63 protein-coding genes (1 of these 63 only partly in view) are annotated in these 52440 nt (G+C 69.7%); 33 read left to right on the top strand and 30 right to left on the bottom strand.

Features of this window, described 5'->3' with window-relative positions; genetic code table 11:
• The 4 genes in view from AB0O24_RS02550 to AB0O24_RS02535 are tightly spaced (at most 39 nt apart) and all read right to left on the bottom strand, a layout consistent with a single transcriptional unit that may run on beyond the window.
• Positions 1–1150: the 5' portion of a cytochrome bc complex cytochrome b subunit gene (locus AB0O24_RS02550; RefSeq protein ID WP_363372331.1), read on the bottom strand. Its footprint begins 689 nt before the window's first position; the window shows 1150 of its 1839 coding nt (coding positions 1–1150); it begins with the start codon at positions 1148–1150; the stop codon falls past the left edge of the window.
• Positions 1147–2205 (bottom strand): Rieske 2Fe-2S domain-containing protein, encoded by a 1059-nt coding sequence (locus tag AB0O24_RS02545; protein ID WP_275796966.1) that lies wholly within the window; start codon positions 2203–2205, stop codon positions 1147–1149. The genes AB0O24_RS02550 and AB0O24_RS02545 overlap by 4 nt, the downstream gene beginning before the upstream one ends.
• A 39-nt stretch (positions 2206–2244) precedes the next feature.
• Positions 2245–3054 (bottom strand): cytochrome c, encoded by an 810-nt coding sequence (locus tag AB0O24_RS02540; RefSeq protein ID WP_058595114.1) that lies wholly within the window; start codon positions 3052–3054, stop codon positions 2245–2247.
• Positions 3055–3070: 16 nt separating this feature from the next.
• Entirely contained in the window at positions 3071–3706 is a 636-nt protein-coding gene (locus tag AB0O24_RS02535; protein ID WP_275796969.1) for a heme-copper oxidase subunit III, read from the bottom strand.
• A 169-nt stretch (positions 3707–3875) separates the two neighbouring features.
• Between AB0O24_RS02535 and trpD the strand changes: the two genes are divergently transcribed.
• Entirely contained in the window at positions 3876–4937 is a 1062-nt protein-coding gene (gene trpD, locus AB0O24_RS02530) for an anthranilate phosphoribosyltransferase (RefSeq protein WP_058595113.1), read from the top strand.
• A gap of 3 nt (positions 4938–4940) precedes the next feature.
• Entirely contained in the window at positions 4941–5933 is a 993-nt protein-coding gene (locus AB0O24_RS02525) for a PHP domain-containing protein (protein WP_363372328.1), read from the top strand.
• 105 nt (positions 5934–6038) lie between these two features.
• On the opposite strand, the gene AB0O24_RS02520 is transcribed toward AB0O24_RS02525, so the two are convergent.
• Together AB0O24_RS02520 and AB0O24_RS02515 are read right to left on the bottom strand one after the other, a co-directional pair.
• Positions 6039–6959, bottom strand: coding sequence for a 5'-3' exonuclease (locus tag AB0O24_RS02520; protein ID WP_363372325.1), 921 nt, complete (start codon positions 6957–6959; stop codon positions 6039–6041).
• A 26-nt stretch (positions 6960–6985) separates the two neighbouring features.
• Positions 6986–7954, bottom strand: coding sequence for a hypothetical protein (locus AB0O24_RS02515; protein WP_363372323.1), 969 nt, complete (start codon positions 7952–7954; stop codon positions 6986–6988).
• Positions 7955–8044: 90 nt separating this feature from the next.
• Between AB0O24_RS02515 and AB0O24_RS02510 the strand changes: the two genes are divergently transcribed.
• From AB0O24_RS02510 to AB0O24_RS02500, 3 genes are all read left to right on the top strand, one after another.
• Complete coding sequence (locus AB0O24_RS02510) at positions 8045–8443, top strand: YchJ family metal-binding protein (RefSeq protein WP_275796978.1); 399 nt, start codon at positions 8045–8047, stop codon at positions 8441–8443.
• Between the two features lie 73 nt (positions 8444–8516).
• Positions 8517–8900 (top strand): PPOX class F420-dependent oxidoreductase, encoded by a 384-nt coding sequence (locus AB0O24_RS02505; RefSeq protein WP_275796980.1) that lies wholly within the window; start codon positions 8517–8519, stop codon positions 8898–8900.
• A gap of 1 nt (position 8901) precedes the next feature.
• Positions 8902–9579, top strand: a complete 678-nt coding sequence (locus AB0O24_RS02500; protein ID WP_363372318.1) for an NAD(P)H-binding protein — start codon at positions 8902–8904, stop codon at positions 9577–9579.
• Between the two features lie 10 nt (positions 9580–9589).
• Here the strand turns inward: AB0O24_RS02500 and AB0O24_RS02495 are convergent, their stop codons facing one another.
• From AB0O24_RS02495 to AB0O24_RS02485, 3 genes are read right to left on the bottom strand one after another with little or no spacing between them, the layout of a single operon-like run.
• Positions 9590–10243, bottom strand: coding sequence for an LON peptidase substrate-binding domain-containing protein (locus AB0O24_RS02495; RefSeq protein ID WP_275796984.1), 654 nt, complete (start codon positions 10241–10243; stop codon positions 9590–9592).
• Positions 10244–10299: 56 nt separating this feature from the next.
• Positions 10300–11364, bottom strand: coding sequence for an FUSC family protein (locus tag AB0O24_RS02490; RefSeq protein WP_363372315.1), 1065 nt, complete (start codon positions 11362–11364; stop codon positions 10300–10302).
• The gene (locus tag AB0O24_RS02485) at positions 11361–11729 is read right to left on the bottom strand and encodes a helix-turn-helix domain-containing protein (protein ID WP_275796986.1); all 369 of its coding nucleotides are present in this window, start codon (positions 11727–11729) and stop codon (positions 11361–11363) included. Before AB0O24_RS02485 ends, AB0O24_RS02490 begins: the two co-directional genes overlap by 4 nt.
• Positions 11730–11822: 93 nt before the next feature.
• Between AB0O24_RS02485 and AB0O24_RS02480 the strand changes: the two genes are divergently transcribed.
• A complete protein-coding gene (locus tag AB0O24_RS02480; protein ID WP_363372312.1) occupies positions 11823–12683 on the top strand; it encodes an SDR family oxidoreductase in 861 nt (286 codons plus the stop codon).
• A gap of 34 nt (positions 12684–12717) precedes the next feature.
• On the opposite strand, the gene AB0O24_RS02475 is transcribed toward AB0O24_RS02480, so the two are convergent.
• Positions 12718–13074, bottom strand: coding sequence for a DUF2834 domain-containing protein (locus AB0O24_RS02475; RefSeq protein WP_363372309.1), 357 nt, complete (start codon positions 13072–13074; stop codon positions 12718–12720).
• Between the two features lie 53 nt (positions 13075–13127).
• On the opposite strand from AB0O24_RS02475, the gene AB0O24_RS02470 reads away from it, so the two are divergent.
• The 3 genes from AB0O24_RS02470 to AB0O24_RS02460 all read left to right on the top strand — a co-directional run bounded on the left by AB0O24_RS02470 (position 13128) and on the right by AB0O24_RS02460 (position 15045).
• Complete coding sequence (locus AB0O24_RS02470) at positions 13128–13469, top strand: TraR/DksA C4-type zinc finger protein (RefSeq protein ID WP_363372307.1); 342 nt, start codon at positions 13128–13130, stop codon at positions 13467–13469.
• A 29-nt stretch (positions 13470–13498) separates the two neighbouring features.
• Positions 13499–13714 carry an SCO4848 family membrane protein gene (locus AB0O24_RS02465; protein ID WP_275796994.1) on the top strand — a complete coding sequence of 72 codons (216 nt, stop codon included), beginning with the start codon at positions 13499–13501 and terminating at the stop codon, positions 13712–13714.
• A gap of 101 nt (positions 13715–13815) precedes the next feature.
• Positions 13816–15045, top strand: a complete 1230-nt coding sequence (locus tag AB0O24_RS02460) for an MFS transporter (RefSeq protein WP_363372302.1) — start codon at positions 13816–13818, stop codon at positions 15043–15045.
• 3 nt (positions 15046–15048) lie between these two features.
• Here AB0O24_RS02460 and yidC read toward each other — a convergent pair whose 3' ends face one another.
• Both yidC and AB0O24_RS02450 read right to left on the bottom strand, forming a co-directional pair.
• Positions 15049–15780 carry a membrane protein insertase YidC gene (gene yidC / locus AB0O24_RS02455; RefSeq protein ID WP_275797025.1) on the bottom strand — a complete coding sequence of 244 codons (732 nt, stop codon included), beginning with the start codon at positions 15778–15780 and terminating at the stop codon, positions 15049–15051.
• Between the two features lie 112 nt (positions 15781–15892).
• Complete coding sequence (locus tag AB0O24_RS02450) at positions 15893–16171, bottom strand: DUF6412 domain-containing protein (RefSeq protein ID WP_363372299.1); 279 nt, start codon at positions 16169–16171, stop codon at positions 15893–15895.
• A 60-nt stretch (positions 16172–16231) separates the two neighbouring features.
• On the opposite strand from AB0O24_RS02450, the gene AB0O24_RS02445 reads away from it, so the two are divergent.
• Positions 16232–16744 carry an ACT domain-containing protein gene (locus AB0O24_RS02445; protein WP_363372296.1) on the top strand — a complete coding sequence of 171 codons (513 nt, stop codon included), beginning with the start codon at positions 16232–16234 and terminating at the stop codon, positions 16742–16744.
• A 28-nt stretch (positions 16745–16772) separates the two neighbouring features.
• Here the strand turns inward: AB0O24_RS02445 and AB0O24_RS02440 are convergent, their stop codons facing one another.
• Positions 16773–17168, bottom strand: a complete 396-nt coding sequence (locus AB0O24_RS02440) for a DUF3054 domain-containing protein (RefSeq protein ID WP_275797002.1) — start codon at positions 17166–17168, stop codon at positions 16773–16775.
• Positions 17169–17271: 103 nt separating this feature from the next.
• Between AB0O24_RS02440 and AB0O24_RS02435 the strand changes: the two genes are divergently transcribed.
• Positions 17272–17724, top strand: coding sequence for a VanZ family protein (locus AB0O24_RS02435; RefSeq protein WP_363372292.1), 453 nt, complete (start codon positions 17272–17274; stop codon positions 17722–17724).
• Positions 17725–17744: 20 nt separating this feature from the next.
• Here AB0O24_RS02435 and AB0O24_RS02430 read toward each other — a convergent pair whose 3' ends face one another.
• Together AB0O24_RS02430 and AB0O24_RS02425 are read right to left on the bottom strand one after the other, a co-directional pair.
• Positions 17745–18860 carry a HAMP domain-containing sensor histidine kinase gene (locus AB0O24_RS02430; RefSeq protein ID WP_363372289.1) on the bottom strand — a complete coding sequence of 372 codons (1116 nt, stop codon included), beginning with the start codon at positions 18858–18860 and terminating at the stop codon, positions 17745–17747.
• Positions 18853–19521 (bottom strand): response regulator transcription factor, encoded by a 669-nt coding sequence (locus AB0O24_RS02425; RefSeq protein ID WP_275797008.1) that lies wholly within the window; start codon positions 19519–19521, stop codon positions 18853–18855. The genes AB0O24_RS02430 and AB0O24_RS02425 overlap by 8 nt, the downstream gene beginning before the upstream one ends.
• Before the next feature lie 51 nt (positions 19522–19572).
• Here AB0O24_RS02425 and AB0O24_RS02420 point away from each other — a divergent pair, with 51 nt between their 5' ends.
• On the top strand, positions 19573–20076 hold the full coding sequence (locus tag AB0O24_RS02420) for a metallophosphoesterase (RefSeq protein ID WP_275797010.1): 504 nt from the start codon (positions 19573–19575) through the stop codon (positions 20074–20076).
• A 150-nt stretch (positions 20077–20226) separates the two neighbouring features.
• Here the strand turns inward: AB0O24_RS02420 and AB0O24_RS02415 are convergent, their stop codons facing one another.
• From AB0O24_RS02415 to AB0O24_RS02405, 3 genes are all read right to left on the bottom strand, one after another.
• On the bottom strand, positions 20227–21333 hold the full coding sequence (locus AB0O24_RS02415; RefSeq protein ID WP_275797027.1) for an acyl-CoA desaturase: 1107 nt from the start codon (positions 21331–21333) through the stop codon (positions 20227–20229).
• A 224-nt stretch (positions 21334–21557) separates the two neighbouring features.
• A complete protein-coding gene (locus tag AB0O24_RS02410; RefSeq protein ID WP_013583139.1) occupies positions 21558–21761 on the bottom strand; it encodes a cold-shock protein in 204 nt (67 codons plus the stop codon).
• Between the two features lie 16 nt (positions 21762–21777).
• Entirely contained in the window at positions 21778–22062 is a 285-nt protein-coding gene (locus AB0O24_RS02405) for a hypothetical protein (RefSeq protein ID WP_275797019.1), read from the bottom strand.
• A gap of 229 nt (positions 22063–22291) precedes the next feature.
• On the opposite strand from AB0O24_RS02405, the gene AB0O24_RS02400 reads away from it, so the two are divergent.
• Both AB0O24_RS02400 and AB0O24_RS02395 read left to right on the top strand, forming a co-directional pair.
• Positions 22292–22642, top strand: a complete 351-nt coding sequence (locus AB0O24_RS02400; protein ID WP_363372284.1) for a biopolymer transporter Tol — start codon at positions 22292–22294, stop codon at positions 22640–22642.
• A gap of 53 nt (positions 22643–22695) precedes the next feature.
• Entirely contained in the window at positions 22696–23187 is a 492-nt protein-coding gene (locus AB0O24_RS02395) for a pyridoxamine 5'-phosphate oxidase family protein (RefSeq protein ID WP_275801386.1), read from the top strand.
• A 39-nt stretch (positions 23188–23226) separates the two neighbouring features.
• Here AB0O24_RS02395 and AB0O24_RS02390 read toward each other — a convergent pair whose 3' ends face one another.
• Positions 23227–23358 carry a hypothetical protein gene (locus AB0O24_RS02390; protein WP_275801385.1) on the bottom strand — a complete coding sequence of 44 codons (132 nt, stop codon included), beginning with the start codon at positions 23356–23358 and terminating at the stop codon, positions 23227–23229.
• On the opposite strand from AB0O24_RS02390, the gene AB0O24_RS02385 reads away from it, so the two are divergent.
• Together AB0O24_RS02385 and AB0O24_RS02380 are read left to right on the top strand one after the other, a co-directional pair.
• The gene (locus tag AB0O24_RS02385; protein ID WP_363372281.1) at positions 23357–23626 is read left to right on the top strand and encodes a DUF2256 domain-containing protein; all 270 of its coding nucleotides are present in this window, start codon (positions 23357–23359) and stop codon (positions 23624–23626) included. The two genes, AB0O24_RS02390 and AB0O24_RS02385, sit on opposite strands and share 2 nt — an antisense overlap.
• The gene (locus tag AB0O24_RS02380) at positions 23623–25062 is read left to right on the top strand and encodes a cryptochrome/photolyase family protein (RefSeq protein WP_363372278.1); all 1440 of its coding nucleotides are present in this window, start codon (positions 23623–23625) and stop codon (positions 25060–25062) included. Before AB0O24_RS02385 ends, AB0O24_RS02380 begins: the two co-directional genes overlap by 4 nt.
• A 135-nt stretch (positions 25063–25197) precedes the next feature.
• Here the strand turns inward: AB0O24_RS02380 and AB0O24_RS02375 are convergent, their stop codons facing one another.
• Positions 25198–25413 (bottom strand): DUF2945 domain-containing protein, encoded by a 216-nt coding sequence (locus AB0O24_RS02375; RefSeq protein WP_058613150.1) that lies wholly within the window; start codon positions 25411–25413, stop codon positions 25198–25200.
• Positions 25414–25595: 182 nt separating this feature from the next.
• Between AB0O24_RS02375 and AB0O24_RS02370 the strand changes: the two genes are divergently transcribed.
• Positions 25596–27125: a catalase gene (locus AB0O24_RS02370; RefSeq protein ID WP_275801382.1), complete on the top strand. Its 1530-nt coding sequence runs from the start codon at positions 25596–25598 to the stop codon at positions 27123–27125.
• A gap of 103 nt (positions 27126–27228) precedes the next feature.
• On the opposite strand, the gene AB0O24_RS02365 is transcribed toward AB0O24_RS02370, so the two are convergent.
• Genes AB0O24_RS02365 through AB0O24_RS02355 form a run of 3 tightly spaced genes read right to left on the bottom strand, consistent with a single transcriptional unit; the run spans position 27229 to position 29422 of the window.
• Positions 27229–27804, bottom strand: a complete 576-nt coding sequence (locus AB0O24_RS02365; RefSeq protein ID WP_307386674.1) for a hypothetical protein — start codon at positions 27802–27804, stop codon at positions 27229–27231.
• A gap of 8 nt (positions 27805–27812) precedes the next feature.
• Positions 27813–28649, bottom strand: a complete 837-nt coding sequence (locus AB0O24_RS02360) for an endonuclease/exonuclease/phosphatase family protein (protein WP_363372274.1) — start codon at positions 28647–28649, stop codon at positions 27813–27815.
• A complete protein-coding gene (locus AB0O24_RS02355) occupies positions 28649–29422 on the bottom strand; it encodes a glycosyltransferase family A protein (protein ID WP_363372272.1) in 774 nt (257 codons plus the stop codon). The genes AB0O24_RS02360 and AB0O24_RS02355 overlap by 1 nt, the downstream gene beginning before the upstream one ends.
• Before the next feature lie 87 nt (positions 29423–29509).
• On the opposite strand from AB0O24_RS02355, the gene AB0O24_RS02350 reads away from it, so the two are divergent.
• The 3 genes from AB0O24_RS02350 (at position 29510) to AB0O24_RS02340 (ending at position 31712) form a co-directional block, all read left to right on the top strand.
• Entirely contained in the window at positions 29510–30160 is a 651-nt protein-coding gene (locus tag AB0O24_RS02350; protein WP_363372269.1) for a rhodanese-like domain-containing protein, read from the top strand.
• Positions 30161–30255: 95 nt separating this feature from the next.
• Positions 30256–31209, top strand: a complete 954-nt coding sequence (locus tag AB0O24_RS02345; RefSeq protein ID WP_363372266.1) for a membrane dipeptidase — start codon at positions 30256–30258, stop codon at positions 31207–31209.
• The gene (locus AB0O24_RS02340; protein ID WP_363372264.1) at positions 31206–31712 is read left to right on the top strand and encodes a GNAT family N-acetyltransferase; all 507 of its coding nucleotides are present in this window, start codon (positions 31206–31208) and stop codon (positions 31710–31712) included. The genes AB0O24_RS02345 and AB0O24_RS02340 overlap by 4 nt, the downstream gene beginning before the upstream one ends.
• On the opposite strand, the gene AB0O24_RS02335 is transcribed toward AB0O24_RS02340, so the two are convergent.
• The 3 genes from AB0O24_RS02335 to AB0O24_RS02325 are packed head-to-tail and all read right to left on the bottom strand — an operon-like array spanning position 31709 to position 33676.
• Positions 31709–32092: a glyoxalase gene (locus AB0O24_RS02335; protein WP_275801375.1), complete on the bottom strand. Its 384-nt coding sequence runs from the start codon at positions 32090–32092 to the stop codon at positions 31709–31711. The genes AB0O24_RS02340 and AB0O24_RS02335 overlap by 4 nt on opposite strands.
• A gap of 14 nt (positions 32093–32106) precedes the next feature.
• Positions 32107–33342, bottom strand: a complete 1236-nt coding sequence (locus tag AB0O24_RS02330; RefSeq protein WP_275801374.1) for an NAD(P)/FAD-dependent oxidoreductase — start codon at positions 33340–33342, stop codon at positions 32107–32109.
• Between the two features lie 49 nt (positions 33343–33391).
• The gene (locus AB0O24_RS02325; protein ID WP_241490447.1) at positions 33392–33676 is read right to left on the bottom strand and encodes a metalloregulator ArsR/SmtB family transcription factor; all 285 of its coding nucleotides are present in this window, start codon (positions 33674–33676) and stop codon (positions 33392–33394) included.
• 166 nt (positions 33677–33842) lie between these two features.
• Here AB0O24_RS02325 and AB0O24_RS02320 point away from each other — a divergent pair, with 166 nt between their 5' ends.
• Genes AB0O24_RS02320 through AB0O24_RS02310 form a run of 3 tightly spaced genes read left to right on the top strand, consistent with a single transcriptional unit; the run spans position 33843 to position 36036 of the window.
• Positions 33843–34250 carry an arsenate reductase ArsC gene (locus AB0O24_RS02320; RefSeq protein ID WP_363372261.1) on the top strand — a complete coding sequence of 136 codons (408 nt, stop codon included), beginning with the start codon at positions 33843–33845 and terminating at the stop codon, positions 34248–34250.
• A complete protein-coding gene (locus AB0O24_RS02315) occupies positions 34247–35545 on the top strand; it encodes an FAD-dependent oxidoreductase (RefSeq protein WP_363372258.1) in 1299 nt (432 codons plus the stop codon). Before AB0O24_RS02320 ends, AB0O24_RS02315 begins: the two co-directional genes overlap by 4 nt.
• Complete coding sequence (locus AB0O24_RS02310; RefSeq protein WP_307386655.1) at positions 35512–36036, top strand: GNAT family N-acetyltransferase; 525 nt, start codon at positions 35512–35514, stop codon at positions 36034–36036. Before AB0O24_RS02315 ends, AB0O24_RS02310 begins: the two co-directional genes overlap by 34 nt.
• A gap of 40 nt (positions 36037–36076) precedes the next feature.
• Here AB0O24_RS02310 and msrA read toward each other — a convergent pair whose 3' ends face one another.
• Both msrA and msrB read right to left on the bottom strand, forming a co-directional pair.
• Complete coding sequence (gene msrA, locus AB0O24_RS02305; protein WP_058596679.1) at positions 36077–36631, bottom strand: peptide-methionine (S)-S-oxide reductase MsrA; 555 nt, start codon at positions 36629–36631, stop codon at positions 36077–36079.
• A 38-nt stretch (positions 36632–36669) separates the two neighbouring features.
• Positions 36670–37128, bottom strand: coding sequence for a peptide-methionine (R)-S-oxide reductase MsrB (msrB, locus tag AB0O24_RS02300; protein WP_307386651.1), 459 nt, complete (start codon positions 37126–37128; stop codon positions 36670–36672).
• A gap of 188 nt (positions 37129–37316) precedes the next feature.
• Between msrB and AB0O24_RS02295 the strand changes: the two genes are divergently transcribed.
• On the top strand, positions 37317–38144 hold the full coding sequence (locus AB0O24_RS02295; RefSeq protein ID WP_363372254.1) for an SDR family NAD(P)-dependent oxidoreductase: 828 nt from the start codon (positions 37317–37319) through the stop codon (positions 38142–38144).
• A gap of 33 nt (positions 38145–38177) precedes the next feature.
• Here AB0O24_RS02295 and AB0O24_RS02290 read toward each other — a convergent pair whose 3' ends face one another.
• Positions 38178–38489 carry a hypothetical protein gene (locus tag AB0O24_RS02290; protein ID WP_363372251.1) on the bottom strand — a complete coding sequence of 104 codons (312 nt, stop codon included), beginning with the start codon at positions 38487–38489 and terminating at the stop codon, positions 38178–38180.
• 176 nt (positions 38490–38665) lie between these two features.
• Between AB0O24_RS02290 and AB0O24_RS02285 the strand changes: the two genes are divergently transcribed.
• From AB0O24_RS02285 to AB0O24_RS02255, 7 genes are all read left to right on the top strand, one after another.
• Complete coding sequence (locus tag AB0O24_RS02285) at positions 38666–39637, top strand: 3,4-dioxygenase subunit beta (protein ID WP_363372248.1); 972 nt, start codon at positions 38666–38668, stop codon at positions 39635–39637.
• Between the two features lie 175 nt (positions 39638–39812).
• Positions 39813–40529 (top strand): CoA pyrophosphatase, encoded by a 717-nt coding sequence (locus AB0O24_RS02280; protein ID WP_275801565.1) that lies wholly within the window; start codon positions 39813–39815, stop codon positions 40527–40529.
• 27 nt (positions 40530–40556) lie between these two features.
• Positions 40557–42272: a glucose-6-phosphate isomerase gene (gene pgi, locus AB0O24_RS02275; RefSeq protein ID WP_275801564.1), complete on the top strand. Its 1716-nt coding sequence runs from the start codon at positions 40557–40559 to the stop codon at positions 42270–42272.
• 351 nt (positions 42273–42623) lie between these two features.
• Positions 42624–43553 carry a phospholipase gene (locus AB0O24_RS02270; RefSeq protein ID WP_275801563.1) on the top strand — a complete coding sequence of 310 codons (930 nt, stop codon included), beginning with the start codon at positions 42624–42626 and terminating at the stop codon, positions 43551–43553.
• A gap of 91 nt (positions 43554–43644) precedes the next feature.
• Positions 43645–44223: a PadR family transcriptional regulator gene (locus AB0O24_RS02265; RefSeq protein WP_275801562.1), complete on the top strand. Its 579-nt coding sequence runs from the start codon at positions 43645–43647 to the stop codon at positions 44221–44223.
• A gap of 70 nt (positions 44224–44293) precedes the next feature.
• On the top strand, positions 44294–45970 hold the full coding sequence (locus AB0O24_RS02260) for an AarF/UbiB family protein (RefSeq protein WP_363372734.1): 1677 nt from the start codon (positions 44294–44296) through the stop codon (positions 45968–45970).
• Positions 45971–46000: 30 nt separating this feature from the next.
• Positions 46001–46993 carry a DEAD/DEAH box helicase gene (locus tag AB0O24_RS02255; protein WP_275801561.1) on the top strand — a complete coding sequence of 331 codons (993 nt, stop codon included), beginning with the start codon at positions 46001–46003 and terminating at the stop codon, positions 46991–46993.
• A 1900-nt stretch (positions 46994–48893) separates the two neighbouring features.
• Here AB0O24_RS02255 and AB0O24_RS02250 read toward each other — a convergent pair.
• Entirely contained in the window at positions 48894–49886 is a 993-nt protein-coding gene (locus AB0O24_RS02250) for a lytic transglycosylase domain-containing protein (RefSeq protein WP_275801366.1), read from the bottom strand.
• Between the two features lie 401 nt (positions 49887–50287).
• Between AB0O24_RS02250 and rpsA the strand changes: the two genes are divergently transcribed.
• Both rpsA and AB0O24_RS02240 read left to right on the top strand, forming a co-directional pair.
• Positions 50288–51742: a 30S ribosomal protein S1 gene (gene rpsA, locus AB0O24_RS02245; protein WP_058596663.1), complete on the top strand. Its 1455-nt coding sequence runs from the start codon at positions 50288–50290 to the stop codon at positions 51740–51742.
• A gap of 101 nt (positions 51743–51843) precedes the next feature.
• On the top strand, positions 51844–52017 hold the full coding sequence (locus AB0O24_RS02240) for a hypothetical protein (RefSeq protein ID WP_193751236.1): 174 nt from the start codon (positions 51844–51846) through the stop codon (positions 52015–52017).
• Positions 52018–52440: the final 423 nt, after the last annotated feature.

The following is a 52440-nucleotide window of genomic DNA, read 5'->3' as shown; positions in this document are numbered from 1 at the left end:
CGGTGATCCACGCCTCGATGAAGGGGTAGACGAGCACGAGGACGATGAACAGTCCCAGCACGCCGACGGGGATGATGATGTTCCACGACCAGGTGTGGTCCCAGAGCACGAACTCGAGGTGCGGCGGGATGAGGCGCAGCATGCCGTCCGCGAAGCCGATGTACCAGTCGGGCTGTGTACCGGCCGAGACGGGAGAGGGGTCGTACGGGCCGTAGTTCCAGATCGGGTTGATCGTCACGAGCGCGGCGATCAGGACGATCACACCGAACGTGATGAAGAAGAATCCACCCATCTTCGACGCGTACACCGGGAGCATCGGGTAGCCCACGACGTTGCTGTTCGAGCGGGCGGGGCCGGCGAACTGCGTGTGCTTGTTGATGATCATCAGCATGAGGTGCACCGCGAGCAGCGCGACCAGGATGGCCGGCAGCAGCAGGATGTGCAGCGTGTACAGGCGGCCGACGATCGCGGTGCCGGGGAATTCGCCGCCGAACAGCAGGAACGAGGTCCAGGTGCCGATGATCGGCAGGCCCTTGATCATGCCGTCGATGATGCGGAGGCCGTTACCCGAGAGCAGGTCGTCGGGGAGGGAGTAGCCCGTGAAGCCCTCGGCCATCGCGAGGATGAAGAGGATGAAGCCGACGACCCAGTTGAGCTCGCGCGGCTTGCGGAACGCGCCGGTGAAGAAGACGCGCAGCATGTGCACGCCGATGCCGGCCACGAAGACAAGGGCGGCCCAGTGGTGGATCTGACGGACCAGGAGTCCACCGCGCAGGTCGAACGAGATGTGCAGCGCGGACTCCATCGCCGCGGACATCGCGATACCGCGCATGGGCTCGTAGGCGCCGTTGTAGTGCGTCTCGACCATCGACGCCTGGAAGAAGAACGTCAGGAAGGTGCCGGACAGCAGCACGACCACGAAGCTCCACAGGGCGATCTCGCCCAGCATGAAGGACCAGTGGTCGGGGAAGATCTTGCGACCGAGCTCTTTGACGATGCCCGACATGCTCGTGCGCTCGTCGAGGTAGTTCGCCGCAGCGCCGACGAAACGGCCGCCGAGCGGCTTACCGTCGCGTCCCCCCGGCTGCGGGCCGGAGGAGACGGCGGGTTCGGTCGTGACGTTCTCGGTGGGATGAGTACCGATGCTCATTTGCGCTCCCAGAAGCTGGGGCCGACGGGCTCGTGGAAGTCACTCTTCGCGACGAGGTAACCCTCGGCGTCGACGGTGATGGGGAGCTGCGGCAGGGGACGGGCGGCCGGGCCGAAGATGACGGCCGCACCGTTGGCGACGTCGAACTGCGACTGGTGGCAAGGGCACAGGAGGTGGTGGGTCTGCTGCTCGTAGAGCGCCACGGGGCAGCCGACGTGCGTGCAGACCTTCGAGTACGCGACGATGCCGTCGTACGTCCAGTCCATCTTGTTGGTCTCGGGGTTCAGCTGCTCGGGCTGCAGACGCATCAGCAGCACGATGGCCTTGGCCTTCTCTTCGAGATAGCCCTCGTCGTGGCCGAGGCCCGCAAGCTCTTCCGGGATCACGTGGAAGGCGGAGCCGAGCGTGACGTCGGCTGCGCGGATCGGCCGACCGGAGGGGTCGTGCGACAGGCGCGAGCCCTCCTTCCACATGGTGTGGCTGAGGAGCTTCACCGGATCTTCGTCCTGAGGTGCGAGACCACGGAACAGGGTGATACCCGGGATGATCGAGGCGGCGAGAGCGGCGAACAGCGAGTTGCGGATGATCTCGCGGCGACCGAAGCCGGAGTCCTCGTTCGCCTCGACGAAGACGTTGACGGCACCCTCGCGGGTCTCGTCGCGGCCGCGCGTGGCGTGGCGGTCCTCGATGTACTCCTTGTCGGACATGACCGACTTGCCCCAGTGAATGGTGCCGATACCGATCGACAGCAGGGCGAAGCCGATGCCGAGTCCGATGAAGAGGTTGTTGTACCGGATGTCGATCAGCGCGCCCGACTCGATCGGGAAGATCATGTAGGCGATGCTCGCCCAGATGCTCGCGGCGACCGAGAAGTAGAACAGCGTGTAGACCGTGCGGACCGCCCGCTTCATCGCCTGCGGGTCTTGATCGGTCATGCGGTGGCGGTGTCCGGGAAGACCCGGGTTCTCCACGGGGTCGGGAACCGCGACGGCGAGCCCGGCGGAGGGCTTCCATGAAGCCCTCTCGTGCTCGAGTGCGTCTTCCTCGTGTGCCATGGTGCTCCTCGTGCGTTTACGTAATGTCGATGACGACGGTCAGTTGGACTTGGCCGTGATCCACACGGTGAGCGCGATGAGCGCCCCGATTCCGAAGATCCAGATGAACAGACCCTCGGAGACCGGACCGAGCGAACCGAGCGAGAATCCGCCGGGGGACTCGGACTTCTGAAGGAACATCAGGTACGAGATGACGTCGCGCTTGTCTTCGGGGGTGAGGTTGAGGTCGTTGAAGACCGGCATGTTCTGCGGGCCGGTGACCATGGCCGCGTACATGTTGACGGGCGTGACGGTGTGCAGATCCGGGGCCCACTTGCCTTCGGTCAGCGCACCGCCGGCGCCGGCGACGTTGTGGCACATCGCGCAGTTGATGCGGAACAGCTCGGCACCGTGGGAGAGGTCGCCCTCGCCGTCGGTGATGTCGGCGCTCGGGTAGGTCGGGCCGGGGGCCGACGACTGCACGAAGGCGGCGATCGCGTCGATCTGCTCTTCGGTGAACTGCACGGGCTTCTGCGGGGCCTGCGGGCCCTGGGCCTGAAGCGGCATGCGTCCGGTGGACACCTGGAAGTGCACCGACAGCTCGCCGACGCCGAACAGGGAGGGACCCTGCTGGCTGCCCTCGAGATCGAGGCCGTGGCAGGTCGCGCAGTTCGCCTGGAAGAGCTTCTTGCCCTCTTCGACCGCGGTCGCGGAGGAGGCGCTGCTCGTCGGGGTGTCGGTCGCGGCCATCGCGGCGGACGCACCGGCGTACACGCCACCGGTGAGGAGGAGGCCGATGCCGATCAGCGCGGCGGCGGCCAGGGGACTGCGGCGCCCGGAGGCGCGACGCGGCTTCTTCTCTCGTGCCATGTGAGGTACTGCTCTCTTACTTCAGGAAGTAGATGACGAAGAACAGGGCGATCCAGACGACGTCGACGAAGTGCCAGTAGTAGGACACGACGATCGAGGTGGTCATCTCTTTGCGCCCGAAGTTCTTTACGGCGTAGGCACGGCCGATGACGAGGAGGAAGGCGATGAGCCCGCCCGTCACGTGCAGGGCGTGGAAGCCGGTGGTCAGGTAGAAGGCCGACGCGTAGGGGTTGGCGCTGATGGGCATGCCTTCGGCAACCAGCGTCGCGTACTCCCACACCTGGCCCGACACGAAGACGGCGCCGAGGATGAACGTGAGGTAGAACCACTCCACCATTCCCCACTGAACGAAGCGGAACGGCTTGCCGGTGCGGTACGGCTGGTACCGCTCGGCAGCGAACACGCCCATCTGGCACGTGACCGACGACAGCACGAGGATGATCGTGTTGACGGTCGCGAAGGGGACGTTGAGCAGCTCGGTCTCCTGCGCCCAGAGGGACGCGGAGGTGCTGCGCAGAGTGAAGTAGATGGCGAAGAGGCCGGCGAAGAACATGACCTCGCTGCCCAGCCACACGATGGTGCCCACCGCGACCGGGTCGGGCCGCTTCACGGCACGCACGGCCTGGGAATACGTCGCTGAGGTCGTCACCATCCCATTATGCGCGATCCGACGGGCCGATATTCCCATCTCGAGCTGGAGATATTCCACGGTCGAGACTTAGGGAAACCTAAGAATCCACGGGGAATCCCCGGTGTAGTGGGACTTCTGCCGCGTCTCTCGCGGCTCGGAGAGCGGCAGGGCGGTGTGGAAGGATCATGGCATGGCGGAACGCTTCTCCTGGCCCGATGTCCTCACGTCTCTCCTCGACGGGCGCGACCTCAGCGTGTCGGAATCCACGTGGGCCATGCGGCGTGTCATGGCGGGCGAGGCGACCCCGTCGCAGCTCGCCGGGTTCCTCATTGCGTTGCGCGCCAAGGGCGAGACGGTCGAAGAGATCGTGGGCTTCCGCGACGCCATCCTCGAGGCGGCTGTGCCGCTCCCGGTGCGCGCCGAAGTCCTCGACATCGTGGGGACCGGCGGAGACCGCTTCGGCACCGTCAACGTCTCGACGATGGCGGCGGTGGTGGCGGCGGCATCCGGAGTCCCCGTGGTCAAGCACGGCAATCGCGCCGCGAGCTCGGCATCCGGATCCTCCGACGTCCTGTCGTCGCTCGGTATCGCTCTCACTCTCGATCCGGCCCACGTCGCCGAGACCCTCGATCGCACGGGGATCACCTTCGCGTTCGCCGCGGCGTTCCATCCCGGATTCCGTCACGCGGGGCCGACCCGGTCGGAGCTCGGAGTGCCGACGGTGTTCAACTTCCTCGGCCCGCTGTGCAACCCGGCCCGTGCGGAGGCGAACGCGGTCGGCGTCGCCCACCTCGATCGGGTCCCGCTCATCACCGGCGTCTTCCGCACACGCGGGGCGACGGCGCTCGTGTTCCGCGGCGACGACGGTCTCGACGAGCTGACGACCACCGGACACAGCCGGCTCTGGGAGATCAGCCGAGGCGATGTCCACGAGCACGATCTGGATCCTCGGGATCTCGGCATCCCGCTCGTCGAGATCGATGCCCTGCTCGGCGGATCGCCCGATCACAACGCCGAGGTCGTGCGGCGCACGCTCGCCGGCGAGACCGGGGCGGTGCGCGACATCGTCCTGCTGAACGCCGCGGCCGGACTCGTGTCGTACCGGTTGTTCCAGGATGCCGCGCAGGTGCAACGTCCGATCCTCGAGCGTCTGGCCGAGGCGATGGCGGATGCCGCCGCGGCGATCGACGACGGGCGGGCGTCCGCGAAGCTCGAGGCCTGGATCTCGACGACGCGGGAACTCGCGGAGTAACGCATGCGGCCGCTGGACGCGCTGAACGAGATCGCGTACCTGCTCGAGAGGGAGCGTGCGTCGCGGTACAAGTCGAAGGCGTTCCGGACGGCGGCGGCGGCGATCGACGGCCTCAGTGACGCGGAGCTGCGCGACCCGGGGCTCCGGCGGAGGCCCGGGATCGGCGACTCGACGTTCGCGGTGATCCAGCAGGCTCTGGCCGGGGAGGTTCCCGAACGCCTCGCCGCGCTGCGGGCGACCGCGGGTGCCGTCGGCGGTGAAGAACTCCGAGCCGCGCTGCGCGGCGATCTGCACAGCCACAGCGAGTGGTCGGACGGGGTGACCCCGATCGAGGCGATGGTGGAGGCGGGTCGCGCGCTCGGACACGAGTACCTGGCCCTGACCGACCACTCGCCGCGCCTGACCGTCGCGAACGGGCTGTCTCCCGAGCGACTACGCCGACAGCTCGAGGTCGTGCGGGGCATGAGCGGCGGGGGATTCACGCTGCTTTCGGGCATCGAGGTCGACATCCTCGACGACGGTGACCTCGACCAGGAGGATGCTCTTCTGCGCGAGCTCGATGTGGTCGTGGCATCCGCTCATTCCAAGCTCCGCATGGAGCGCGAGCCCATGACGCGTCGGCTCGTCGCGGCGGCGAGCGATCCCCGCGTCGACGTGCTGGGGCATGTGACGGGGCGTCTCGTGGAGGGGGCGCGGGGGACCCGCCCGCCATCCGACTTCGACGCTCGCGCCGTCTTCGCCGCGTGTGCGGCGTCGGGCGTGGCGGTCGAGATCAACTCGCGTCCGGAGCGGCAGGATCCGCCCGATGAGTTGATCGCGATCGCCCTCGATGAGGGGTGCCTGTTCTCGATCGACTCGGACGCCCACGCGCCCGGGCAGTTGTCTCTGCTCGACTACGGTGCGGCGCGCGCGGAGGCCGCGGGCGTTCCACATGATCGCATCGTCACGACGTGGTCGCTCGAGCGGCTGCGGTCGTGGCTCGACCGCACACGATGACCGCCGCGATGCGCGCCCGAACATGACCGCCGTACAGGAGCGCGGTCCCCGCGTTCGTCTGCGGGGGTCGCGTTCCGGCGTGGCTGCGTGATGTGCGGGGCGATGTCACCGGGGGAGGGCGGCCAGGGCGCGCGTCATCGACGAGCCGAGGTTCCACCGCTCGGCGAGGGCCTCGGCGGCTGCGGTGCGGTCGTCGTCGCGCGGGCGAAGGGCGTCGTCGATGACCCCGAGGTCGAGGTCGCGTACGACGCGCACCACCGTGGGTGCCACGGCCAGGTAGTCGGCCGCGGCGAGGATCTTGGCGCGCTGCGCCGGCGTCCCGCCCGTGCCGGCCTCGGCGGCCGCGACGATGCCCGCGAGGTCGGTGTGCGCGGTCAGCAGGGCCGCGGCCGACTTCTCGCCGATGCCGGCGACGCCGGGCAGCCCGTCCGAGGGGTCGCCGCGCAGGACCGCGAAGTCGGCGTACTGGGCCGCGTGGATGCCGTACTTGGCGAACACCGCGGCGTCGTCGACGACCTCGAGGTTGCTCATGCCGCGAGCGGTGTAGACGATGCGCACGTCGCGCTCGTCGTCGATGAGCTGGAAGAGGTCGCGGTCGCCGGTCACGATGTCGACCGGCACCTCGGCGATGGTCGCGAGCGTGCCGATGACGTCGTCGGCCTCGTGCTCGGCCGCTCCCACCACGGGGATGCCGAGAACGGCGAGCGCTTCGCGGATGAGGGGGATCTGGGCGACGAGAGGGTCGGGAGCCTCTTCTCGATCGGGACCCGAGGCGACCGCCTCGACGACACGGTGCGCCTTGTAGCTCGGGAGGAGGTCGACGCGCCACGCGGGTCGCCAGTCGTCGTCCCAGCACGCCACGACGCGGGTGGGGCGATAGGTCGTGACGAGCTTCGCGATCATGTCGAGAAGTCCCCGCACCGCGTTGACCGAAGTGCCGTCGGAGGCGCGGACCTTGTCGGGTACCCCGTAGAACGCGCGGAAGTACAGGGACGCGGTGTCGAGGAGCATCAGGCGATCGGTCACGGCGTTCATCCTGACACGGGGTGGCCTCAGCCGCCGGTCGCCGTCCACGTGATGATGTCACCGGAGTAGAGCCCGACCTCGACGCTGCCCTCGTCGGCCTCGGCGATGGAGCCGTCGTGAACGACGTAGAAGGTGACGGTGGCGCCGGGAGCGACGTCGGTGATGTCGTACCGGCTGGGATATAGGTCGGTCACCGCCGGGTCGTAGGCCGCGTCCGCGTAGGTGCCGTCGGAGAGGCGGTAGCTCGTCGAGAACCGCAGCTGCCACGCGTCGGAGTCGATGGTCTCATCGGTGAGGTTGGTGATCTCGACCGGGGTCGCGACGAGTGAACCGGATGCCGAGAACGGAGCGGGACTGGCGGTGGCCGTCTCGGAGGTGATGTCGATCGGCGCGAGGGTGCGAATCGACCACACGTCGTCGCCGGTGTCGGAGTCGATGACGGTCTGGGCCGTGCCCCACGCCAGTTCGGACTCGGATCCGCGGCCGGGCGGGAGGGAAAGCCGCTGCGCGAGCGTGTACGTGTCGGTCTCGGGATCGGGAGCGGAGTCGACACCCGAGCCCGCGGAGGTGAAACCGGACACGACCGCGGCGATCAGGGCGATGAAGACGCCGAAGCCGACGATCACGATCGCGATCACCGCGGGCACGCGGGCGCCGCCGCGGCGCGCCAGGTGCACGATCGCGAGCACGAGCGCGGTGACCAGCAGCAGCCAGGCGAGCGGCGAGGCCGTGAACGCGGCGATCGTTCCCACGCACGCGATCACGAGGGCGGCGATGCCGAGTCCGCGCCGCGGAGGCCGTGCTCCGCCGGGACCCGTGGTCGAGGCGGAGCCACGCGCGAGAACGGCCGGGCCGGGCCACGCGGCGGGTGCGCCGGCGGCGGAGGGGACAGCAACGGGAGGCGCGATAGCGGGAGCGCTCGGACCGTAACCGGCGGACGCCGGACCGTACGCGGCGAACGGCGGGCGCCCACCGGTGGTGGTGTGATTCGTCATGTCGCCTCCCCACTCCATCGTATGAAGGCCGCGGGAGTCGCGGCGACCGCTGCGCAAAGTCGGTGCGCCGACTCGACCTAGAGTGGCGGGATGTCGTTCGGCTCCCCTCGCGTGCGCCCGTCATCGACCTCGGCCTGCCCGTGCGGGGGAGGTGAGTTCGGCCGGTGCTGCGGCCCGATCCTCGACGGGGCGGTGGCACCGTCGGCGGAGCGACTGATGCGCTCCCGCTACACCGCCTACGTCGTCGGTGACCTCACGCATCTCGTGCGGTCGTGGCATCCGCGAACCCGTCCCGACGACCTCGAGCTGGACGGCGACACCGTCTGGGAGGGGCTCTCGATCGACGAAGCGGACGAGCGCGACGACACCGCCGTCGTCGTGTTCCACGCGGCGTGGCGCCGCGGCACCGAACGGCAGGTGATGTCCGAGCGCAGCCGGTTCGTCCGCCGAGGTGGGCGGTGGGTGTACGTGGACGGCGACGTGACATGAGGCCGTCAACCCCGCGGCGGCGTGTCGGAGGCCACGCGTAGGGTCGACCCGATCGCTCGATGAGAGGAGCCGCATGATCCCGGAAAGATTGCGCGACCTGCTCGAGGGGCCGTACTACGGCGCGCTCGGCACGGTCCGCCCCGACGGCACGGTGCAGGTGAACCCGATGTGGTTCGAGTTCGACGGCGAGCACATCCTGTTCACGCACACGGTGACACGGCAGAAGTACCGCAACCTGCAGAGAAATCCCTCGATGAGCTTCATGGTCTATGACCCCGCGGAGCCGTACCGATACATCGAGGTGCGCGGCCGTCTGGTCGACGAGGAAGCCGACCCGGAAGGCCTCTTCTACGTGCGGCTCGGCCAGCGCTACGGCAATCCGGAACAGCAGGCACCGGCCGACAAGGCGAATCGCGTGATCCTGAAGATGTCGGTCGAGAAGGTCGGAGGACAGTGACATGGAACGCATCGTGATCATCGGCGGCCACGGCAAGGTCGCCCTGCACCTGGCGGGGCTCCTGTCCGAGCGCGGAGACGAAGCGGTGTCCATCATCCGCAATCCCGACCAATCGGCGGATGTCGAGAAGGCGGGCGGAACGCCTCTCGTCCTCGACGTCGAGGACGCCGATGTCGAGGCCCTCGCGAAGGCCTTCGCCGGAGCCGACGCGATCGTCTGGTCGGCGGGTGCCGGGGGCGGCGACGCCGACCGGACCTACGCGGTCGATCGGGATGCCGCGCAGCGGGCGGTCGACGCGGCAGGTGCGGCCGGAGTCCGGCGTTTCGTCATGGTGTCGTGGATTGGCTCCGTGCCCGATCACGGCATCTCGCCCGACGACGCGTTCTTCGCCTACGCCGACGCCAAGCTCGCCGCGGACGACTACCTGCGCGCGAGCGATCTGGATTGGACGATCCTCGGCCCCGGCACGCTGACGCTCGACCCGCCCACCGGACGCATCACCACGGCGCCGCAGGGGTCCGCCGAGGTCGGGCGTGCGGATGTCGCCGCGGTCGCCGCGGCCGTCCTCGTGCAGTCCGCGACCATCGGTCGCTTCATCCGGTTCGGTGCGGGCGACACGCTCATCGCGGAGGCGATCGTCAAGGATCCCTCCGCCGACACCGAGGCCGGCACGAAGTAGCGGTCGGTCCTCAGTCCTCTTCCCCGTCGGTGTCGTCGTCGATCACGATGACGCCGTCGGGGATGGGCTCGCTCAGCAATGGTTCCGCGGCGAGCGTGAGGTCGATCGTGGCGCGGAGCAGGCCTCCCGCGGTGGCGGAGCGCAGCAGCTCGATCTGGTCGAGCTCACCCAGGGGAGCGATCGCCGCGAGCTGCCATGTCCGCTCGAGCGGCTCCTCGGACAGTTCGACCTCGGGATCCCACCGGCTCCCGCCGAACTGGGCCGCCCGCCCGAGCACGCGCCGCACGATGCGCTCGGCCTCGTCGAGCAGGGGGGTGAGGGCGTCGTTCCACTCGAGGTCGGGGAGGGGGCGGAGGTCGGCGCGCGGGTAGGGGTCATCGTCGAGCCACGCGACGATCTCGAAGCGTTCGGTGCCGCGGGCGACGATCTGGAGCTGGTCGGCTTCGGGGAGGACGTGGCTCAGACGCGCCATGGTGCCGATCGCGAATCGCTGGTCGCCGCCGCCGGTCTCGGTGCCGCGCTCGATGAGCACCACGCCGAACGCCGGGTCGGACTCGTCGAGGAGTCGGCCGAGCATGACGAGGTAGCGCTCCTCGAAGATCCGCAACGCCAAGGGAGTGTGCGGAAAGAGGACGGCCCCGAGAGGGAACATCGCGGTACCCATCGCCCCAGTCAACCAGGGCTCGAGAGCGTTGGGGTCGCCGGCGGCGAACTCGCCGATCAGGTTTCGTCGTCGCGGAGCGTCTCGTGCACGCGGTGCAGGTCCATGAGGAGCGACCCCACCAGAACCCAGTGCGAGGCCGAGGGCGCGCGGATCTGCAGCGGTCGGGTGAGGGCCGGCTCCTCGGCGGCGATCGGAAGGTCGGCGCCCGTGTCGACCGCGAAGGAGCGACGGACGTCGTGCGCCGCGCGATGCAGCTGCTCGGCGATGGCGCGGACCGAGGGTTCCTCGGCGATCGTCTCGTCGTAGCCGTCGTAGACGGCCCGGGTCATGCCGATCGTCTGCGTCACGACGGGCGTGAATCGGTCGAGGAGATCCTGCATCGCCCTCAGATCCTTCCGGTGGCGACCGCTACGCGGGTTGAGCGAGAGCGAGTCGGCGCCGTCCTCGATGGCGGTGGCCGCGGCATCCCGGACGGGGCGCAGCAGACGTGCCTCGAGAAGGAGCTCTTCCAGGGATGCCGGCGTCTGCGGTGTCTCGAGTGCTCTCGCGAGTCGCTCCAGGGCCTCCGCGAGCTCCCTCCCCAGGACCTCGAGCTTCTCGCGGGCGGGCGGCACGAGCACCGGGGGGACCAGCGCGACATTCACGACGATGCCGACCAGCGCACCGATCAGCGTCTCGAGCACGCGGTCGAGGGCGTAGTTGGGCGTCGCCGTCCCCAGCGCGAGCACGAGGATCGCGCTGATCGCGACCTGATTGGTCGCTCCGGGCGACATGCGCAGAGCCCAGGCGATCACCAGCGCCACGCCGGCCGAGAGGAGGATCACCCAGGTGGGGCTGCCGAGCGCAATGCCCAGGAGCGAGGCGATCACGACACCGACGACCACGCCGACGCTGCGTTCGACGGCGCGCGTGAGTGACTGATTGATGCTGGGTTGGACGACGAGCAGCGCGGCGATCGCGGCGAAGATCGGCGGCGGCCCCTGGACCAGCCACCCCGCGACGAGCCACGCGGCGACAGTGGCGATCGCGGACTTCGCCACCTGCAGGAACGGCGCCCGGCGTTTCGTCCGGAACGACAGGCTCTCGCGCATGAGTCGGGAGGGGATCGAGAGCACGGTCACTCCGGTCGGGCCACGATGGCCGGAGCGTTCTCGGCCACCCACCCCAGGAGGGGGAGGACGAACGTCATGAGGTCGCGGCCGCGGTCGGTCAGTCCGTACTCCACCCGCGGCGGGACCTCGGGATAAGCGGTGCGCACGACGAGCCCGTCGGCCTCGAAGGTCTTGAGGGTGCTCGCGAGCATCTTTTCGCTGATCCCCGACACGTTCCGCCGCAGAACGCCCCAGCGCTGCGTGCCGTCGGACAGAGCCATGAGCACGAGGATGCCCCACTTGCCCATGACATGGTCGAGCACCGTGCGCGTCGGACACCCATCGGCAAAAACCTCGGGATGCTCCGCGCGGATTTCCGCAAGACTCACGCTCATGTGAGTACCTAACCAGAAAGTGGGTACCGGCATTCCGGAATGCACCCGGGCGCGTCGCGTTGAGGTCGGCGTACCGATCGAAAGGACACTCCCATGACTCTCCTCGTCACCGCCGCTTCCGGACACCTCGGCCGTCTCGTCGTCGATGCTCTGCTCGAGCGCGGCGCCGCGGCATCCGACATCGTCGCCGGTGTCCGCACCCCCGCCAAGGCGAGCGATCTCGCCGAGCGCGGCATCCGCGTCGTCGAGTTCGACTACTCGCGTCCGGAAACCCTCGCTCCCGCTTTCGACGGGGTCAGCCGCGTCCTGCTGATCTCGGGCACCGACGCCGACCGCGTCGCAGGTCACGGCAACGTCGTGGACGCCGCGCGCGCCGCGGGCGTCGAGCGTCTCGTCTACACGAGCGCGCCGCGGAACGACGTCATCGACTACGCGCTCGGCGCCGACCACAAGGCCACCGAGGCGCTCATCGCCGCCTCGGGACTGGACGCCACGATCCTGCGGAACAACTGGTACACCGAGAACTACCTCGACACCGTGGCGCGCGCCGCCGAGACCGGTGAGATCGTCGCCGCGGTCGGCGATGCCCGTGTGGCCAGCGCGAGTCGTCGTGACTACGCCGAGGCGGCCGCGATCGCGCTCACCGGCGACGAGCTGCGCGGGCAGACCCTCGAGCTGTCGGGCGACGTCGCCTGGAACTACGACGAGCTCGCAGAGGCGGCGTCGGAGGTCGTGGGTCGTCCCGTGACCTACACGGCGGTGACCGTCGAGCAGCTCACCGCGGGCCTCGAAGCGGCGGGACTGAATGCCGGAACGGCGGCGTTCGTCGCGGGTATGGATCTCGCCATCGCGCGTGGCGCCCTCGAGCAGGTCGACGGGACCCTGTCGCGCGTCATCGGTCGCCCGACCACGCCGCTCGTCGACGGCCTTCGCGCGGGCCTCGCCGCGCGCTGACCGAACCGCGTGGGGTGCCGTGATCATCGGCACCTCACGCCGGATCGGCGGCATGACTCCGTGCGGTCAGGTGGCGCTGCCGCATCGCGAGGAACAGCGGGAACGTGAAGGCGAACGCCGTGAGGCCGGAGAGCACGACGTAGATCCACGCGAATCGCATCCCGATACGGCGCGCCTCGACGATGATGAAGACGCTCCCGGCCACCGCCACGACGAGCAGGTCGACCGTGATCGACGACACCGCGGGTCCACTCGAGACGAGGTCGCCGAGGAAGTCCCTCATCTGCACGATCGCGAGGGCGTTGAAGGTCCATGTGCCCGCGAGCCCCCCGATGGCCAGGACGAGGAACAGCACAGCGGTCGGAGTCCAGTGACGTCGAAGCTCGCTCATGGCCCCGATCCTGCCGCAGAGCCGATGTCGGACGTGGGGGCTAGCGTCGAAGGATGGATGCCGCACGGGCCGAGCAGATGCTCGACGAACGTCGGCGCGAGGTCGACCACCGGCTCTTGCGCCTGAGCGAAGACGAGGCGAGCCTCCGCCACGACCGAGCGGATGCCACGGCCGACGACGAGCACGACCCCGAGGGGTCGACGCTGTCGGGCGAGTGGGCGCAGGTCGACGCTCTGCGCCGGGGTGCCGAGGCGGAGCGGCTCGAGATCGACGCGGCGCGGGAGCGGGTGGCATCCGGGACCTACGGGGTGTGCGAGAACTGCGGCCGTGCGATCGGCGACGCGCGGTTGGAGGCGCGGCCGTTCGCCCGGCGATGCATCTCGTGTGCGACGTGACGCGCACGGGCGGAACGTAGGCTGGGGGGATGGAACCGGTCCTCATCGCGCTGCTGTTCGCCAACGCCGTGTTCAACGCGGTCGTGTGGCCGCGGTTCTACCTGCGGGTCGCGAAGGACCCGCGCGCGAAGAACGCCGCGGGCAAGGCGACGCCGTTCCTCATCGTGCACACGGTGCTCATCGGCCTGGCGCTGGTGTTGGCCCTCGCGTCGCTGATCGCGGCGATCGCCGCGCTCGTCTCCTGACGCTTCGGTAGAATGGGTCGGCGGGTTCGCCCGCCGCACGCAGTGCACCTACCTACCGGCTCGGCAAGGCGGCACGTTCCCTCGCCCCCGGAGACCGCTCTATGACTCTGCCCGCCACCACCCACCGATCGCTGATCCACCACACGGGCCTGTCGTACTTCCCCGTGGCGTTCGTGGCCCGACTTCCGTTCGCGATGATGACGGTGGGCGTCCTGGCGCTCGTCGTCGCTGTCCGCGGGTCGGTGGCGCTCGGTGGCCTCACCTCGGCGGCGGTGGGCCTCGGTGTCGTCGTCGCGGGACCCGTCCTGGGCGATCTCGCCGACCGTTTCGGGCAGCGGCGCGTGCTGGTGCCGGTGGGCCTGGCCAACGGCATCCTGCTCTCGCTCTTCCCGCTGGTGGTCGCCGCGTCGGACTCGGACGCACTGCTGCTGGCTTCGGCCGCGGCGATCGGGCTCACCGGTCCGCAGACCGCGGCGATGTCGCGCAGTCGCGTCATGGCGCTCATCGGCGAGCGGGTGGATCCGACGCGGCGCGAGCGCACCTTCTCACGCGCGATGGCTTACGAGTCGGCCGCGGACGAGACGGCGTTCGTCATCGGCCCCTTCGTGGTGGGGCTGCTCGCCGCACTGATCGCGCCGTGGGCGCCGATCGCGGGCGCGGCGGTGCTGAGCTTCGTCTTCGTCACGGCGTTCGCCCTGCACCCGACCGGCCGCGCGGTGCCCGAGCGGTCCGAGCGCGCGGCGATGGCGCCGGCGCGAGAGCTTCTGCATCCGCGGCTCCTCGTGCTCGTGGCCTCGGTGTTCGGCGTGGGCCTCTTCTTCGGCTCGACGCTCACTTCGCTGACGGCGTTCATGGAGGCGCAGGGCGCGCCCGAGGCCGGTGCCCTGCTGTACGGCGTGATGGGCGTCGGGTCGGCGGTGCTCGCCCTCGCCGTCGCTGTGCTTCCCGCGCGCTTCTCGCTGCGCTGGCGTCTCGTCGCCTTCGCGAGCATCCTCACCGCCTCGGCGGGCGCGTACACCGTCGGCGGCTCCGTCCCCACCGTCACCCTCGTGATGTGTCTCATGGGGATCGGCGTCGGCCCCTCGCTCGTCACGCTCTTCAGCCTCGCCGGGCACCGCGCGCCGCGCGGACGCACGGCCTCGACGATGACCGTCCTCGCCTCGGCGCTGACGCTCGCGCAGGCACTCTCGTCGGCGGTGACCGGTGCGGTCGCCGAGCAGGTCTCGGTGGAGACGGCGATGCTCTTCCCGGCGGTGGCCGCCCTCCTGGTGCTGGCCATGGCCTGGGCGAACGCCTCGCGCAGCTCGCGGTGGGACGGCCGGTCGCTCTGAGCCTCACGCCGGCAGCGGGTAGCGCCGCCGGAGCAGAAGCCGCTGTCCGAGCGTCCACACCGTCGTCACGGTGAGATACAGCGCCGCCGCCAGGGGAACGAACAGCGCCACGACCGCGGTGGTGAACTGCAGCACTCCGACCATTCCCGTCATCCACGCTGGCGACGACGGATCGGTCGCCGGCCGCAGGAGCCGTCGGGTGAGTTCGGCCACGCCGGCGATCACGACGACGATGCCGGCGAAGACGACGAGGGTCGTGGCATCCATCGTTCCTGAGGTCAACGCCCCGATCAGACTGCGCCCGAGGGGGACGCCGAACAAGTCGTGCGTCAGGAGCGTGTTGGCGTGCCCTGCGACGGTCGGGTGCAGGAAGACGGCGTAGAGCAGCCCGACGATCGGCGCCTGCGCGAGCAGCGGGAGGCAGCCGGCGGCGGGGGAGGTGTTCTCGTCGCGGTAGAGCTGCATCGTCTCGCGTTGGAGGCGTTCGGGGTTCTTGCGCCAGCGCTCCTGCAGCACGCGCAGACGCGGCGCCAGACGGGCGCGCGTCTGCTCGGCGCGGGCCTGGGAGATCCCCACCGGGATGAGGATGAGCCGCACGACGAGGGTGACGGCCACGACGGCGAGAGCGGCGGCGAGACCCCCGGCCAGGGGCGTGAGAGCGTCCGTGAGGGAGAGCAGGCCTTGGGTGGTGAGATCGAGGAGAAAGGCGAGTGGGGGCAGAGCGAAGAGGTCCATGAGGGTTCCGTTCGTGGCGGTGATCGAGGGATCGGTGATCGAGGGATCACTGCGCCACCGCCCCTCCGGAACGGATGCCACGGCCACCGTCACGGGACGGTGGGGGCGGGGGCTAGGCGGCGCGGGCCACGAATCCCGGCGCTCGAGGGCGGGGGTGCCCCGCAGCGTCGGGGTCGCTCTGCGTGAGCGGAGCGGAGGGATCGATCGGCCGCGGAGCGCGCGGCGATGCGCCGGCGAGCAGAGCCGGCAGGACGACGAGGACGATCGCGACGGTGGCGACGACGGCCGCGGCGAGGACCACCGCGAGCAGGGGAGCCCCGGTGCCGGGCGTGAGAGCGAGCTCGGCGGTCGCGAGGAGCAGGTTCAGCAGGGCGATCAGCGATGCGATCACGTGCGGTCTCCTCTCGACGTCTCTCCCACGCTAGCAGGGGCCGCTCGCTACGCTGGGGCGATGACCACCCTCGTTCTGACCATCGTCGGCGACGACCGCGCGGGCCTGGTGTCGTCCGTCGCCGACATCGTCGACGCCCACGGCGGCAACTGGGAGAACAGCGAGCTCGCCGAACTCGCGGGAGCCTTCGCCGGCATCGTCGAGGTGTCGGTCGCCGCTGATCGGGCCGATGCCCTCCGCGCCGCCCTCGAGGGGCTGGCGGGTACCCTCGCGGTCACGGTTCACGTCGGTTCACCCGAGGGCACGGCATCCGCTCCGCACAGTGTCACCCTCGACGTCATCGGCAACGACCGCTCGGGCATCGTGCGCGAGATCACGTCGGCCCTCAGCGCACGCGGAGTGAGCATCGAGCGCATGTCGACGCAGACGACGGATGCCGCGATGGCGGGCGGCCGTCTGTTCGAGGCGTCCATCACGGTCACGCTCGTCGCGGGCGTCGAGATCGACGATCTCGTCGACGAGCTGGAGCGACTGGCGGCGGAGATCCAGGTCGACGTCTCGCTCGCGGACTGAGTCCCGCGTCCGCGCGCGGCGCCGCGCCTCAGGCGGCCCGGCGGCGACGTGACGCCAGCCGCGCGATCGCGCGCCAGCCCACGAGGAAGAGCGAGAGCGTGATCGCCGCGACGATCACGAAAGCGACCGCGACGCCCTGACCGCTCACGGCCCGCAACAGCATGCCGACGGCGACGGTCACCGCCCACACGACGAGTCCCGTGCGCACCGGAGCGAGGGGAGCGCGCCACCCGCGGCTGATCAACCACCCGAGGCCCAGCGCGACGACGAACGGCCACGCCGTGGTCGCCAGCCCCGATCCGGCGGGGCCGAGGACGTCACCGTCGTGGGTCGCGCGCCCGATCGCGGCGAAGACGACGACGAAGACGAGGTCGACGAGCAGGACGAGCGCGGGGTGGATGCGGGAGGAGGTCACGGCATCCATTGTCCTCGTCCGGGCGCGGCATATCGTCCGTGTATCGGAAGGCACAGACGCGCCGGCAACACCTCGGCGTGTGGGCTGGGAGCCCGATCACCCAGGAGACTCCATGCCGAACGCCCCGGTCCTCACCCCCGCCCGTGTCCTCGTCGCCGCCGCAGCGCTCACCGTCGTCGGGACGCTCACGCTCGCGCCGCGGGCGCTCATCCGTCCGTTCCAGGAGAGGGCGATCGACGCGTTCTTCCTCGTGACCGAGCGATGGGGCGGCTTCGCGCCGGCGTACGACAGCGATGTCGTGATGAACGTCGCCCTGTTCGTGCCGCTCGGGATCGCGGTGGCGGCGCTGCTTCCCCTGCGGTTCGCACCCGCCGCCGTGCTCTTCGGGGCCGCCGTCTCACTCGCGGTCGAGACCGCTCAGTCGTTCATCCCGGGTCGGGTACCCGACATGGACGACGTTCTCCACAACACCATCGGCGCGGGCGTGGGCACGGTGATCGTGATCGTGTCGCGGTTGGTGGCGCGTGCGGCTGTCCGCGCGGGGGAGATGGCAGCGTGCGGGTGAGGAGCCGCCCGCGAGACGGGTCACCGATCGCGATCGGTCGTCGGCCGGGGGAGGCGCACGCGCGCGTGAAGTCCGCCGCCCTCGCGCGGCCAGAGTTCGAGCGAACCCTCGTGCACGCGCACGATCGCGACGGCGATGGCGAGACCGAGGCCCGTGCCGCCTTCCGCGGGGCGGGCGCGCCCCGCCGCGCGAACGAACGGCTCGGGGAGCGTGGCCACCGTTTCAGGGGACAGCACGGCGCCGGTGTTCGCGACGTCGATCACGACGCTGCGCGCATCCGTCCGCACGGCGATCTGCACCTCGCGTGCGACCTCACCGTCGGGTGTGCTGTGGACGATCGCGTTGTGCACGAGGTTCGTGAGCATCTGGCGGGCTAGCGTCTCGTCCGCGATCGCGACGGAGGGCGACGCGATGCGTGTGGTCAGCCGTGCCGACGTCCTCGTCGCGAGCGGAGCGAGCTCGCCGCACACTTCGGCGGCGAGGGCGTCGATCTCCACCTCGGTACGCGCCACCACGCCGCCGCTCGAGGCGCGCGAGAGGGCGAGGATCGCCTCCGTCAGCCGGATCGCCCGCTCGTTCGTGTCGTCGAGGCGGGCGATCAGCCGCTCGACGTCGACGCTCGCGGGGTCGGCCTTCGCCACCTCGAGCATCGTGCGCATCGTCACGTGCGGAGTGCGCAGCTCGTGCGAGGCGTTCGCGGCGAAACGCCGCTGCTCCTGCACGGTCTCGGCGATGCGCGCGAGCATCGCGTCGAAGGTGTCGGCGAGGTCGGTCAACTCGTCCCGCCGGCCGGGGAGGTCCACGCGACGGTCCAGGCTCCCGTCGCGCACCGCCCGCGCGGCGTCGGTGATGCGCGTCAGCGGCCGGAGCATGAGACCCGCGACGATCCAGCCTCCGCCCAAGCCGATGACGGCGAGCCCGGCGACGGTGAACCATGCGTATTTCACGAAGACGTCGGCGAGGTCGCGGCGCGCGGGAGTGAAGAGGCCGCTCGTGGCGTAGAGGGTGCCCTCGGGCAGGAACCGCAGGACGAGGAACCCCACCGTGAACAGGGCGATCCCGACGATCACGACGAAGACCGCGTAGCTGAGCGTCAGTTTGATCCGGACCGAGAGTCCGGGCGGACGTTCACGCATCCGCGGGACCGATGCGGTATCCGACGCCGGCGACGGTCTGGATCAGCCACGGCTCGCCGAGGCGCTTGCGTAGCGTCGAGATCGTGATGCGGACGGCATTGGTGAAGGGGTCGGCGTTCTCGTCCCACGCGCGCTCGAGGAGGACCTCGGCGCTCACCACGCCGCCGCCCGCGGACATGAGTACCTCGAGCACGGCGAACTGCTTGCGGGTCAGCGAGACGTATCGGCCGTCGCGGTACACCTCGCGCCGGAACGGATCGAGACGGATGCCGTCGAGCTCGAGGATCGGGGGAGCCCCGGTCGCGGGCCGCCGCGCGAGCGCACGCAGTCGCAGCACGAGCTCCCTCAAGACGAACGGCTTGGTCAGGTAGTCGTCCGCACCGCTCTCGAACCCCGAGGCCTTGTCGTCGAGGCGGTCGGCGGCGGTGAGCATGAGCACGCGCGGGGCGGTCGGTTGGACGGCGAGGTGGCGGGCGATCTCGTCGCCGTTGGGTCCGGGGATGTCGCGGTCGAGGACGACGACGTCGTACGCGGTGTAGCCGAGCTGCTCGAGCGCGGAATCGCCGTCGCCCGCGATGTCCGCTGCGATCGCCTCCAACCGGAGTCCGTCGCGGATCGCCTCGGCGAGATAGGGCTCGTCCTCGACGATCAGCACGCGCATCCCGTCATCGTAGGCGTGCCGGCGTATCGCGAGCGTATGTAGCGTGGAGTGATGGCGACCCGACTGCTGCTCGTGGCCGATACGCACGTCCCGAAGAGAGCCCGGTCGATTCCGGATGCCGTGCGGCGAGCGGCATCCGAGGCCGATCTGATCGTGCACGCGGGAGATTGGGTGACCGAGGCGGTGCTGGACGAGCTCCTCTCCCTCGGGCCCGTGCTGGGGGTGTGGGGGAACAACGACGGTGCCGACCTGCGCGCTCGGCTGCCTGAGATCGCGCGCGCCGAGATCGAGGGGGTCCGCGTCGCCGTGGTCCACGAGACCGGTGCCGCGACCGGTCGGGAGAGACGGATGGATGCCGCGTTCCCGGACACCGACCTGCTCGTGTTCGGGCACAGCCACATCCCGTGGGACACCTCGACACCGGCGGGTGTGCGTCTGCTGAACCCCGGATCGCCGACGGACCGCCGACGACAGCCGCGGTGCACGATGATGACTCTCACGCTGGCCGAGGGGACGATCCGCGATCTCGCCCTGCACGAGGTCGTCCGCGACTGACGGCGTATCGTCCGCGTATGCGTGACCCGATAGGGCGGGGAGACGGCCGGGGCGAGTGTCCGTAGCAGAGGCTGCACGCACGGGTGACGGACAGAGGAAGGGCGCCGCAACCGGTCTCCCGGTGCGACGCCCTTCCCCGTGCGTGCGGGCTCAGACCCGGCGGGCCGCCGACGTCAGCGGGCACTCGAACGGGTCGCGGGCGGCGAGGCCCACGCGGTTCAGGTACTGGATGACGATGCCGTACGACTGCAGCAGCGTCGTCTCGACGTAGGGCACGCCGAGGGTCTGGCAGTGCTCGATGACGATCTCGCGCGCGCGGCTCAGGTGCGGCCGCGGCATGTTCGGGAACAGGTGGTGCTCGATCTGGTAGTTCAGCCCGCCCATCAGCCAGGTGGCCCACCAGCCGCCCGAAATGTTGCGCGACGTACGCACCTGCTTGCTGAAGAAGTCGAGCTTCGCGCCGGGGGCGATCACCGCCATGCCCTTGTGGTTGGGGGCGAACGAGGCGCCCATGTACACGCCGAACACCGCCAGCTGAACGCCGAGGAAGGCGAAGGCCATGCCGAGGGGGAGGAACACGAAGACCGGGGCCACGAACACGGCGAAGCGCAGGGCGATGAGTCCGAGCTCGGTCCAGCGACCCTTGACCTCGCCGCGCGAGAGCAGATGGCGGATCGCCAGGACGTGCAGGTTGAGGCCCTCCAGCGTCAGCAGGGGGAAGAAGAGCCAGCCCTGTCGCTGGGTGATCCAGCGCTGGATGCCGCGGGCCTTGGCCGCGTCCTCGTCGAGGAACGAGATGGTGTCGATCTCGATGTCGGGGTCTTTGCCGACGCGGTTGGGGTTGGCGTGGTGACGGGTGTGCTTCGAGGCCCACCACGACTGGCTCATGCCGACGACGCCGTTGCCGATCCACAGCGCCAGACGATCGTTCGCGGGGCCCGAGGCGAAGATCTGACGGTGGTTCGCCTCGTGGGCGAGGAACGCCACCTGCGTGAACAGGATGCCGAGGGCCGCGGCGATCAGCAGCTGGAACCAGCTGTCGCCGAGGAGCACGAATCCGGCGATGCAGCCGGCGAAGGCCAGGACGAGGGCGGAGCCGACGAGAGCGTAGAACACGCGGGTGCGGACGAGGAGTCCGCTCTCGCGAACGACCTGGGACAGCTCTGTGTAGGCCTTCGCGATCGGGGGGAATTCGGTGGTGCCGGAGTAGGTCTGACGAACGGGGCCGAGACGGGACTCGACGATGGTGGAAGCGATGAAGTGCTCCTCGGTTGGGGTGACCGGAGTCGGGATCCCGGGCGGCTTTCCCGGGTCCGGCCCACCATACGTGCCGATGTATGGGGGCTCCGGTATACGTCCACATGTGCAGGAGCCTCACGGGGAATGCACATCTGCCGGACCCTCTCCGTTCACCTGCGAGCACAACGAAAGCCGGGCCGCCGCACGTGCGGCAGACCCGGCTTTCGGGGGTGATGCGGAGCTTAGAGGGGGCGGATGTTCGCCGCCTGCATGCCCTTGGGGCCCTGCTCGGCGTCGAATTCGACCTTCTGCGCTTCCGTCAGCTCCTTGAAGCCGTTGCCCTGGATCGCGCTGAAGTGCGCGAACAGGTCGGCGGAGCCGTCATCGGGAGCGATGAAGCCGTAGCCCTTTTCGGAGTTGAACCATTTCACGGTGCCAGTGGCCATCGTGTTCTTCCTTTATTCATGTTGGGCCGCATGAGCGACCGTGGGCGCCGTTCCGACGAATGCGGAGCGGACGGGGACGCCGCGACACCGAGGCGGTGCCGCGTACGCGATGCCCGTCGACGGCGGCCTGAGCCGCCCCGACGGACGTGTGGATGCCGAGGTTCTCGCCGAGCGGACCCTGGGCTTCGTAGCCCGAGGTGGCCGCGCCGACGAAACCGGCATAGTCGGATCCGGCCGTCGCGACGAAGACGTCGAGATCGGCCTGGCGCCACGACAGTGGCGAAGGGTGAAGCGAGGACACAAGAACTTTCCGCGGGAGGCAGGCGATGACCGATGTCATCGAGCGTGCCGCGCGACGAGATAGAGGGGGATTCTGATGGTGAACGGCTCGGTGCCGTGCGCCCGACATCTCATCGATGAGGCGGGCGTCCATGAAGCAAATCCCGGAATTGATGCTTCCACGGTAGCACGGATGCCCTCGGGACACCCGGGAGATTTCCGCCGATGCCGTCAGACGGTGGACTGGGGGCATGGCATCCGGAACCGATGACTCCACGGACGACGAGCGGTGGCTCGTCATCGACGGTCGCCGGTGGCGACGCACGGATCCGGCGCTCCCACCGGAACTCGCCGACCGTCTGAGATCGCACCTCGGGCGGGCACGCTCCTCGGTGCGGACGACGAAACGCGCGGGGGACGCCGGCGGAACGGCTGACGCCCGTCGCCGCGTCGGACTCGCCAAGACGGGGCTCGGCGAGCGAGGACCGCGGTGGTGGGAAGAGGACGTGGCCTCCCGCCTCGGCCGCGCTGAGGAGGCACTCGAAGAGCTCGATCGGCTCGCCCCGCCGAGAGCAGACGTCGGGCCCGACGTCAACGCGTAGCGCTCGCAGCGGTGACCCGGTGGGCTGGGGCTTCGTCAGAAAGAGGGAGTGTCATGACATCCACCGACACCGAGCTGGACACGCTCAACGACCTGCTGAAGAAGTTCCGCTTCGCCATGGTCACCACGCGGGCGGAGGACGGCGCGCTCCACGCTCACCCGTTGACCGTCCAGGAGCGGGAGTCCGACGGCGACCTGTGGTTCATCGTCGGAACGCACGCCTCGGCCGTCGAGCACGTGCGGCGGGATCCGAAGGTCGGTCTGTCGTTCAGCTCGGACAGCACGTGGCTGTCGCTCGCCGGTCACGCCGAGATCGTCGACGACCTGGCGAAGCTGAAGGAGCTGTGGTCGACCAGTGTCGAGGCATGGTTCCCGGACGGCCCCGAGTCCCCGGGGGTCACGATGCTGAAGGTCTCTGCGCTCACCGGTGAATACTGGGGGAGCGCGGGCGGGCGGCTCGCGACGGCGATCGCGCTGGTGACCTCGAGAGTGACCGGCGAGCGTCCGAAGGGCGGCGAGAACGAGAAGTTCGATCTGACCGACTGATGCGACGAAGGGCCCCGCGCGCGGGGCCCTTCGTGTGCGTCATCCTCCGGAGGGGTTGTCGACGGGCTCGCCGTCGTCGTCGGTCGTGTCCGGGATCTGCGGCGCGTCGGCGGTCTCCAACTCGTCGGGCTCGTCGGCGGTGTCGTTCGTGCGGTCCGGTGTCGTGTCCATGGGGGCACCCGATCACGAACCGCGGTGGGCGCGCGCGGGCCTTGCGCGCACACCACGTCTGTGTCAGCGCAAGCCCCCGCAGTTCGGAGTCGCGTTTTGCGACGATGACGCCATGTCACGACCCGAGGTGCGCTCCAAGCCGTGCGCTTACTGCGGACGCCCGTTCACCGATCGCAAGAGGTGGAGCGGACGTGACCAGTGGGACGAGGTCCTCTACTGCTCGCGCGGGTGCCGGGCGAACGCCGCGAAGCGGAGGCGGCGCGCGTGAGGGCGGCACTGATCCTGGCGACGCAGCAGTTCGCCGAGCATCCCGTCTACGCCGACGACGAGGTCGAGGAGTTCTTCTTCATCGAGTCGGCGCCGCGGTTCCGCAAGCTCCCGTACCACCGGCACAAGATCGTGCTGTTGATCTCGGCGATGCGGCACACCGCGGCCCGGCTCGAGGCCGAGGGACGGACGGTCCGCCGGATCACCCTCGCCGACGACCTCGGCTTCAAGGCGGGGCTGGAACGCCTGCTGCGGGAGCACCGCGTCACCGAGCTGACGTGGATGAGCGATCCGAACCGCCCCGTCGACGAACGGATCGCCGGTATCTGCGCCGATCACGATGTCGAGACCGATGTGCTCCCGGACGGGCTCTTCCTCACCCCCGAACAAGAGGTCGACGCCTGGTTCGCCGAGCACCCGACGCCGCTCATGGAGGACTTCTACCACTGGCAGCGCCAGCGCACCGGCATCCTGATGGACGGTGGCAAGCCTGCCGGTCGACGCTGGAACTTCGACGCCGACAACCGCAAGCCGTTGCCGAAGAAGGGCGTCGAGATCCCGCCCCTCCCTCAGCTCGAACCCGACGACATCACGCGCACGGTCATCGCCGAGGTCGACGAGCTGTTCCCCGAGCACCCGGGGAAGGCGGAGGAGTTCTGGCTCCCGGTCACGCCCGAGGACTCGCTCGATTGGCTCGACGTGTTCGTCGCCGAGCGCCTGCACGATTTCGGGCGCTACGAGGACGCGATGAAGGCCGACGAACCCTTCCTCTTCCACGCGATCATCTCGCCGATGCTGAACATCGGCCTTCTCACCGTCGAGGAGGTGGTCGCCGCCGCCACGCGGACCGATGCGCCCCTGGCATCCGTCGAGGGATTCATCCGGCAGGTGATCGGCTGGCGCGAGTACATGCGCGGGATGTATCGCGCGCATCCGAAGCTCGAGCACGTGAACGCGCTGCACCTCGAGCAGAGGATCCAGAAGTACTGGTACTCCGGAGAACGGATGCCGAGTGACCTGCCCGTGCCGGTCCGCACAGTCCTGGAGCGGGTGCACCGCTGGGGTTACGCGCACCACATCGAGCGGCTCATGGTGCTGGGCAACTGGTTCCTGCTGCAGGGATACGCGCCGCGGCAGGTCAACGCGTGGTTCCTGGCGCTGTTCGTCGACGCCTACGACTGGGTGATGGTGCCCAACGTCATGGGCATGAGCCAGTTCGCCGACGGCGGGTTCGTGGCGACGAAGCCCTACGTCTCGGGTGGGGCGTACCTGCAGAAGATGGGGTCGTGGTGGCCCTCGGCTCAGGATGCCAAGGACTCGGTGTTCACCGACGCCTACTGGGAGTTCCTCGAGCGGCACGAGGACGTGCTGGCGGGCAACCACCGGCTGGGGCTGGCCCTGGCGCAGATGCGGAAGCGGCGCGACGCGAAGGGGTAGCACGAACAGAGGTGGCTGAGCCTGTCGAAGTCACCGGTCTCCGGTTGGTTCCGGTCCCTTCGACAGGCTCAGGGACCTGGGCAGGCTCAGCGAGTTCTGCGCGAGCGGCCGCTGAGCCCGTCGAAGCGTCCGCGGTCAGCTCTTCAGCTTGTTCAGCGCCGACCCCTTGTGAGCCGCGGTCGACCCCGACTTCTCCGACTTCACGATGTAGGCCGGGTCGTCGTCGGATGCGGTGAACTTCTGGCCGTCGTGCTGGAAGTCCTTCGTCTTCTTCTCGACGACTTCGCCCTGCGTGCGCCCCTGCGGGGTGTCCCAGCTGACGCGGTCGCCCTTCGACAGATCCTTCGACATGTGCGGTTCCTCTCGTTCGGTCCCGCCATGCTCCCGACCCGGCCGGCCGGGGATCGGGGGATTGACAGGCTCTGGCCCCTACGTGGTCCGAGGACGAACCGCAATGCCTCGGCGATGTCGGAGCCCGTGCGTAGCGTCGTCCCTGGGCCTTTCGTTTCCCGGCCCACGACGTGAGGAGAGCCATGACCGAGCCGACCACCACGAACGGCGGAGCGCCCGTCGCCAGCGACGAGCACTCCCAGAGCGTCGGAGCCGACGGCTCGATCGCTCTGACCGACCACTACCTGATCGAGAAGCTCGCGCAGTTCAACCGCGAGCGTGTGCCCGAGCGCGTGGTGCACGCCAAGGGCGGCGGCGCCTTCGGCACGTTCCGCACGACCGGCGACGTGTCGGCGTACACCCGCGCGGCGCTGTTCCAGCCGGGGGTCGAGACCGAGATGCTCGCACGTTTCTCGTCGGTCGCGGGTGAGCAGGGGAGCCCCGACACCTGGCGCGACCCGCGCGGATTCTCGCTGAAGTTCTACACGACCGAGGGAAACTACGACCTCGTCGGCAACAACACCCCCGTCTTCTTCGTCAAGGACGGCATCAAGTTCCCCGACTTCATCCGCTCGCAGAAGCGCCTGCCCGGCAGTCACCTGCGCGACAACACGATGCAGTGGGACTTCTGGACGCTGTCGCCCGAGAGCGCCCACCAGGTGACCTGGCTCATGGGCGACCGTGGCATCCCGGCCTCCTGGCGTCACATGAACGGCTACGGCTCGCACACCTACCAGTGGATCAACGCCGAGGGCGAGCGCTTCTGGGTGAAGTACCACTTCCACACCGACCTCGGTCACAAGACCCTCACGCAGGACGAAGCCGACCAGATCGCGGGTCAGGACGCCGACTTCCACATCCGCGACCTGTACGCGGCGATCGAGCGGGGCGAGTTCCCGACGTGGACGCTCAAGGTGCAGATCATGCCCTACGACGATGCGAAGACCTACCGCTTCAATCCCTTCGACCTGACCAAGGTGTGGCCGCACAGCGATTACCCCGAGATCGAGGTCGGCACGATGGAGCTCAACCGCAACCCGGGCAACTACTTCGCCGAGATCGAGCAGGCCGCGTTCGAACCGTCGAACTTCGTGCCCGGCATCGACGGCAGCCCCGACAAGATGCTGCAGGCGCGCATCTTCAGCTACGCCGACGCGCACCGGTACCGCGTGGGCACGAACTACCAGCAGCTGCCGGTCAACCGTCCGCACACCGAGGTGCACTCGTACTCGAAGGAGGGCGCGATGCGCTACGAGTACAACCCGCCCGAGGTGCCCGTCTACGCTCCCAACTCGGCGGGTGGCCCCGCGGCCGATCCTCGTCGTGCCGGTGACGGCGGATGGCAGAGCGACGGCGAGCTCGTGCGGTCGGCGGCGACCCTGCACCCCGAGGACGACGACTGGGGTCAGGCGGGTGCTCTGGTGCGCGAGGTGATGTCGGCCGAGGAGCGCGATCGTCTCGTCGAGACCATCACCGGGCACGTGGGCGGCGTGACGCGCAGAGACGTCCGCGATCGTGCCGTGCAGTACTGGAAGAACGTGGATGCTGAGATCGGCTCCCGCGTCGAAGCCGGACTTCCGCCACTCGAGGACACGACAGCTCCCGGCGATCAGCTCAGCGAGCCGAATCCCGACGGCGACCTCGTGGGCCGCGACGTCGCGGGCAAGATCTGACGGCTGCCCCGCGGACTCGGGGGTGCCGGTTTCCGGCACTCCCGCCCCGTCGGGGCGCCTTGACGGGGAACGCGTCCGCCTCGACGGGGAACGCGTCGCGGGTCTACAGCCGTGCGCGGTCGGGCCGGGTCAGGCGGAATCGGGAGGCCAGCACCCCGGCCACGAGTGCTCCCGCGCCGCCGGCCATCATGTCGCCGATCGTGTCGTCGTAGGTCACGAAGATGGCATCCGTGATGAAGCGGTAACCGAACCACTCGACCATCTCCCACACGGCGCTCAGTGCGAGCCCGGTGATCGTCGCAAGGACGATCGGTGTACGGCGACGACCCGTGGGGGAGATCACGCGCGCGTCATCGAGCAGCACGAGCGCGACAGCCGCGAGGACGCCCGTGCATGCGAGGTGCACGACGAGGTCCCAGCCCGTCCACGCGCGGTACAGGTCGATGACGTTGCTGCCCGCGGCCACGAACACCGTGACGCAGGTGATGAGGTCGAGACCCGAGCGCAGCCCGATCATCCGCGACAGCATGACCGCGGGCAGCGACATCGACAGCACCGCGAAGTCGGTGAACGGCAGGGTGAACAGGGACACGATGACGACGACGATCGCGACCGCCCGCACGAGGTCGGCCAGCCAATCGGTCACGCTGCGCGGGGGACGCTGAAGATTCGCGTACATGGCCCGGATCATCGCGGGCCCCCCGACGGGTGGATACGTAGGACGGCCTCCACGGGCAGATGGTCGCTCGGCCACTGCGTGCCCGTCGGGCGGGGGTCGATGCCGACCGCACGGACGCCCACGTCGGGGGTGACCAGGAGCGCGTCGATGCGCCGTGCGCCGACACGAGGGGCCGCGTAGTTGTTGAACGTCCCCCACTCGGCGGTCCGGCGCGCCGGGGCGTACGACCAGGTGTCCACCAGGAGGCCGTCGGCGAACATGCCCGCGAGCTCGGCCGAGCGGATGTGCGCGTTGACGTCGGCGGTGAAGACGAGAGGGAGTTCGCGCCGCGCAACGAGGTCGTGCAGCCAGGTCGCCGAGCGGCGCCGCGCCCGCCGGGAGAAGGCGTCGAAGTGCGTGTTGACGAACGTGAATCGCGCGTCCGTCGCCCGATCGCGCAGTCGGGCGACGACCGCGACGCGGGGGATCGTATTGCCCCAGCCCGTCGACCCCGGGACGTCGGGAGTGTCCGACAGCATGACCTGCTCCCAGTCCTCGACCTCGATCCGGTCCCGGTCGTAGAACAGGGGAGTCCCCTCGCCCTCGCGATTCTTCCCGCGTCCGAGTCCGATCCGCCCGTACGGCGACCCGAGGGAGACCTGCACCCAGGAGGCCTGATCGGGCATCGCCTCCTGCGATCCGAGCAGATGCGGCCGACGGGCGCCGAGGAAGGTGCGCAGGCGTTGCTTCCGCATCGGCCACCGATCGGCGGGCGGCCAGGTGATCCGGTCGAAGCGCCGCCGGATGTTGAAGCTCATCACGTGCAGATCCGGCGCTTCGACGTCGGGGAAGAGGATGCCGGCCATCAGCGCCCGGCCTCGGCTCGAGCCGCGCGGCGCCGCGCTCGGGCCACCCGCGCCCACCGCACGGGCGGGATGTCTCGCGGCCAGTGCGCGAAGACGGTCCCCGCCCCGCGGCGGAAGCAGCGCGCGAACCGCCGCGGCTCCACCGTGCGGGACGAGACCCGCATGTGCCGCCCCCGCACGTACCGGATGCGATGACGGAGCCCGAGGTGGTACGCGAGATCGAGGTCGTCGTGCAGCTCCGGGTCGAGGTGGACCCGGTCGCGCACCGCTTCCCATGCCGCGCGGCGGAACGCCATGTTCGACCCCCACAGCGGGGTGTGTCCGAGCGCGGGGAACGCGAACGTGTTGTACGTGCCGAGGAACACGCGGGCCATCAGCACACGCTGGGAGGCGGGACCGTCATGGAACACCGCACCGCCGGTCACGGCATCCACGTCCGGATCGGCGAGGGCTTCGACCATGCTCGCGATCCAGGTGGGCGCCGGAAGACTGTCGGCGTCGAGACGCAGGATGAGCTCCCCGCGCGCGGCGTCGTAGCCGGTCGAGGCCGCGGCGGGAATGCCGCGCTCGCCGCAGAACACCACGCGCGCTCCGGCGGCTCGGGCGATGTCGGCGCTGTCGTCGGTGGAGCCGTTGTCGACGACGACGATCTCGTCGGCGGTGAGCGTCTGCGTGGCCAGGGCCCGCAGGCAGCGCCACAGGTGCGGTCCGTCGTTCCGCACCGGGATGACGACCGACACGCCGACGACCGGATGAGGGGGTCTTGCGGGCACGACGAACTCCAGACGACGAGTGATCCTCCACGCTAGGCGATCGCTTCCCCGGCACTCGGAGGCTTGACGCTTTCGTACGCTGGAGACATGGCATCCGTCCTCAACGTCTCGGCGTATCTGTTCACGCGCATCGACGACCCCGCGGCGCTCCGCGACACACTGCGCGGGGGAGCGGTCGAGGCAGGACTGCGGGGGACGATCCTGCTCGCCGAGGAGGGCATCAACCTCTTCCTCGCGGGGGCCGCCGACGCCGTGTGCGGCTTCGTGGACGAGCTGCGTGCCGACCCGCGTTTCGCCTCGCTCGAAACGAAGGACAGCTGGTCGGATGCCGTGCCCTTCGGCAAGCTCCTGGTGAAGGTGAAGCGCGAGATCATCCGCATGGACCGGCCCGAGGTGCGCCCGCAGGACGGACGGGCGCCTGCCGTGTCGCCCGCGACCCTCCGCCGCTGGCTCGATCGGGGCGCGGACGACGAGGGTCGCGAGGTCGTGCTCGTCGACACCCGCAACGCTTTCGAGGTCGACTACGGCACCTTCGCCGGGGCGAAAGACTGGCGCATCGAGCGCTTCACGCAGTTCCCGGATGCCGCGAGCTCGCATCGCGACGAACTCGCCGGCAAGACGGTGGTGAGTTTCTGCACCGGCGGTATCCGCTGCGAGAAGGCGGCGCTGTATCTGCGCGACGAGGGTCTCGACGCGTACCAGCTCGACGGGGGGATCCTCGGGTGGTTCGCGGCCTAGGGCGACGCGCATTGGCAGGGCGACTGTTTCGTGTTCGACGGGCGCGAAGCGCTCGACGCGGGGCTCGCGCCGGCGGGCTCCGCTGCGGGTGCCTGATGCTCTGGGACCAGCACGCGTGCGTCGAGCTCGTCGAGACCGCCGACATCGGCGACCTGCGTCGCTATCGCGATGCCGGAGGCGGCTTCGTGTCGCTCAACGTCGGCTACGCCCCGCACGGGCCTGAGCTCACGGCATCCCTTCTGCGTTCCTTCCGCGCTCAGGTGGACGCGATCGAGGGCGTCGAGCTGGCCTCGACGGTCGCGGACATCGACCGCATCGCCGCCCGCGGCGACACCGCCGTCGCCTTCGACCTCGAGGATTGCGCGCCTCTCGGAGGAGATCTGGATGCCGTCGGCCTGCTCGTCGCGCAGGGCGTGCGGACGCTCGGGCCGACGTACAACCACGCCAACCGCGCCGGCGGGGGCTGCCTCGACGCGGTCGACGACGGCCTCACCGCGTGGGGCCGCGACCTCGTCGCCGAGATGAACCGTCGCGGGATGGTGCCGGACGGCTCGCACGTCGGCGCCCGCACGACTCTCGACATGTGCCGGGTCTCGGCCCGTCCCGTGGTGTTCAGCCACTCCAACATGCGCGCGGTCTGGGACCACCCCCGCAACATCACCGACGACCAGGCGCGAGCGGTCGCCGACACCGGGGGAGTCGTCGGCATCACCGGTGTCGGTATCTTCCTCGGACCGAACACCGCCACCCTGGATGCCCTGGTCCGCCACCTCGAGTACGCCGTCGAGGTCGTCGGCATCCGCCACGTCGGCGTCAGCACCGACTTCTCGTTCGACTGGCGGACGTTCCGCGACACGATCGTCGAGTCGCCGGAGCTGTACGACGACAGCTACACGCGGTGGGGACCCATGGAGTGGATGCCGCCCGAGACCTTCGTCGGCCTCGGCTCCGCGCTCGCCGCGCGAGGATGGACCGACGCCGACACCGCCGCCGTGCTCGGCGGCAACTTCCGCCGCGTGGCGGCCGAGAGCTGGGAGCCCCTGACATGACCGGTCTGAGAGACGGCGCCGTGCTGCGTCCCGCCCGTGCGGGCGACGAAGACGGCATCCTCGCGTGCATCCAGGCGCTCGCCGACTACGAGAAAGAACCGGATGCCGTGGACAACACGGCCGAAATGATCCGGGCGACGCTGTTCGGCGACGATCCCCGCGCTTTCGCCTTCGTCGTGGAGCGGGACGGGGAGATCCGCGCGATCGCCATCTGGTTCCTCACGTACTCCACCTGGACCGGCCGTCACGGCATCTGGCTCGAAGACCTCTACGTGCACGAGCAGTACCGGTCGTCCGGCTACGGCGTGGCCCTGTTGGCCGCGCTCGCCGCCGAATGCATCGACAAGGACTACTCGCGCCTGGAGTGGACGGTGCTCGACTGGAACGAGCCTGCGATCGGCTTCTATCGCGCGCTCGGCGCCGAGGCGATGGACGAGTGGACGACGAGGCGCGTGACCGGCGACGCCCTGACCGCGCTCGCCGCTCGCGGCGCGAGCCGCTAGTCCGCGACGATCTCGACCTTGAAGCCGGCCGCGTTCTCGATCCACCCCGCGTAGTGCTGCGGTCCGCCGGCGTGCGGATAGCGGTCGGCGTACAGGGGATTCCACCCGTGCGCGGGGGCGTCGACCATCACGGCGTCCACCTCGGCGGGCCTCCCGCCCTCGAAAGCGAGATGGTTCACGCCGGGCCGTCGGCGATCATGCGGGGCGTCGACCGTGTTCGGTGTCGTCGTCACCGAGATGTACGCGCCGGCGGCGGTAAAGGTCGCCCCACCGGGCCACTCGGCATCCGTCGTCCATCCGAGGCGGGTGAAGAGCCAGATCCAGTCGGTCAGGTCGTCGGGGTGGGCGATCCAGATGTCGAGGTGGTGGAGGCCGGGCATTCGTCCAGTCTGGCTCAGCGCGCGAGGTCGGCGAGCACCGCTTCCGCGGCGCGCTGGCCCGAGACCAGGGCACCCTGGATCGACGCGGTGTCTCGGTGATCGCCGGCGATGTAGCGCCCGTCACCCAGGCGAACGGGCCGTCGCAGGCGCAGCGGCGGGTCCTGCGCCGGCAGAGCGCGGGCGACGTCGTCTCGCCGGAGGAGTCGCCACGGTCGGGTGTCGGTCTCCCAGATCTCGGCGAGCTGGCTCCGGATGCCATCCTCCGTCGCCGCGGAGGGCATCACGCAGGTCGCCTGGACGAGGTGCTGTCCCCGCGGAGCGTAGGTCGGGGCGGTGTTCGTCATGATCGCGGTGTTCACGATCGGGCCGCGTCGTCGCCCGTCGACGCGGAGCGCAGCGTCCTCGCTCGGTGCGTCGTCGGTGGCGAACCACCACGTCTGCAGCCCTCGGGGCCGGGGGAGCGGGACGTCGAGCGCCGGGTCGAGCCCGGTCGCGATCACCACGGCGCGGGCGGTGACGGCATCCCGTCCCTCGATGCCCACGTGCCAACCGGACCCCCGGGGCCGGGTGGAAACCACCCGATGACCGACCCGGATGCCGGCCCCGGCGCGGCGCGCCGTGTCGGCGAGCTGCGCGGGAAGAGCGCCGATCCCCGCGGCGGGGACCCCCGGACGGCCGAGCGCGAAGCTGCGCACGAGCAGCCGGACGAAGGCGTCGGAGGTCTGTTGCCGGTTGTCGGCGAGGACGCCGGCGAGGAACGGTTCGAGCACGCTTTCGCGGAGGGGCCCGCGTAGACCCGCGCGATCCCACGCTTCTTCGAGCGTGCGGTCGGTGCCGTCCTTCGCCGCGCGGGCCGAGACCACGGTCGGCGCCGCCCAACGGGCGAGCGCGGCGAGATCGGCGGGCCGCACGAGCCCGCTGGCCAGCGTCTCGGGGAGCGAGAAGGGGTGTCGCACGGGATGGGCCAGACGGACGACCCGGTCCTCGAGCCGTACGCCGACCGCGACGGGGAAGCACCGCAGCGCGAGCGCGTCGACATCGACCCATCGCCGGATGGCCGGGTACGCCGGATTGAGCACGTGGAAGCCGAGGTCGAGGCGGAAGCCGTCCACGATGTCGGTCCGCTCACGTCCGCCGACGGTCTCGCCCGCCTCGAGGACCACGACATCGTGGCCGGCGTGGGCGAGGCGGGTCGCGCAGCGCAGCCCCGCGAGCCCCGCGCCGATGACGATGGCGTCGTACGCGCTCATGGGGCGAGCCTAGGCATCGCCCTGCCGGCGGAAGCGGGGGTTGCGCGCCTCAGGGCCGGGGCGCGATGGCCGCGGCGACGCGGTCGAGGGCACCCGGCACGAGGGAGAAGTACGCCCAGGTGCCGCGCTTTTCGCGGGTCAGGATGCCGGCATCCACCAGCACCTTGGTGTGGTGAGACACCGTCGGCTGCGACAGGCCGAGCGGCTCCTGCAGGTCGCACGCGCACGTGGCGCCGGCATCCTGAGCGGCGATGATCGACACGATCCGCAGGCGGGCGGGATCGGCCAGCGCCTTGAGCGTCTTCGCGAGGGTCTCCGCCTCTGCCGGTGCCATCGCGGCATCGCCCGACGACACGCAGCACGGGGCGTCGAGCAGAGGCAGGGCGGTACCGGGAGTCATGGCATCCATCATTCTCAGAATATCGAGGAACGTCAATATTGACGTGTGTCGATGTTCTGCGTCATGCTGTTCCCGTTCGCCCCGACCCGAAGGAAGCGTGATGTCCGACATTGCCACCATCCTCTTCGTCTGCGTGCACAACGCCGGCCGTTCGCAGATGGCCGCCGGCTACGCCCGCGCCCTAGGCGGCGAGCGCGTCCGCGTGCTGTCGGGCGGGAGCGCACCGGGTGACGCCCTCAACCCGATGGCGGTCGCGGCCATGGCCGAGGAGGGCATCGATATCAGCGCGGAAGTGCCGCAGCTCCTGCTCACCGACGACGTGCGCGCGTCCGACGCGGTCATCACGATGGGCTGCGGGGACGCGTGCCCGATCTTCCCCGGCAAGCGCTACGAGGACTGGGAACTGACCGATCCGGCGGGCAAGGGCCTCGACGAAGTTCGCCCGATCCGCGATGACATCAAGGCGCGTGTCACCACGCTGCTGCGTGAGCTGGGGGTCGAGGCGTGAGCCTCACCCTCACGGTCCCGCCGCGGCCCGAGGTCGACCGTCGCGCGGGTCTTCCCGTCGCGGTCATCGGCGCAGGGCCGGTCGGCTTGGCTGCCGCCGCTCACCTGATCGAGCGCGGGCTGCCAGTGGTCGTCTTCGAGGCGGGCGACGCCGCCGGCGCGGCCGTTCGCGAATGGGGCCACACGCGCCTCTTCTCGCCGTGGCGCTACGTCGTCGACTCGGCAGCGCAGCGGCTGCTCGAGGCCGAGGGGTGGACGGCTCCGGATGCCGAGGGCCTCCCCACCGGCGATGAGCTGGTCGACCGTTACCTCGAACCCCTCGCGCGCACCGCCGCCCTGGCATCCGTCGTCCACTACCGAACGCGCGTGGAGGCCGTGTCGAGGCAGGGCATGGACCGCACGCGGTCCGCCGGACGCGCTGCTGCGCCGTTCACGCTGCGACTGCGGACGAACGACGGCGTGACGGATGCCACGGCTCGGGCCGTCATCGACACCTCGGGCACGACGAGCTCTCCGCATTCGCTGTTGGCGTCGGGTCTCGCCCCCGAAGGTGACCTCGGCGACCGGGTGACGACGGCGCTTCCCGACGTACGGGGACGCGACCGTGTCCGCTTCATCGGCCGCCGTGTGCTCGTCGTCGGCGCCGGCCACTCGGCGGCGAACACCCTGATCGCGCTCGCCGCACTCGCCGACGAAGACCCCGCGACGCGCGTGTCGTGGGCCGTGCGCACCGAAGCCACGGCGCGGCTCGCCGCCGACGCGGCCGACGACCTCGCCGCGCGCGGACGCCTCGGCACGGCGGTGCACCGTCTGGTCGTCGACGGGCGTGTCGAGCAGATCGCCTCGTTCGAGATCGATGATGTTCGGCTGTCCGACGCCGGAGTTCGCGTGAGCGGTCGACGCGCAGGCGAGGCGTTCGCGGTCGCGGTGGACGTGATCGTCAATGCCACCGGATTTCGCCCCGACCTGTCGATGCTGGCCGAGATCCGCCTCGGTCTCGACGAGATTGTGGAGGCGCCGCGTGCCCTCGCCCCGCTCATCGACCCGAACGTGCACTCGTGCGGGTCGGTGCCGCCGTACGGCGTCGCCGAGCTCACCCACCCCGAGCCCGACTTCTACCTCGCAGGCATGAAGTCGTACGGTCGAGCGCCCACATTCCTGCTGCTCACCGGGTACGAGCAGGTGCGATCGATAGCCGCCGAGCTCGCAGGTGACCGGGTGGCGGCGCGGCAGGTCGATCTCGTGCTGCCCGAGACGGGCGTGTGCACGACCGACGCGGGGTCCTGCTGCGCGTGAGCACGACGGTGCGCCCGTTGGCCGAGGCGGATTGGCCGGAGGTGCATCGCATCTATGCGGAGGGCATCGCGACCGGTCACGCCACGTTCGAAGCGGCACCCCCGGCGACCTGGGTCGACTTCGCGACGGGGAAGCTCGACGCGCACCGCTTCGTCGCGGTCATCGACGGTCGAATCACGGGCTGGGCGGCTGTGTCGGCTGTGTCGTCACGGCCGGTCTACCGCGGGGTCGTCGAGCACTCCGTCTATGTCGAGGCCGACGGTCGAGGACAGGGAATCGGGCATGCACTGCTCGACGCGGTCATCGATTCGACCGAGGCCGACGGTATCTGGACGATCCAGGCGTCGATCTTTCCTGAGGACACCGCGTCGCTCGCTCTTTACGCCCGCCACGGCTTCCGCACGGTCGGAACGCGCGAGCGGATCGGACGAGACGTGGCCGGCCGCTGGCGCGACACCGTGCTCATCGAGAGGCGCAGCCACCGGGTATGACAAGGGCCCGGATGCCATGGCATCCGGGCCCCGGAAACGCTTACGCGGAGGCTTCCTCACGCTTGGGCAGCACCCAACCGGGGCGCACGAAGTGGCACGTGTACCCGTTCGGGATGCGCACGAGGTAGTCCTGGTGCTCGGGCTCGGCCTCCCAGAAGGGCGCCTCGGGCTCGATCGTCGTGACGACCTTGGCGGGCCAGATGCCGGACGCGTCGACGTCGGCGATCGTGTCGCGGGCGACCTTCTCCTGCTCGGGGGAGAGCGGGAAGATCGCGGAACGGTAGCTCGTGCCGATGTCGTTGCCCTGACGGTTCAGCGTCGAGGGGTCGTGGATCTGGAAGAAGAACGCCAGGATGTCGCGGTACGACGTCCGGGTCGGGTCGAAGACGATCTCGACGGCCTCCGCGTGACCGGGGTGGTTGCGGTAGGTGGCGTGGTCGTTCTGGCCGCCGGTGTAGCCGACGCGTGTGTCGAGCACGCCGGGCTGCCGGCGGATGAGGTCTTCGACGCCCCAGAAGCAGCCGCCGGCGAGGACGGCGGTCTCGGTGCCGGGGCGGCGGGTGATCTCGCCGGTGTCGGTGGGTCCGCTGGTCATGGTGTGGCTCCTTTTGCGGTTGCGGAAAGAGAAGAGGTTCATGAGACGCGGCTCTCCGGGAACAGCGCGCGGTAGGCGCCGTATCCCTGCGCCTCGAGCTCGGCGACGGGCACGAATCGGAGGGCGGCCGAGTTCATGCAGTATCTCAGCCCGCCGGCCTGGCGAGGGCCGTCGTCGAAGAGGTGGCCCAGGTGGCTGTCGGCTCCCGCCGAGCGCACCTCGGTGCGCGTCATCCACAGACTCCGATCCGTCTTGGTCACGACGGCGTCGTCATCGATCGGCTTGGTGAAGCTCGGCCAGCCCGAGCCGCTCTCGAACTTGTCGGTCGAGGAGAACAGCGGCTGTCCTGACACGACATCGACGTAGATGCCGTCCTCGTGGTTGTCCCAGTACTCGTTGCGGAACGGCGGCTCGGTGGCGTCGTCCTGCGTGACGGCGAACTGGCGGTCGGTGAGGCGGCCCAGCGCCTCCGACGTCTTCCGGTACTCCGTGCTCACGGTTCGTATCCTCTCGTCTCGACGCCCGGGAGCGGGCGTCACACAAGAGAACGCGGCGCCCGCGCTTCTTGGTCCCTCGGGGCTGGGAGCGGGCTGTGAGTTCTCAGGAGTCCCGGATGCCGAGGGCAAGCCCCGTGGTTCTCATTGGCGCGCGCATTAGCGTGGCGCTCATCGACCAGGAGGTACGCATGACCCGCACCATCGTCATCACCGGCGCCAGCGACGGCATCGGTGCCGCGTCGGCGAAGCAGCTGAACGATCTCGGTGAAGAGGTGGTGGTCGTCGGCCGCAATCCCGAGAAGACCGCTCGGGTCGCGCGGACCCTCGGTGTCGATTCCTTCGTCGCGGACTTCACCGACCTGGCGCAGGTGCGCGAGCTCGCGGCATCCCTTCTCGAGCGATACCCGCGCATCGACGTGCTGGCGAACAACGCCGGGGGAGTGTTCGGCCGGCGTACCCTCACGACCGACGGGTACGAGACGACGTTCCAGGTGAACCACCTCGCTCCGTTCCTGCTCACGAACCTGCTACGGGAGCGCCTCATCGAATCCGGTGCCTCGGTGATCCAGACCTCGAGCGCCGCGGCCAAGCTCTTCCCGCGCTTCGATCTCAACGACCTTCAGGGAGCGAATCACTTCTCCTCCACGACGGCCTACGGCAATGCGAAGCTCGCGAACGTTCTCTTCACGAAGGAGCTGAACCGTCGATTCGGGGAACAGGGCCTCTCGGCTGTCGCCTTCCACCCCGGCGTGATCGCCTCGAACTTCGGATCGACGAGCGACGGGCCGTGGAAGTTCTTGTATTCCGGTCCGCTCGCGAAGCGGTTGATGACCTCGACCTCGGTCGGCGGAGCGCGGTTGACGTGGCTCGCCCTCGGCAAGCCCGGTGTCGACTGGGAGCCGGGCGGCTTCTACGCGAACAACAAGCCCGCCAAGACGAACCGCATCGCCGACGACCCGGTGATCGCGCGACAGCTCTGGGAGCGCAGTGCCGTTCTGACCGATCTGTCGGACTGACGTCGTCATCGCCGACCACATGGGGCCGAAGGGTCAGCGCGTGAGCCCCCGCGGGGGTTCGACCTCCCACCCGAGGCGTTCGAGCGCGTCGTGCAGGCGTCGTGCCTGCGCCCACGCGACCTCCCTCGACACGTCGGAGTAGACGTCGATCGCGAAAGGCGGCGGGTCGGCGAACTTCGGGATCTCGACTTCGGCCCAGGCGTGCGGGGCGAGCCAGACACGGGGGCGGGAGGTGCCCGCATCCTCGATGCCCCCGTCGGCGGCGAAGGCGATGACGTCGAGCGCGTCGAGCTTGGTGATGGGCATGTCCACGACGAGCGTGACCGCGTGCAGCGTGTCCGACATGGCGTACCTCCCGTCCCCTCATCCTCACACGGGGATCGTCTCCCGGGTCGGGTTCGTCGGGACGGCATGACGATGCCGACACGGCGCATAGCCGACGCACAGGATCGGTCAAGTCTCCCGCAGGGTGCGTCCCGCACAGTCGGTGGACCGACCCCACCCCGACCCCGGAGGCGACCATGAGCAGGATTCCCGAGACGCAGATGACCCCGGACGGCCCCGCCTACGAAGGGCGGTTGCTCGACCGCGCCGATGAGCCCGTCGTCGATCAGGGTGCACCGTTCGACATCCGCACGCTCGTCTCACGCCGCGGCATCCTGGGGCTCGTCGTCCTGGGTGCGGGCGCGGCCACGCTCGCGGCGTGCACTCCGGCCGCGACCGGGACGACGGGGGCCGCCTCGGCGACGCCCACCGCGTCGCCCACCGCCACACCGAGTGCGACCCCGAGCGCCTCGGCAGCCGACGCGGTCGCCGCCCTCCCCGCCGGCGAGATCCCCGACGAGACTGCGGGACCGTACCCGGGAGACGGGTCGAACGGCCCCGACATCCTCGAGCAGTCGGGGATCGTGCGCAGCGACCTGCGCACGATCCCCGGTGGAGGGGCGACCGCAGCGGGCGTGCCGATGACCCTGAATCTGACCATCTTCGACACCGCGAACGGCGACGTGCCTTTCGCCGGTGCCGCCGTGTACGTCTGGCATTGCGACACCGAGGGACGCTCCTCGCTGTACTCGTCCGGGATCGAGGACGAGAGCTACCTGCGCGGGGCCCGAGTCGTCGGGGACGACGGCATCGTGTCCTTCACATCGATCTTCCCCGGCTGCTACGACGGCCGCTGGCCCCACATCCACTTCGAGGTCTACCCGAACGTGGATGCCATCACCGATGCGTCCAACGCGATCGCGACGTCGCAGGTCGCCCTGCCGCAGGCCGCGTGCGACGTGGTGTACGCGGACGCGGCGTACCCGTCGTCGGCATCCAATCTCTCCCGAGTCTCGCTCGACAGCGACAACGTCTTCGGCGACGACGGGGGAGCACTCGAGCTCGCCACCGCCACGGGCGACAACTCCTCCGGCTGGACCGTCTCCCTGGGCGTCCGCGTCGACACGGCCACGACCCCGGCCGCGGGTGCCGCACCCGGGCGGCGCTGACCCGAATCCGCCAGGAAGGCCTCCGATGCCGCGGAGAAGGAGTCTTCGGGCGCGGAGAGGGCCGCTTCCGCGACCGCGCCCGCCGGTGCCTGTGTCGACGTCCCGATCGAGGATCGGTGGCAGGCGAGGCAGGAGAGGAGGATCGAACGGACGACGCGCTCGGTAGCCTCGACCCATGTCCTCCCCCCGCGCGCAACTGGAGAACCTCGTCCGTCGCCCGCACGCCGGCGACTTCGCCGCCCTGCACGCTCTGCCCGTCGAGGGCGAGGCGCGAGCCGCCGCGGTGCTCATCCTGTTCGGTGTCCTCGACGGCATCCCGAGCCTCCGCGAGGCGGCGCACGTGCCGAGCGACCTGGACGTCCTCCTCCTGGCGCGTGCCTCCACCCTGCGGGCGCACCCGGGCCAGGTCGCGTTCCCGGGCGGCCGTGTCGACCCCGGAGACGCGGATGCCGTGGCCGCGGCGTTGCGCGAAGCCCGCGAGGAGACGGGGCTCGATCCCGACGGGGTCGATGTGCTGGGGACGCTCCCGGCCGTGCCGCTCGCGTTCTCACGGCACGAGGTAACCCCGGTGATCGGCTGGTGGTCGCGCCCGACATCGGTTCGCGCGGTCGACAGGGCAGAGTCGGCCGAGGTGTTCCGCGCCCCCGTGGCGGACCTTCTCGATCCGGACCGTCGCGGGTCGACGGTCATCCGACGCGAGGGACGGGTGTGGCGGGGGCCGGCGTTCGCGCTCGAGACGGCCGGCGGGCCGCAGACGGTCTGGGGCTTCACCGCGATGGTGCTGGACGGACTGTTCGATCTGCTCGGCTGGACCGAACCGTGGGATGCCGCTCGCGAGATCGCGCTGCCCGAGCAGGCGCCGACGTCTCCTCCCCATCCCGCAGATCTTTAGCGTCTTCCACGCGCTTCGTCATCCGCGATGTGTACGGGCGCGGGGATCGCTAGCGTGGACACCGTGACTGCGCCTATCGACCCCACCACCACCGCCGCCTGGTCCCGCCTCTCCGCGTTGCGCGACTCGTTCCAGCCCGACCTCCGCGGCTGGTTCTCCGCCGACGCCGACCGGGTCCGCGACCTCACCCGCACGGTCGGCGACCTGCACGTCGACCTGTCGAAGAACCTCGTGACCCCCGAAGTGCTCGACGCCCTCATCGACCTCGCCGGTGAGACCGGCGTGCGCGAACGCTTCGCCGAGATGCTCCGGGGTGCACACCTGAACACCAGCGAGGACCGCGCGGTCCTGCACACGGCGCTCCGTCGCCCCGCCGGCGCCGAACCGGCGCTGGTCGTCGACGGGCAGCAGGTCGACCACGATGTGCACGAGGTGCTCGATCGTCTCAGCGCCTTCGCCGACCGCGTGCGCTCGGGGGAGTGGCGCGGCGTGACCGGCAAGAAGGTCACGACCGTCGTCAACATCGGCATCGGCGGCAGCGACCTCGGACCCGTCATGGTCTACGAGGCGCTCCTTCCCTACGCCGACGCCGGTGTGCACGCCCGCTTCGTCTCCAACATCGATCCGACCGACATCGCTCAAAAGACCGCCGACCTCGACCCCGAGACGACGCTCTTCATCGTCGCCTCCAAGACCTTCACCACCCTCGAGACGCTGACGAACGCTCGGCTCGCTCGCGATTGGTTGTGGGAGAAGCTCGCCGCGGCGGGGGCGATCGACGACACCGACGCCGCACGCACCGACGCTGTGGCGCACCACTTCGTCGCCGTTTCGACCGCGCTCGACAAGGTGGCGGCCTTCGGGATCGATCCCGCGAACGCCTTCGGCTTCTGGGACTGGGTCGGCGGCCGCTACTCGGTCGACTCCGCGATCGGTCTGTCGCTGGCGATCACACTCGGCCCCGACGCCTTCCGGGATCTCCTCGCCGGTTTCCACACGGTCGACGAGCACGTGGCATCCACCCCGGTCGAGCAGAACGTGCCCGTCCTCATGGGACTGCTCAACGTCTGGTACACGAACTTCCTCGGCGCGCAGTCGCACGCCGTGCTGCCGTACGCGCAGCAACTGCACCGTTTCGCCGCGTACCTCCAGCAGCTCACGATGGAGTCGAACGGTAAGTCCGTGCGCTGGGACGGCACCCCGGTGACCACCGACACCGGCGAAGTGTTCTGGGGCGAGCCCGGCACCAACGGCCAGCACGCGTTCTACCAGCTGATCCACCAGGGCACGCGTCTCATCCCCGCCGACTTCATCGCCTTCGTCAACCCGGCCTACCCCCTGGCCGACGACGGCCGAGATGTGCACGGCCTGTTCCTCGCGAACTTCCTCGCCCAGACCAAGGCGTTGGCGTTCGGGAAGACGGCTGAAGAGGTCGAGGCCGAGGGGACGACGGGTGCCCTCGTCGCCGCTCGGACCTTCCCGGGCAACCGGCCGACCACGTCGATCTTCGCGCCCTCGCTCACCCCTGCCGTTCTCGGTCAATTGATCGCCCTGTACGAGCACATCACCTTCACGCAGGGCACGATCTGGGGTATCAACTCGTTCGACCAGTGGGGCGTGGAGCTCGGCAAGCAGCTCGCCCTGCAGATCGCCCCGGCGATCGAGGGCGACGACGACGCTCTCGCTGCCCAGGATGCCTCGACGGCCGCGCTCCTCGCGTACTACCGCGACCACCGCGCCTGAGAATTCGGGCTGATCCGCGATTTTTTCCGTCGCGGATCAGCCCGCTTTCCCCGCGTCGCGGGGGCTCGAGTCGCGTCGCTGACGAGCCGTTCAACCCGCACTCGAAGGTTTGTGAAGAAATGCCAGGTCAAGGGCGCGAAATTTTCGACGCCGCGCGCGTGACCCGAGAAGCCTCGCGACGCCTCGATCTTCGACGAGGCGTGGTCTCTCCCGCCTGCCCCCTCCCACGACCCTCCCAGGTAACGAAGAGATAACGCTCAGAACGGCCACCCACACTCGGGGACTTGTGTCGACCCGACGGCACAACACCCGCGCTCCCCCCGAGAGCGCGCCCCCGACGAAAGTGCTCTTTTGCTGCGTTCCGACCTCAAGCTCGTTCCCGTCCATCGCGCCCGTCGTACTCTCGCCACCGCGGCGACCTGTGCGGGCCTCGCCCTCGGCATGATCGCCACCACCGGTCTCGCCGTCGCGGCACCGCTCTCCCTGCCGGACGCCTCGGCGTCCGCGTTCAGCGCCCCCGAGGCGACGGCCTCACCCGCGACGATGCCGGTGGCGACGCTCGGCTCGACGCCGACGCTGCAGGCGGTCTCGGCATCCGCCGACACCGCCGCTGCCGACGCGCAGTCGGCGCTCTCCGGTGCCGCGTCCGTGCAGGCCGACATCGCGGCGGCGGGTCTGCCGCTGGCGGTCGGCGACACGGGCATCGACACCGCCGCGCTGAACGATGCGGTCGATCGTCTGTCGACCTCGGACCTGCTTCCCACGGTGCTCCTGCCGGCGCTCAGTCAGAACGCCGAGGTCGAGACGCAGCGCGTGAACGATCGCGTCGCCGTTCTGCGTGGCAGCTTGAACGGCGCCGTCGCGGCCAAGGCGGCGGCGGATGCCGCGGCTGAGGCGCAGCGCCAGGCGGAGGCCGCGGCTGCCGCCGAAGCCCAGCGGAAGGCGGATGAGGCCGCGGCCCTTGCGCGCGTCAACACGCCCGACGGTGCCAAGGAGTACGCCGCCCAGCTCGCCGCTCAGCAGTACGGGTGGGGCGACGATCAGTTCTCCTGCCTCTCCTCCCTGTGGACCAAGGAGTCGGGCTGGAACTACCAGGCCTACAACCCCAGTGGCGCGACGGGTATCCCGCAGTCGCTCCCCGGTGACAAGATGGCGACCTTCGGCGACGACTGGCAGACCAACGCGGCGACCCAGATCAAGTGGGGCCTGGACTACATCTCCCGCGGTTACGGCACTCCGTGTGCCGCGTGGGGTCATTCGCAGGCGACCAACTGGTACTGAGAAAAACCTCCGCGATCGACCTCGACCGCGCCATAACGATATATCGTTATGTATCGCTGACTCAGATCGGGTCCGCGCGAAGGAGGTCGTCATGAGTGGTTCATTCCTGGGAGACGCGTTCGGCGGACGCGGCGGAAGCAACGCCCCCGGCTGGCCGGTGTCCAGCATCGTCGAGGGCCTGGAGCAGCTGCGGGCGCAGTTCGAGCAGAAGACCGCGTCCGCACCCCGTATGAACAAGGGTGACGTGCGCTCGGCCGTGCTCTCGCTCCTGCTCGAGCAGCCGATGCACGGCTACCAGATCATCCGCGAGATCGAGGATCGCAGCGGCGGGTCGTGGAAGCCGAGCCCGGGTTCGGTGTACCCGACGCTCCAGCTGCTGACCGACGAAGGCCTCGTGCAGTCCGAGGAGTCGAACGGTCGCAAGACCTACTCGCTCACCGCCGAAGGCCGCGAGGCCGCCGGAGAAGAGACCACGGAGCGCACCGCCCCGTGGGAGTCCGCGGGCTCGCGTGAGGGAGGTCGCATGACGGCGCTCCCCAAGGCCGGCGTCGAGCTCGCTCAGGCTGCCGCCCAGGTGGCACGCACGGGCGACAAGGAGCAGGTCGCGCAGGCCGTCGAGATCCTCGACGAAGCCCGTCGCAAGCTCTACTCCATCCTCGCCCAGGGCTGAGGTTGCCCGTCCCCGGCGCGTGCCCTCGGCACGTCGGCATCCAGGAGTCCCGTTGACCGACGACGCCCTCATGCGTGCGCGCTACCGGCGCATCACGCGGTTCGCCGCGCGCTATCTCGTCCAGGCGTGGTGGTACGAGCTGTTCCTTCCGCGGTTCGGTCTCGGGTGGATCTCCGCCCGAGGCCGAACCCGGCGGCTCCTGCGCATCGCCCAGCGCTTCCACGTCCTCGCGGTCGATCTCGGCGGACTCATGATCAAGGTCGGGCAGTTCATGTCGTCGCGCCTCGACGTGCTTCCGCCGATCATCACGAAAGAACTCGAGGGCCTGCAGGACGAGGTGCCCGCCGTGCCTTTCGCGGAGATGCGCGAGCGCATCGAAGAAGAGCTCGGGATGCCGCTGACCCGCGCCTTCGCCTTCGTCGATGAGCGACCGCTCGCGGCGGCGTCGCTCGGGCAGGCGCACCGGGCGACGCTCACCGAGGCGATGGCGGAAGAGAGCGGACTCCGCGACGTCGTCGTCAAGGTCCAGCGCCCCGGAATCGACCGCATCGTCGACGTCGACCTCCGCGCCCTCCGCAAGGTCGGGCGGTGGCTCAGCAAGGTCTCGATCGTGTCGGATCGCGTCGACATGCCGGCCCTCGTCGAGGAGTTCGCCGTCACGAGCCTCGAAGAGATCGACTACCTCCACGAGGCGGCGAACTCCGAGCGCTTCGCCGCCGATTTCGCCCGTGACGGGGGCGTCGCCGTTCCCGCCGTGGCGTGGGAACGCACGACACGACGCGTGCTGACGCTCGAGGACGTGTCGGCGATCAAGGTCAACGACGTCGAGGCGCTCCGCGCCGCCGGGATCGATCCCTCCGAGGTGGCCGCACGGTTCGCCTCGGTGATGTTCGACCAGCTCTTCGAGGACGGGTTCTTCCACGCCGATCCGCATCCCGGCAACGTGTTCGTGACCCCGCTGTCGACTCCGGATGCCGCCACTTCGGACTGGCGGTTCACGTTCATCGACTTCGGCATGATGGGCGAGGTCCCGCCCGGACTCCGGCGTGGTCTTCGGCGCGTCCTGATCGCCGCGGCCTCCCGCGACGGCAAGGGCCTGGTCGACGGCATCCGTGACATCGGCGTCCTCCTTCCCTCCGCCGACACCGTGCAGCTCGAGCGGGCGATGACCCAGCTTTTCTCCCGCTTCGGCGGCATGGGCTTCGCCGAGCTGCAAGAGGTCGACCCGCGGGAGTTCCGCGCCTTCGCCGTCGAGTTCGGCGACGTGGTGCGCACGCTCCCGTTCCAGCTGCCCGAGAACTTCCTCCTGATCGTCCGTGCGATGTCGCTCACGAGCGGCATGTGCAGTGCTCTCGACCCTGCTTTCAACATCTGGGATGCCGTCGAGCCCTACGCGCAACGCCTCATCCGCGAAGAGAGCGGCAACACCGCCCAAGCGCTCGTGCGCGAGGTCGGAGCGGTCGCCGCCGTCACGGCGCGTCTCCCGCGCCGTCTCGACACGTTGATCTCGCGGTTCGAAGAGGGAGCCGTCTCGGTACAGACGCCGCGCATCGAGCGCCGATTGCGCGATCTCGAGCGGATGATCCGTCGCGTCGTCTCGGCGGTCCTGTTCACCGGGCTCCTGATCGGCGGAATCCTGCTCCAACCCGAGCAGGGTTTCTGGGGGACGACCCTCGTGGTCGCCTCGGTCGCGCCGCTGTCGCACGCTCTGCTCGCGGGATTCGTCGCCCGCCGCAACGGCGGCTGAACGGGCAGCGGTCCTCCTTAGACTGTCCCGGTGCGCCCCGATCCTGCACGCCCGCTCGCGGGGTGGACCTTCGACGGAACGCTTCGTGCCTACCAGGCGGCGGCGTTGCGGCGGGTCGATGTCGACGCGGGGGAGCCGCTGCACCTCGTCGCACCGCCCGGGTCCGGCAAGACCCTCGTGGGGCTGCTGCTGGCCGCCCGACGGGGCAAAAAGACGGTGGTCTTCGCGCCGACGCTCGCGATCAGAGACCAATGGGTCACCGCGGCGCGAGCGCTCGCGCACGACGACGCGGCGGTCTCGGGCGATCCGACCGCTCCGGCCGACCTCACCGCGCTGACCTACCAGTCGATCAGCGTGCTCGACTCCGTTTCGCCGTTCGCGGGTCTTGCGCGGAGCAGGTGGCTCGAGGAGCTCGAGGCCGACGACCGGTCGCCCGATGCCGCGACAGCCTGGCTCGACGCGCTGGCCGAGAGCAATCCCGCCGCGTACCGGCGAGGCATCCGCGCCCGTGCCCGAGCCGTCCGCCGGACCCTGTCGCGACAGGATGCCACGGTCCTCGCCGCTGCGCTCCACCCCAACGCGCGCGACCTCATCGATCGTCTCGTGGCAGAAGGCGTCGAGACGATCGTGCTCGACGAGTGCCACCATCTCCTCGACCATTGGGCGCTCGTCGTCGCAGCCCTGATCGCGCGGCTCCGGGCCGCGGGCCGCGAGCCGTTGGTCATCGGTCTGACCGCGACTCTGCCGACTCCCGACGACGCCGACGAGTACGACAATTACCTCATCCCTGCTCGGCGAGGTCGATCTCGAGGTGCCTGTGCCGGCGGTGGTTCGCGAGGGCGACCTCGCCCCGTATCGCGAGCTCATCCACGTCGTCGAGCCCACCGCCGAGGAGCGGCTGTTCCTGAGCGCCCACGCCGAGGCTCTCGAGGTCGCCCTGCGCACGAGCTTCGCCGTCGGTTCCGGACGCGCGAGTCTGCTCGGCATCCTGCAACCGGCGGTCGGCGGCGCGGGCGCCGATGACATCGATGGCGGGCTCGCTGCGGCGTTCGCCGCTGATTTCGCGGGTGCCGAGGCGGCCGCCGCGATGCTCTTCCTCGTCGCCCCGGACGACCCGGTGACGGCGCACCTGCCGGAGTTCGCGCGTCGCCCGCCGACCACCGATGAGACGCTGCGTCTCCTCGGCCGTTTCGCCCTCGACCAGGTGCTTCCCGACCCCGCTCGCACCCAGGAATGGCAGCGTCTGCGTGCGCTCCTCGCCGACTTCGGGTACGCCCTCACCGACAAGGGTGTGCGTCGCACGCGCGATCCCATCGACTCGGTTCTGACGTCGTCGCTCGCCAAGGACCAGGGGGCGTGCGACATCATCGCCGCCGAGCGTGACGTCATGGGCGAGCGTCTCTGCGCTCTCGTCGTGACGGACTTCGCGCGACACGGCAACGTGCACGGTGGCCTGCTCGGCGCCGCGGGAGCCGTCCGGACCTTCTCGGTGCTGGTGACCGACGCCGCCACCGCAGCGCTTCCGGCGATGCTCGTGACCTCGTCCACCGTGCGCCTCTCGCGCCGCCACGCGCCCGCTGTCCTGCCCGCTCTCGTCTCCGAGCTCGGCGTCGAGGTGACGGCGGTCCCCGTGGACGACGATCCGTCCGTGCTGGAGGTGCGTGGCATCGCCGGGGCGGGCATCGTCAGCGCCGCAGCCCGGCTCCTCGACGCGGGAAGGCTCCAGGTCGTCGTCGGAACGCGCGGGCTGTTCGGCGAGGGCTGGGACTGCCCCCGCGTGAACACCCTCGTCGACCTCGCCGCCGCAGCCGGCGACGCCGCCATGCAGCAGCTGCGCGGCCGCACCCTGCGCCTCGACCCCTCGTGGGCTGAGAAGACCGCCCACAACTGGACCGTGACCGCGCTCATCCCGACCGATCTCGCCGTCGAGGCGCAACCGGATGCCACCCGTCTCCGCCGCAAGCACTCGAGGCTCTGGGGGGTCGATGTCGATGACCCGGCACGGGTGGTCCGAGGTCTCGGCGGCGCTCTCGGCCACGCTCGACGACGAGCGCTGACCGACGTCCTGGCGAAGGTCCCGGGAGCCGCCACGGCGGCGATCGGCAGCCTTCATGCGATCCCGTCGCGCGCCGAGACCCGCGATCTCTGGCGGATAGGCGAACCCTACGACGACGTCGAAGAAGAGACCTTCGTTGTCGAGCACCGACCAGGCTCCCCGCTGTTCCCGACCTCGGTGTCGGCCACGCGAACCGCAGCCACGGCGTTCCTCGGCACGGTCGGCGCGACGGGCGTGGCGGTGTCCGGGGCCATCGCGCTCGTCCCCGACGCGGCGCCGCCGCTCGCCGGCGCGTCGCTTCTGGCCGGCACCCTCGCTGCGCTCCCTCTGGGTGTCGCGTGGCGACAGGGACGACGTCGCGTCCGCGACGCCGGCGCGACCCTGCAACGGATGGCCGAGGTGCTGTGGGAGGCGTTGGGTGACGCCGGTCGTATCCGCGCCGCGTCCGGCACGCCTCGGGTCGACCCGGCTGATCCTCTCACCGCGGTTCAGCGGCTCGACGTTACGGTTGCGCACGCCGATTCCGCCGACCGCGCGGTGTTCGGACAGGCGCTCCTCGAGCTGTGTGCGCCGGTGCGCGCACCGCGGTTCGTGCTCGAAATCGATCGCGGCGGACGGTCGGCGCCGGTCCGCGCGGCTCTCCGACTCACCGGGGCGGTTCGCCCGCGTCGATTCCTCTCGGTGCCCGCGGACATCGGGCGCCGTCGCGAGACCGCTCACCGCTTCGCGCAGGAATGGCAGCGCCGCATCGGCCCGGCTGTCCTGCACGAAGTCGGGCTCTCGGCGGAAGATCCCGTGATCAGCGAAGCGCGCCGCGCCGGAGCATTCTCCGGAGCGGCGCGCTCGATGGTGCGGTGGAGCTGAGGCTCAGTACCAGCCGGTCGACTGCGAGTGGTCCCAGGCGCCGCACGGGCTGCCGTATCGACCCGAGATGTACCCGAGACCCCAGGCGATCTGGGTGCCGGCGTTTGTCTGCCAGTCGGCACCGGCAGAGCTCATCTTGCTTCCGGGGAGAGCCTGCGGGATGCCATAGGCACCGCTTCCGGCGTTGTAGGCCTGGTAGTTCCAGCCCGACTCGCGGTTCCAGAGCGAGACGAGGCACGAGAACTGGTCATCGCCCCAGCCGTAGCCGGACAGCATGCCGCGTGCGGTGGCCTGTGCGCCGCCCGGGCTGTTGCCACCCGAGCCTCCGCCCGACGACGGCGGGGGAGTCCAGTCGCCACCGCCGGACGAGCTGCCCGAAGACGCGTTCGACCGGGCCTCCTCGTCGGCCTTGGCTTGGGCGGCCGCCGCGGCCTCGGCTTCCTGCCGCGCCTTCTCAGCGGCCTCCTCCTCTTGCTTCTTCGCGACCGCGGCGTCCAGACTTCCGCGAAGCGCGCTGACCCGCTGGTCGACGGCCGTCGCCTCAGCCCTCACATCACCGGTCACGCCGGGGAGGAAGGTCGACGGCAGCACCTGCGCCGCGGTCAGGTGATCCGCGGCCGCCTGGAGCGCGGAGGTGTCGACGGTGGCGGGCTGACCGATGTCCAGTCCGGATGCCGCGATGTCGTTCTGGACCGTCGTCGCCGCTTGCAGCGAGGCTGCGGCGGTCTGCTCGGCGGCTCGAGCGTCTGCGCGATCGGGGTCGGACGTCGTGCCGGGCGCGACAGGTGCGCTGTAGGAGGCGAGCTGCATGCTCGAGGCCGAGAGGAGGGAGGATCCCGCGTTGGCCTGAGCGAGGGGAGCGGTCCCCGTGAGGGTCACCGTCGCCGCGAGTCCCAGAGCCACGACACCGGCGGTGATCGCGGGGCGGCGAGTGGAGCGGCGGGCCGCCAGTCGGCGGGCACGGCGGTTGTGTGTGGGCGTCGAATCAGAACTCATAAAACCGGTTTCGTATCGCGAGGACGGCGGAAAACAGCACGTCCTGCCCGTGATCGACGGGCACGGAACGGGGAGCCTGGCACGGCAGTCTGGACGCAAGCTGGGCGAGAACACCCCGACGGGCCCCGTTCGAGAGGCCATATCGATCCGACCGCGCGGCCCGCGGACCGCGGTCTCGTCGGTATCCGGGGCCGCGGATGCGTTAGGCTTGAGTGTCACTCGTCTGGCTATCCCGCACCGCGGGTGTGAGCGGGTGGCATCGCACGAAACAATCCGCTTCGCTTCGGCTCGTGGTTCTCGTTCGCCCTCCAGCGAGTGGTGCCCGGCCGGTCCGGCCTCATCCGGGGCTGTCCCGCAGGAGCCGAAGCCCGACACCAAACCCAACTAGGACAACCCACTACATGACTACCGCAACGACCGCCCCGGCTACCAAGCAGGTCGCGATCAACGACATCGGCTCCGCCGAAGACTTCTTGGCCGCGGTCGAGAAGACCCTCAAGTTCTTCAACGACGGCGACCTCATCGAGGGCACCGTGGTGAAGATCGACCGCGACGAGGTCCTCCTCGACGTCGGTTACAAGACCGAGGGTGTCATCCCCTCCCGCGAGCTTTCGATCAAGCACGACGTCGACCCCAACGAGGTCGTCAACGTCGGCGATCACGTCGAGGCCCTCGTTCTCCAGAAGGAGGACAAGGAAGGTCGCCTCATCCTGTCCAAGAAGCGTGCGCAGTACGAGCGCGCGTGGGGCGACGTCGAGAAGATCAAGGAGAACGACGGTGTCGTCACCGGCTCCGTGATCGAGGTCGTCAAGGGCGGGCTCATCGTCGACATCGGCCTCCGCGGCTTCCTCCCGGCCTCGCTCATCGAGCTGCGCCGTGTTCGCGACCTCACGCCGTACCTCGGCCAGGAGATCGAGGCGAAGATCCTCGAGCTCGACAAGAACCGCAACAACGTCGTTCTGTCGCGCCGCGCCCTGCTCGAGCAGACGCAGTCCGAGTCGCGCACCACGTTCCTCAACAACCTCCACAAGGGCCAGGTCCGCAAGGGCACGGTTTCGTCGATCGTCAACTTCGGTGCGTTCGTCGACCTGGGCGGCGTGGACGGTCTCGTGCACGTCTCCGAGCTCTCCTGGAAGCACATCGAGCACGCCTCCGAGGTCGTCGAGGTGGGCCAGGAGGTCACCGTCGAGATCCTCGAGGTCGACCTCGACCGTGAGCGCGTGTCGCTCTCGCTCAAGGCCACCCAGGAAGACCCGTGGCAGGTGTTCGCCCGTACCCACGCGATCGGTCAGATCGCTCCGGGCAAGGTCACCAAGCTCGTCCCGTTCGGTGCCTTCGTCCGCGTGGCGGATGGCATCGAGGGCCTCGTGCACATCTCCGAGCTGTCCGGCAAGCACGTCGAGCTCGCCGAGCAGGTCGTGTCGGTCGGCGAAGAGGTCTTCGTCAAGATCATCGACATCGACCTCGAGCGTCGTCGCATCTCGCTGTCGCTGAAGCAGGCCAACGAGTCTGTCGACCCCAACGGCACCGAGTTCGACCCGGCGCTGTACGGCATGGCCACCGAGTACGACGAGCGTGGCGAGTACAAGTACCCCGAGGGCTTCGACCCCGAGTCGGGTGCCTGGCTCGAGGGCTTCGACGCTCAGCGCGAGCAGTGGGAGCAGGAGTACGCCGCTGCCCAGGGTCGCTGGGAGGCCCACAAGGCTGCCGTCGCCAAGGCCCTCGAGGCCGAGGCTGCGAACCCCACCGACACCGGTTCGTTCGGTGGCTCGTTCTCGTCGGAGTCGCCCGCTCAGGGCACCCTCGCCGACGACGAGTCGCTGGCTGCGCTTCGCGAGAAGCTCTCCGGTCGCTGATCGGTTCCTCATCGAAGGCCGGTACCCCTCGGGGTGCCGGCCTTCGGTCGTTCCCGCGCAACCCCTGGTCATCCCCGTGGCCGTCGGGGGAGGATCGTCGCATGGCAAATCGACTTCCGCTCCTGATCGCCCTCGCCGGTTCGGCCGTGCTGTTCCTGTCCATCGCGTTCGTCTTCGCTCTGGTCATCGGTGCCATGTTCTTCGGTGGCATCGAGTTCACCGGCGGACATACGGATGCCACGGCCTCGCTGGCATCGATCCCGTCGCTTATCTGACCCTCCGGGGCCACAGCTCGGGCTGTGCGGCCCGAACTCGCGAAAACCGCGGATTTCCGCGGTTTCGGGGGTGCGACACGCCCGGGCGGTGGTGTGGATTGGACGAGTGCGCGGGATCCGCGTAACTTATTACTTGTTCGCCCCACAGGGGAGAGCGGAGCGGCCGAAAGGCCCCGCGTCCTCTCAAGCGGTGAACCACCCCCAACACGGCACTTGAGAGTTTCGATTCTCTGGTCTACAGTTGGGATCCTGCCACTCGGCGCCTGTCATCGACACAAGCTCTTCCTCTGGAAGTCTTTTTCGTCGTGTTGACTGCCGTATGTGGCACATATAGAAGTGAACTGCCTCACGGGTAGGTCGAGAGATCGTTTCTGTGGGTGCGTCCGTTCCTTGAGAACTCAACAGCGTGCACTTGTCAAATGC

This window comes from Microbacterium sp. NPDC086615, from assembly GCF_040686055.1.
Taxonomy (GTDB): Bacteria; Actinomycetota; Actinomycetes; order Actinomycetales; family Microbacteriaceae; genus Microbacterium.
The sequence above is the reverse complement of the archived record's forward strand: the minus strand, read 5'-3'. Positions and strand labels throughout refer to the sequence as shown.

Excerpts from the sequence above, each read along its gene's own strand:
- AB0O24_RS02425 (WP_275797008.1), bottom strand. The coding sequence starts at position 19,521 with ATGCGCGTGCTGATCGTCGAGGACGAGCCCTATCTCGCCGAGGCGATC.
- AB0O24_RS02295 (WP_363372254.1), top strand. The coding sequence starts at position 37,317 with ATGACCCGCACCATCGTCATCACCGGCGCCAGCGACGGCATCGGTGCC.
- AB0O24_RS02395 (WP_275801386.1), top strand. The coding sequence starts at position 22,696 with ATGACATCCACCGACACCGAGCTGGACACGCTCAACGACCTGCTGAAG.
- AB0O24_RS02350 (WP_363372269.1), top strand. The coding sequence starts at position 29,510 with ATGGCATCCGTCCTCAACGTCTCGGCGTATCTGTTCACGCGCATCGAC.
- AB0O24_RS02375 (WP_058613150.1), bottom strand. The coding sequence starts at position 25,413 with ATGTCGAAGGATCTGTCGAAGGGCGACCGCGTCAGCTGGGACACCCCG.
- AB0O24_RS02265 (WP_275801562.1), top strand. The coding sequence starts at position 43,645 with ATGAGTGGTTCATTCCTGGGAGACGCGTTCGGCGGACGCGGCGGAAGC.
- AB0O24_RS02485 (WP_275796986.1), bottom strand. The coding sequence starts at position 11,729 with ATGAGCGTGAGTCTTGCGGAAATCCGCGCGGAGCATCCCGAGGTTTTT.
- AB0O24_RS02330 (WP_275801374.1), bottom strand. The coding sequence starts at position 33,342 with ATGAGCGCGTACGACGCCATCGTCATCGGCGCGGGGCTCGCGGGGCTG.
- AB0O24_RS02445 (WP_363372296.1), top strand. The coding sequence starts at position 16,232 with ATGACCACCCTCGTTCTGACCATCGTCGGCGACGACCGCGCGGGCCTG.
- AB0O24_RS02335 (WP_275801375.1), bottom strand. The coding sequence starts at position 32,092 with ATGCCCGGCCTCCACCACCTCGACATCTGGATCGCCCACCCCGACGAC.
- AB0O24_RS02285 (WP_363372248.1), top strand. The coding sequence starts at position 38,666 with ATGAGCAGGATTCCCGAGACGCAGATGACCCCGGACGGCCCCGCCTAC.
- AB0O24_RS02345 (WP_363372266.1), top strand. The coding sequence starts at position 30,256 with ATGCTCTGGGACCAGCACGCGTGCGTCGAGCTCGTCGAGACCGCCGAC.
- AB0O24_RS02290 (WP_363372251.1), bottom strand. The coding sequence starts at position 38,489 with ATGTCGGACACGCTGCACGCGGTCACGCTCGTCGTGGACATGCCCATC.
- AB0O24_RS02470 (WP_363372307.1), top strand. The coding sequence starts at position 13,128 with ATGGATGCCGCACGGGCCGAGCAGATGCTCGACGAACGTCGGCGCGAG.
- AB0O24_RS02545 (WP_275796966.1), bottom strand. The coding sequence starts at position 2,205 with ATGGCACACGAGGAAGACGCACTCGAGCACGAGAGGGCTTCATGGAAG.
- AB0O24_RS02435 (WP_363372292.1), top strand. The coding sequence starts at position 17,272 with ATGCCGAACGCCCCGGTCCTCACCCCCGCCCGTGTCCTCGTCGCCGCC.
- AB0O24_RS02420 (WP_275797010.1), top strand. The coding sequence starts at position 19,573 with ATGGCGACCCGACTGCTGCTCGTGGCCGATACGCACGTCCCGAAGAGA.
- AB0O24_RS02320 (WP_363372261.1), top strand. The coding sequence starts at position 33,843 with ATGTCCGACATTGCCACCATCCTCTTCGTCTGCGTGCACAACGCCGGC.
- AB0O24_RS02250 (WP_275801366.1), bottom strand. The coding sequence starts at position 49,886 with ATGAGTTCTGATTCGACGCCCACACACAACCGCCGTGCCCGCCGACTG.
- AB0O24_RS02500 (WP_363372318.1), top strand. The coding sequence starts at position 8,902 with ATGGAACGCATCGTGATCATCGGCGGCCACGGCAAGGTCGCCCTGCAC.
- AB0O24_RS02540 (WP_058595114.1), bottom strand. The coding sequence starts at position 3,054 with ATGGCACGAGAGAAGAAGCCGCGTCGCGCCTCCGGGCGCCGCAGTCCC.
- trpD (WP_058595113.1), top strand. The coding sequence starts at position 3,876 with ATGGCGGAACGCTTCTCCTGGCCCGATGTCCTCACGTCTCTCCTCGAC.
- AB0O24_RS02465 (WP_275796994.1), top strand. The coding sequence starts at position 13,499 with ATGGAACCGGTCCTCATCGCGCTGCTGTTCGCCAACGCCGTGTTCAAC.
- AB0O24_RS02430 (WP_363372289.1), bottom strand. The coding sequence starts at position 18,860 with ATGCGTGAACGTCCGCCCGGACTCTCGGTCCGGATCAAACTGACGCTC.
- AB0O24_RS02440 (WP_275797002.1), bottom strand. The coding sequence starts at position 17,168 with ATGGATGCCGTGACCTCCTCCCGCATCCACCCCGCGCTCGTCCTGCTC.
- AB0O24_RS02505 (WP_275796980.1), top strand. The coding sequence starts at position 8,517 with ATGATCCCGGAAAGATTGCGCGACCTGCTCGAGGGGCCGTACTACGGC.
- yidC (WP_275797025.1), bottom strand. The coding sequence starts at position 15,780 with ATGGACCTCTTCGCTCTGCCCCCACTCGCCTTTCTCCTCGATCTCACC.
- rpsA (WP_058596663.1), top strand. The coding sequence starts at position 50,288 with ATGACTACCGCAACGACCGCCCCGGCTACCAAGCAGGTCGCGATCAAC.
- AB0O24_RS02510 (WP_275796978.1), top strand. The coding sequence starts at position 8,045 with ATGTCGTTCGGCTCCCCTCGCGTGCGCCCGTCATCGACCTCGGCCTGC.
- AB0O24_RS02400 (WP_363372284.1), top strand. The coding sequence starts at position 22,292 with ATGGCATCCGGAACCGATGACTCCACGGACGACGAGCGGTGGCTCGTC.
- AB0O24_RS02370 (WP_275801382.1), top strand. The coding sequence starts at position 25,596 with ATGACCGAGCCGACCACCACGAACGGCGGAGCGCCCGTCGCCAGCGAC.
- AB0O24_RS02460 (WP_363372302.1), top strand. The coding sequence starts at position 13,816 with ATGACTCTGCCCGCCACCACCCACCGATCGCTGATCCACCACACGGGC.
- AB0O24_RS02410 (WP_013583139.1), bottom strand. The coding sequence starts at position 21,761 with ATGGCCACTGGCACCGTGAAATGGTTCAACTCCGAAAAGGGCTACGGC.
- AB0O24_RS02475 (WP_363372309.1), bottom strand. The coding sequence starts at position 13,074 with ATGAGCGAGCTTCGACGTCACTGGACTCCGACCGCTGTGCTGTTCCTC.
- AB0O24_RS02240 (WP_193751236.1), top strand. The coding sequence starts at position 51,844 with ATGGCAAATCGACTTCCGCTCCTGATCGCCCTCGCCGGTTCGGCCGTG.
- AB0O24_RS02260 (WP_363372734.1), top strand. The coding sequence starts at position 44,294 with ATGCGTGCGCGCTACCGGCGCATCACGCGGTTCGCCGCGCGCTATCTC.
- AB0O24_RS02360 (WP_363372274.1), bottom strand. The coding sequence starts at position 28,649 with ATGGCCGGCATCCTCTTCCCCGACGTCGAAGCGCCGGATCTGCACGTG.
- AB0O24_RS02515 (WP_363372323.1), bottom strand. The coding sequence starts at position 7,954 with ATGACGAATCACACCACCACCGGTGGGCGCCCGCCGTTCGCCGCGTAC.
- AB0O24_RS02480 (WP_363372312.1), top strand. The coding sequence starts at position 11,823 with ATGACTCTCCTCGTCACCGCCGCTTCCGGACACCTCGGCCGTCTCGTC.
- msrA (WP_058596679.1), bottom strand. The coding sequence starts at position 36,631 with ATGACCAGCGGACCCACCGACACCGGCGAGATCACCCGCCGCCCCGGC.
- AB0O24_RS02280 (WP_275801565.1), top strand. The coding sequence starts at position 39,813 with ATGTCCTCCCCCCGCGCGCAACTGGAGAACCTCGTCCGTCGCCCGCAC.
- AB0O24_RS02390 (WP_275801385.1), bottom strand. The coding sequence starts at position 23,358 with ATGGACACGACACCGGACCGCACGAACGACACCGCCGACGAGCCCGAC.
- AB0O24_RS02535 (WP_275796969.1), bottom strand. The coding sequence starts at position 3,706 with ATGGTGACGACCTCAGCGACGTATTCCCAGGCCGTGCGTGCCGTGAAG.
- pgi (WP_275801564.1), top strand. The coding sequence starts at position 40,557 with ATGTGTACGGGCGCGGGGATCGCTAGCGTGGACACCGTGACTGCGCCT.
- AB0O24_RS02525 (WP_363372328.1), top strand. The coding sequence starts at position 4,941 with ATGCGGCCGCTGGACGCGCTGAACGAGATCGCGTACCTGCTCGAGAGG.
- AB0O24_RS02325 (WP_241490447.1), bottom strand. The coding sequence starts at position 33,676 with ATGGCACCGGCAGAGGCGGAGACCCTCGCGAAGACGCTCAAGGCGCTG.
- AB0O24_RS02365 (WP_307386674.1), bottom strand. The coding sequence starts at position 27,804 with ATGTACGCGAATCTTCAGCGTCCCCCGCGCAGCGTGACCGATTGGCTG.
- AB0O24_RS02340 (WP_363372264.1), top strand. The coding sequence starts at position 31,206 with ATGACCGGTCTGAGAGACGGCGCCGTGCTGCGTCCCGCCCGTGCGGGC.
- AB0O24_RS02385 (WP_363372281.1), top strand. The coding sequence starts at position 23,357 with ATGGGGGCACCCGATCACGAACCGCGGTGGGCGCGCGCGGGCCTTGCG.
- AB0O24_RS02495 (WP_275796984.1), bottom strand. The coding sequence starts at position 10,243 with ATGGGTACCGCGATGTTCCCTCTCGGGGCCGTCCTCTTTCCGCACACT.